Origin of the sequence: Hyunsoonleella aquatilis, assembly GCF_014270105.1 — a bacterium.
GTDB lineage: Bacteria > Bacteroidota > Bacteroidia > Flavobacteriales > Flavobacteriaceae > Jejuia > Jejuia aquatilis.
In genome coordinates, this window is record NZ_JACNMF010000001.1 from 747,864 (window position 1) to 805,534 (window position 57,671).

The window sequence follows — 57,671 nt, forward strand, 5'->3', positions numbered from 1 at the left end:
TTTTGAAAGCTGTCCGTTACTTTTTAGTAGTACTGTGTCTTCTAGGCTTTAGTTTAACTTCTATTTCCCAGGAAAGGCCACCAATCAATGTTTTTACTCCGGAATCGTATGGAGCAGGCTCACAAAATTGGGGTATAGCCCAATCGGAAGACCGTTCTATATATGTAGCGAATAATATGGGACTTTTGGAATATAATGGTTCAAAATGGACATTATACGAATCTCCAAACCAAACTATTCTGAGATCGGTAAAGGTTTTAGATAGTCTTATTTATACGGGTAGTTATCACGATTTTGGATACTGGAAAAGGGACGATTACGGAGTGCTCAATTATACATCCTTAGCGAACCAACTCGGAATAGAGTTTCAAGAGGACGAGGAATTTTGGAACATTGAATCTCTGGATGATTGGATATTATTTCAGTCTTTTGAGCACATTTACATCTATAACAAACAATCTAAATCCCACAGTGCGATAAGGTCCAAAACAGAGATTTCTAAACTTTTTAAAGTTGGAGATAACTTTTATTTTCAAAACCGCCTTAACGGCCTTTATAGAATAGAAAATGGTACCGATGTATTAGTTTCCAATGACACTATTGTTACAAAAAATATTCTTGTGGAAGTGTTCATCGTTAATGGAGGTTTGCTTCTGCTCACCCAGAATAATGGGTTCTATACGCTGGACGATGGGGGGCTTAGCCCTTGGCGTCCAAAGGTTAATGAAGTGCTTCAAGATGTTAGTATCTTTAGTTGTACCCGGCTTCGGGATGGGACTTTTGTATTAGGGACAATTTCACATGGCATTATTCATATTGATGAAAATGGAGAGGAAAAATATAGAATTGATCAATCCAATGGCTTAAGTAATAATACCGTGCTTTCACTTTTTGAAGATATGGACAATAACTTATGGCTGGGCCTTGATAATGGCGTTAACTGCATTAATATGAAATCCCCTTATCATATTTTTTTGGACAAAACAGGGGTAATCGGTAGTGTCTACACTTCACTGGTTTATGAAAACATGCTGTATCTAGGTACCAATCAGGGCTTGTTTTGTAGGCCCTTTAAGGATGGCTCTGATTTTGAATTTATCGAAGGTACACAGGGCCAAGTGTGGTTTCTAGGGGTAATAAATAATACCCTTTTTTGTGGCCACAATTCGGGAACATTCTCTATCGAGGGAAAAAAGGCCACAGAAGTAGCAAACGTGCAGGGAACTTGGCTCATAAATTCTGTTGAGAGTAGGCAAGACTTGTTGCTTCAGGGCAATTATAATGGGCTGTACGTCCTTCAGAACAATAATGGCCGGTGGCAGTTTCGAAATAAAATCGCAGGTTTTAATATTTCCAGTCGATATTTTGAATTTTTGAGTGACACTGAAGTTTTTGTGAGCCACGAATACAAAGGTGTTTACAAATTAAAGCTGGATAAAGACCTGACCAAAGTGCTTTCAGTTGATAAAAAAGAAATTGTTGAAAATAAGCTGTACTCGAGCTTAATCAAGTATGAGGATAATATACTTTACTCAAGTATGGATGGTGTTTTCAGGTTTAATAGCAACACGAAACAATTTGAACATGATAGCGTTTTGAGCGGGCTGATTAGTAGGGGAGGTTTTACCTCGGCAAAATTGGTATCGGATGAAAAGTCCAAAAAGCTTTGGGGGTTTTCGAAGGACGGCATAAACTATATTACATCCTCAAAGTTAAGCGGAGAAAAGAAAATAAATAAGGTGCCGTTTCCCGTTGATATAAGAAAAGATGTTAAAGGCTACGAAAATGTTACACTTGTCAATGATGAACAATATCTTTTAGGATCAAAGACGGGTTATACTATTTTGGATTTAAATGAGCTGGTGGAAAACCAGCATGAAATCAAAATCAATCAAGTTGCTTTAAATAGGGTCAAAGATATGGACTCTTCGAGTCTGGTTAGCCTCAAGGGGAAACCTTTATTTGATAGTGCCGAAAATAATTTACAGTTTTCATATAGCATTTCTGAGTTTTTGAAAAATGAACAGCCCATGTATAGGTATAAACTTGAGGGTATATATGATAGCTGGAGCAATTGGACCGATGAGGGGTTTGCCTCTTTTGAAAACCTCCCCTATGGCGACTATACATTTATTGTTGAAGGAAAGGTCGGAAATCATCCCACTTCAAATTCGGCATCCTATGCCTTTAGGATAGATCGACCTTGGTTTCTATCTTATACGGCCTTGGTTCTATACGGCATAGCAGTCCTGCTGTTTTCGTTATTTATGCATAATATTTATAAAAACTACTACAGAAAGCAAAGGGAGCGTTTGATGCAAAAAACTACAAGGGAGTTGGAACTGAAAGAACTTGAAAATAAGCAGCAATTGATGCGTTTTAGAAATGAAAGGCTAAGAGAGGATATCGAAAGTAAAAATAGGGAATTAGGTATTGCTACCATGAACCTTATCAAAAAGAATGAGTTTTTAAGTAGCATCAAACAGGAATTAGAAGCTGCAGACAGTAGCAGAGGCGTTAAACAAGTTGTAAAAATTATTGATAGAAACCTTAATAACAATGATGATTGGAACGTGTTTCAAGAGGCATTTAACAATGCGGACAAGGACTTCCTAAAGAAAGTAAAAAGCCTGCACCCTGTGCTCACTTCAAATGATCTTAGGTTGTGCGCTTATTTACGATTGAATTTATCTTCAAAAGAAATTGCACCATTATTGAATATATCCCCAAGAAGTGTAGAGGTAAAACGTTACCGATTGCGCAAAAAGATGGAGTTGCCCCACGAATCTAGCCTCACGGACTATATACTTGAAATTTAGAGACTACAACACGTCCTACTCTTACCTATACAACACCACAACATTTGGTAAAATTTAAGAAATCGAACTTTATCTGAAAACTTTAAATTCTCAATAAAAACAAGAGTTTATTGAGGTTTTGGTAAAAACTGGGCATTTTTTTTACGATGTATATTTTTTGTAGTGGGCGAAAATGCGAATTTCTTAATTCGATACTCTAATTTTATCATAACTAAAACTCAAAAACTGACTAAATATGAGACAAAAGTTGATTAACATGCTAATGTTACTTCTTGTATTGCACATTAGTGCACAAAATGTAGACGTTAGTGGAACCGTACTGGACAATACAGGTTTTCCGATTCCCGGTGTTAACGTTATTGTAAAAAACACCACAAAAGGAACAGTAACCGATTTTGACGGTAACTTCACCATCTCAGATGTTGAGACGGGTGCTATTTTAAACTTTAGTTATGTTGGTTACATAACTAAAGAAGTAACTGTAGCAGGAAGTCAAAAATTAGAGATACAACTCGAAGAGGATATTGCTACCCTCGACGAGGTTGTAGTTGTAGGTTATGGTACCCAGAAAAAGAAAGAGGTGACAGGTGCCGTTTCGGTGGTGGATTCCGAAGCCATTGAAAAACTGAATCCGCAGCGTGTGGAGCAAGCCTTGCAAGGTCAAATCGCTGGTGTGAATGTATCTTCCAATTCCGGTTCACCGGGTGCGGGAGCAAACATTCGAATTCGTGGTATTACTACCAACGGGGACAACAAACCTTTAATTCTTGTAGACGGCAACGTTATAGAAGATCTTTCGGTGCTGAACCCTAATGACATCAAAAGTATAAATGTACTGAAAGATGCCACTGCAGGTATTTATGGTGTTCGTGGTGCAAATGGTGTTATCTTGATTACGACCAAAACGGGTAGAAAGGAATCCGAGCTAAAGTTTACACTTGATGCTTTTACTGGTTTTCAGGCTACCAGCAAGAAAATAGATTTGCTAAGTCCCTACGACTTTGCAATCTTCGTAAATGATGCTTTTGATGAAACGAGATATTTTGTTTATCCGCAGGAAGGCACCGATTGGCAGGATGAAGTGTTTCAAACGGCTGCCATTAGCGACTTAAACTTCGGAGCTAGCGGTGGTGGAAAGAAATCGTCTTACAGTTTCGGTGTAGCCTATTTAAACCAAGATGGTATTGTTGGTGGCGGAAAATCTAATTTCGAAAGGGTTACTGCAAGATTATCATATAACTACGATATTCTTGATAATCTAAAGTTGACCACCACAGGGCTTTATACAAATTCTACTAAAAACAATTTGCCTGAAGGAGGTATAGGAACCCCCCTGTATAATGCTGTAAACATCAATCCTGATTTACCTATTTATGATGAAAACGGAAACTTTTCATTAGCGGAAAGTGTTTCCAGTATAGAGGTTGTCAATCCCTTGGCCCAAATAGCTAATAATCACAATATCTCCAGGACAGACAGATATAGTGGTACTATCGGGTTGGATTATACGTTTTTTGAAAAATTTACTGTAAGTTCTAAGCTTCAAATTAATTATTCAAATGTGTTAGATGATGTCTTTAGGCCGGTAGTTGACTTTGGTAATGGAGGCAGTAAATCTGGTTCTCGAACGGAGAATGAAGTTCAGGATTTTAGTGCCCTATATACCGATTACACTTGGGATAGTTTCATTACTTATAGCGATACCTTGGGCGACGACCATAATGTGACCTTATTACTAGGCACTTCTTCATTTAGAACACGAGGGCATTTTTATGGTGAAACTGGATTCAATTTGGCCAATGGGAGCAACTGGGAAGGAGATGCTTTAGTTGATGGCTGGGTTGGCGATAGGGTTGATGGCCGTGTCGTGCCTAGATTTGATGAAAATGCACTAAAAAATGGTGCTCAGTTCTTCGACACTCGCCTACAATCTATTTTTTCAAGACTACAGTATAATTACAAGGGAAAATACCTCCTGTCGGTCGTAGTGCGTAGGGATGGATCAAGTAATTTCGGACCCAATAATAAATTTGGATATTTCCCCTCCGGGTCTATCGGCTGGAATATTTCCGATGAAGACTTTTGGGGAGAGGGCAAAGTAGTAAATTCTCTGAAGTTAAGAGGTAGTTATGGTATAATAGGAAACGATAGAATAGATGCCTTTAGGTTTATTACTCGACTTGATGGCGAAGCTACTGTGGTGCCAGGTAATGAATCAGGTTTAGGCGATTTGATTTTTGGAACAGCGTCGGGAGTGCCTGGTAACCCAAATTTGAAGTGGGAAGAACAGGAATCTACAAATATCGGTTTTGACGCCAGATTATTTAATAACAAAGTAAGTTTATCTGCTGATGCTTTTAGAAAGCAGACCAAGGATTTATTATTTGCACCTCAGGCTTCAGGATTGATCAATCCTAGTTTGAGCCCAACGAGCTTTCCCCTTGTTAATGCGGGAACTGTAGAAAACAAAGGTCTTGAATTCAGTATTTCTTATAACGACAACTTTTCTGATGACTTTCAATTCAATATAGGATTTAACCTAACGCTATTAGATAATGAAGTAATTTCTGTTAATGGTGAAATACCACCTGTTGGAGGCGAATTTGGTGTGGGTATTAGCCAAACGGGAATTGCGCGTATGGTTCCTGGATTGCCTTTGGGACACTTCTTTGGATATAAGACCAGAGGGATATACCAAACCCAAGCCGAAATTGATGCTTTAAATGCTACAGCGCCAAGTGGAACCTATCACAGCGACAATGGTGGAGCACAAGTTGGAGATTTGATATTCGTGGATATTAATGGGGATGGAGAGATTACACCGGATGATAGAACCGTAATTGGAGACCCTATTGCAGAACTTGCCATGGGCTTTAATATTGGTTTCTCGTATAAGAATTTGGATTTCAGTGCCAATGCTTTTGCATCGGTCGGAAACGATATGATTCGCGATTACGAGCGTAAAGACCCCACCGCTAACATTGGGGATTATGTTTTAGAGCGTTGGCAAGGAACAGGTACCAGCAACTCAGTACCAAGAGTTACTGCGGGTGGTTCAATTAACCAAAACCTCTTATCCGATTTCTATGTAGAAGATGCTTCATTTCTACGCTTACAAAATGCACAAATAGGATATACTGTTAATCCTGAGGTAATGCAAAGTATAGGCATTGACAAATTAAGGATATACGTTGCTGGTAACAACTTATTTACCATCACAGATTATAAAGGTTTTGATCCTTCAGCGGGTTCAGATACACCTATCGGAAACGGAATTGATAAAGGATTTTATCCGGTTGCTAAATCTTATTTACTAGGAATAAACGTCAAATTTTAAAAAAGTTATGAAAAGAATGAAAAAATTAAAGTATGTGTTGTTGTTGCTGATTTTCGCAATTCCTTCATGTGATGACTTTGTGGAAGTGGAACCGGCAGGAGATACAGATGAAAGTTTTTTTAGCACAGAACAGCAATATGAAGACGCACTGGTTGGAGCGTACGACCTATTACAGGCCACGTTTTGGAACGTGCTTACAGGTGTAGTGGCTTCAGATGATTTTATTGCCGGGGGTGATTCGTTTACAATTGATCAGCCAACGTTGCAAAACGTAAACTATCTAACACAAACTCCCTCGGACAATAACCAATTAAGGGATATTTGGACCTTGATGTACGCTGGTTTAAACCGTACAAATTTCCTTCTAGAAAACAAGGATAAATTGGATTTTGCAGGTAAGGAAGAAATTATAGCGCAAGGCTACTTCTTAAGAGCCTATTACACTTTCGAACTTGCCAAATTTTTTGGTAACGTCCCAATGAAAGTTGAAGAGCGTGGAGGTGTCAGTAGAATTGTGGATGCCAGAGTAGTACCTGGAGATCAGTTCGCAATGGAAAGAACAACAAGCGTTTCGGCAATTTACGGCCTTATACAGGAAGACCTTAAAGAAGCAATAGCCGGATTACCAGCCACGCAGGATTTGCCATTCAGGGCAACCAGGAGTGCGGCCCAAGCATTATTGGGGAAAGTCTATTTATATGATGGCAAATTTACCGAGGCGGCTACCGTGTTAAATCAGGTAATTTCAAGTGGACAGTACAGCCTAACTACTGGTGATGATTTCCTTAACATGTTTACTACTGCCGGGGAAAATGGACCCGAGTCCGTTTTTGAAATTCAATATACCAACGTAGAAGGAGCCGGATGGGATTGCCTTGCGTGTAGTGAAGGATCTTATTTTGTTCAGTTTAATGGGCCAAGATCTCCTTTTGACGATCCTGTATATGCATCGGGTTGGGGCTTTAATTTGCCGACACAACAATTGTACGACTTATACGATGCAAATGATATGCGTAGAGATATCACCATTTTTGACCTTAGAGAATTGAGGGATTCTGGTGGCAATTATTCAGCGCCAAGGGAAGATACAGGTTTTTACAATCACAAGTATATGCCAAGAAAGTCTGATAAATCAGGGAATGCCAGTACAGCTGAATTGGTTCATAAAAATAATTACAGGGCTATCAGATATGCTGATGTATTGTTAATGGCAGCTGAGGCCGAAGCACAAAGCGGAGGTTCAAATGCCGAAAATTATCTGAATCAGGTTAGGGCGCGTGCATATGGCAATAATAGTATGGATTATACTTCTGGTGAAGGGCCACTTATAGACGCCATTTATGAGGAACGTCGTAAGGAATTGGCAGGAGAAGGGCATAGATTCTTTGATTTGGTAAGAACGGGAAGGGCCAAGGCGGCTTTTGATGAATATAATGCCACGAAACCGGAGGGCTTTGTTGAAATTAATTTTGAGACTGGAAAGCATGAGCTATTCCCAATACCGTTGATTGAATTAGAATTGGCACAGGCCGAAGAGCGATGGGGTCAAAACCCGGGTTATACAAACTAAAGACTAAACTGAATAATGAAAACAATAAAATTTAAAGAGATGAATGTTTTAAAAAAAGGATTTTACATCGCATCCGTACTTTTCCTTAGTATTGTGGCGATATCATGTGAAGAAGATGATGAATTGAATATCATCGCTGGACTGGATTTCAATATTGCTACATTGAACCCCGAGGGTAACAGAGTAGGTGTGATCGCAACAACGGTACCACCGGATGGGCGCATTGTATATACTGTAAATTTTGGCGACCCAAGTGGAGTGGATGTAGCGGATGGTAGTGCAGACCGTACTAAGGATTTAATCCAAAAGACCAGTGGTCCAATGGTTATATATGAGTATCCAGAACTTGAAGAATCAGTACTATACAATATAACCGTTACTGCTTCACTTCCGGGGCGTGAAGATGTTTCTATAACAAAAGAGCACGCGGTTATTTATAAACCTGTTGACACAGGAGGAGGTTCAGGTGGAGGAGGAGGTTCTCCAATTGCTGGTACATGGCGATTAGCGCCCGAGGCTGGAGCCTTAGGTGTAGGCCCTGCTTTGAACGATGTGTCATGGTGGTCAAATGCTGAGGAAGATATTACGACTAGAGATTGTTTGTTTGATGATACCTATGTGTTTAATCCAGATGGTACGTTTCAAAATGTGCTGGGTGCAGAAACTTGGATAGAGCCGTGGCAAGGTGCTGCGGCTGAAGAATGCGGGGCTCCAGTATTTCCACATGATGGAACAGCTTCGGCTACGTATGCCTATGACGCAGGGGCAGGCACAATCACGATTAGCGGTAGAGGTGCTTTCCTTGGGTTGTCAAAAGTTACAAATGAAGGAGAATTGGCTAGCCCAGGTGATGCGCCAGAATCTGTTACCTATATGGTTACACTTTCTGACGACGGAAACACTATGGAACTTGATATTAACTTTGGTCCTGGATTCTGGTCGTTTAAACTTATAAAAGATGTGCCTCCAGCTATTACTGGTACTTGGAGATTAGCACCGGAGGCTGCGGCTTTAGGTGTTGGTCCAGTAAAAGATGACGTGTCTTGGTGGTCAAATGCTTCTGAAGATGTTACTACAAGAGCTTGTTTATTTGACGATCAGTATGTGTTCAATTCTGATGGTACCTTCCAAAATATTTTAGGAGACCAAACCTGGTTGGAGCCATGGCAAGGCGCATCTGCTGAGGAGTGCGGAACGCCTGTATTCCCTCATGACGGCACGGCTTCTGCAACTTATGACTATGACGAAGGAGCGGGTACTTTAACTATAGATGGACGGGGTGCTTTCTTAGGATTGGCAAAAGTGACCAACGCTGGAGAACTTGCTTCTCCTGGAGATACTCCAGATTCCGTAACTTATGAAATTACGGTGTCCGATGATGGAAATACAATGGAGCTTGACATTAATTTTGGTCCAGGGTATTGGTCTTTCAAATTGGTTAAGGACGTGCCACCTGCAGATCCTTTGGTAGGAACTTGGAAGTTAGCGCCGGAAGCTGCTGCATTAGGTGTTGGTCCAGTAAAAGACGATGTGTCATGGTGGTCTAATGCATCAGAAGATGTTACTGGAAGAGCATGCTTGTTTGATGATGAGTATGTATTTAATAATGACGGCACTTTCCAGAATATTTTAGGAGACCAAACCTGGTTGGAGCCATGGCAAGGAGCGTCTGCTGAGGAATGTGGAACCCCAGTATTCCCTCATGACGGTACTGCTTCAGCAACTTATGACTATGATGAAGGAGCGGGTACTATAACTATCGATGGTAGAGGTGCTTTCTTAGGCTTGTCTAAAGTGACTAATGCAGGTGAGCTGGCAGCCCCTGGTGATGCACCAGATTCTGTTACTTATGAAATCACACTCTCTGATGGTGGGAATACCATGGAGCTTGATATTAATTTCGGTCCTGGGTATTGGTCCTTCAAACTGGTAAAGCAGTAAGCTGAACAGTGATAGAGAAATTTAGATACAGGGCGGTATCTGTAATGATATCGCTTTTGTTTCTGAATTAGAATAATCAATTCACATCAACATAACTAAATCAAATATGAAAAACAATTTATTAAGATTAGTGTTTCTTTTGCTTACTTCTGCACTATTTGCTCAGGCCAACAAAGTCGAGATAGTAAAGAATGACCAGGGAACCAAATTAGTCGTAGATGGCAAAGACTTCATGATGAATGGGATTAATTGGGACTACGTACCGATTGGTACTGATGTTACTAATGCCAATTTCTGGGAGTTATCTGACGATGTTATTAAAGCAGGATTGGATACTGAAATGGGGCTACTTAAAAACATGAACGTCAATGTTGTAAGACAATATGTAGGTGTTCCAGCAAAGTGGGTCACATATATTTACGAAAAGTATGGTATTTATACCCTCTTGAATCACTCATTTGGCCGCTATGGGCTCACATTGGATGGTGTTTGGACACCAGTTACAATTTATACTGATGAGAAAACCCAAGAACAGTTGGTGTCTGATATGATGAAATTGGTTGAAGACTACAAGGATGTTCCGGGGGTTTTGATGTATATGATGGGTAATGAGAATAACTATGGACTGTTTTGGGCAGGAAATGAAACTGAGGATTTTCCTGAAGGTGAGGAGCAAAAAAGGGCTGTTGGAGAAAAAAGGGGAAGACCCATGTACAGGCTCATGAACGACGTGGCCAAAAAAATGAAGGAAATGGACCCTCATCACCCTGTTGCTATATGTAATGGAGACGTTTTGTTCATTGATATTATTGCAGAAGAATGTAAAGACGTTGATGTGTACGGGGCTAACACCTATCGAGGAGAATCATTTGGGGACTTCTTCCAGGTGGTAAAAGACAAACTGGATAAACCGGTAATGTTTACCGAGTTTGGAGCGGATGCCTATAACGCCTTAGCGGATAAAGAAGACCAATACTGGCAAGCACATTATAATCTGCTAAATTGGAAAGAGATTTATGAAAATGCGGCTGGTATGGGCAAAGTTGGAAACTCAATCGGTGGATTTACATTTCAATTTAGTGATGGTTGGTGGAAATTAGGTTTTGATGATAGAGAAAATGCCGATATACATGATACAGGTGCGTCTTGGAGCAATGGAGGGTATTACCACGATACAAAGAATGGCTCCAATAACATGAACGAGGAGTGGTTTGGTATTTGTGCTAAGGGCCCCACAGATGCCCGTGGCTTATATGATTTGTATCCTAGAGCTTCATATTACACCTTAAAAGAGGCTCACGCCTTAAATCCTTATGAAGAGGGGATGAGTTTGGATTTTGTCCAAAACTATTTTAAAAATATCAATATCATGGATGCGGTTTTAAAGGCACGCGGAGATAGGGCGGCCCTTAATACTAGTGATATGGATAGGCTTAGTATCAGCAGATTATCTGCTAGATTTACGACATTCAATACGGGGGGATCATTAATTACTACTCCGGAAACTGCAGATCCTGATGATGCCTTAACCTTTCCCAATGAACTTGGCTTCGATCACATGCAATCCTACTTTGTTGGCATTCAAGGAAAACCCGCGTCAAATATGACCGCCAATGTTGATGTCAATATTTTGGGCAATGTCGCAAGTAATCCTATAAATGAAATATTTTATGAAAACGTTGGGCGGCCTGTGGCAGTAACCAATGTTCAGGGAGAACAAGTCACTTTAACGGATAATAACCGTGTTCGCGTGTATCAGGCGGAATTTGATTGGAAGGCAAAGGATTTCGATTTAAGAGGATTTTACAGAACAGGACATTACCATTGGGCCTATGAAGGCGATTTCTTCAACTTATATCCCGAAGCTAACTATGGCCCTAATTTGGATATTTACAACGGTGAAATCCTAGGATTTGAAGTGGACGCCAAAGGTGAATTGGAAGGGCTAAAGGCAGCTTTCGGTCCACAATTATGGTGGGGAGCCAACCCAACAATGCTTTTGAAATATTCGACACATATAGCTAAATGGGACGTTACGGGGATTTATCATAGAGATTTAAATACCGACCTTGAGTTTGACGACAATGGAAGACGTGTTTTAAATCAAAATCAAGTGAGATCGGGTATTATTCCTGCATGGCCAACAGAAAGAGCTACTGTAGCTATGGAAAGGGATTTTGGGAAACTTGGCCTTACCCTCGGAGCAATTTGGGGCGGAAGACCATTAAACGGCAGTTCCTATCAAGTTTATGAAGAGGGAGCTGATGTGGTTTTGGTTGATAAAATTAACAGCAACGATAATTGGGGAGCCAAGGCCAAAATCACCTATCAGAACGGACCGTTTAATTGGTACGCCCAAGGGTCTTACATGGGCTTAGTTGCTAATGGAGGTTTCGACCAAACCAGAACATTTACGGGATGGAGATTGAAAGATTCAGGTAGTGGTAACATGACCAACTTTCTTACCGGATTGACGTTTTCTGTTGGGGATCTGCAGATAGCTCCAAACTTTATGTGGCAAAAGCCATTGGTTGATCCTATGCCTAATGGAGGTCCTGCTCCAGGAAGATTAAGAAACGTGATTGATGATCCTTTTGCGGTAAGAAATGGTAACAGAGAAACATCGGCAGGTGAAATTTTGCTGACTTACGATCCCACCCCTGGTACATGGATGTATGCTTGGGATAACGATAGAGCGGAAGACGCCAAACTGGCTTTAAGCGCAGGTTTTGTTTACAAACACCTTCCCACCACTATGGACGGTCATGTTGGTTTCTTTGCTAACCGTACATTTTTTGCCTTTGGTGAAACAGCACCCGCTGTGGATTTGTGGGAGGCACATGCACGAGTGGTTTCAAAAATTGGACAAGACTTTGGGCTTATAGGTAATTTCTACTACGGAAATGGTCAGGCCAATGGTGATTCGGATAGGACTATCACACGTTTCGGAGCTGACCTAAGAGTAATTATGGATAAAATAAAAATCATGTCTCATTTTAAGGTAAATGATTGGGGACCATTTGACTACCATCGCGATTTTAACTTGACATATCCATTACAAATGATGTTGGACGTATCAACAACTTTAGGAAAGCCAGATTGGTTTATCCTGCCTAGTACCCAAATTGGTGTTAGAGGTACGTGGCGCTCTATGGATCAAAACTCTCCAAGGTATAGTCCAAATGCGGTAACCGAGACTTTTCCCCCCCAGCAAGTAATAAGTTCTGTTGGATTTCCTAATGGATCAGAATGGGAGATAAGAACGTACATACACATTAATATTGGTAAATAAAACGGCATTAATTATGAAAAAAATAATTTTTAAATATCACATTTTGTTCTCTGTTTTGGGGTTAATATGTGTAGTAGCGAGCTGTGAAAGAGGGTTTTCTGACGACATCGATTTTGCCACTTTTCCGAGCAATGGAGACATATTTACTGATGTACCCGTAAGCTTAAACGATTCGGTATTTATATCGTTTGATCCAGCGACAGGAGCCAATATAAACGGCTTTGATGTTGATAATAATGAAGCTTATGAAGGCACCACATCAATTAGAATTGATGTGCCAACACCAACAAATCCGGATGGAGGTTATATAGGGGGTATTTTTAAAGACCGAGGAGAAGGTAGGGATTTAACAGGTTATGATGCCTTAACATTTTGGGCAAAGGGTTCAACTACTGCAAGTGTTGCTACATTTGGATTCGGCACTGACTTTCTTGATAATAAATATGCGGTTAATTTGAATGATGTCGAATTATCTACAACATGGAGTAAAATTATTATTCCTATACCAGACCCATCAAAATTGGTTCAAGAAAAAGGAATGTTCCTTTTTTCGGCAAATACGAATAGTACCAACGGTGCTGGCTTTACATTTTGGATTGATGAGCTGAAGTTTGAGAAGCTTGGTACAGTAGCCCAGCCAAGGCCCGCAATTCTTGGAGGCCAAGATCAAACTGCACAGGCCAATGTAGATAGCTCTGTTCCAATTATTGGATTGTCACAAACATTTAATGTTCTTAATGTTGAAGGTAAAGGCCGTGATGTTACTGTAGTTGCCTCACCTTCTTATTTTGATTTTGAAACCTCAAACCCGTTTGTGGCTTCGGTAAATGACAGAGGTCTAGTTACAATTGTTGGTGAGGGTAACATCGATCCAAATACGGGACAACCTGATAATAAAGCTACAATTACAGCAAAGCTGGGTGATGTTCAAGCGGCGGGATCTTTAACGGTAGAAGCCGTAGACCTTAATGTACTTTCAATTTTTAGTGATGTATTTGCCAATGTTCCTGTCGATAATTACAACGGTTTTTACATCGACGGCTTTCAAACCACGCTTGGTGGTGCCGTTGAAGAAAATGGGACAAATATTATAGATTACACTATGTTGAATTTCGTAGCCATTGAGTTCTATGGTAGGGATGGAAGTGGCGTGGTGCCTTTGGATGCAACAGAGATGACACATATGCATATTGATGTAAGGGTAAATGAAACGGTTGAAGCTTCTGATTTCTTTAGGATCGAACTTTTCAACAATTTCACTTTAGGTAGTAGCGTATCAGGCGCATATACTATTCCTGGAACAGATTTATTAAGTAACGAGTGGGTGCAGTTTGATATTCCTTTATCCAATTTTGTGGGTCTGAGTGCCCAAGATGCCCTTGGAGCCATAATATTTGTGTCCGACGCTACCATTGCCAATGTGTCCTTAGATAACATTTATTTCTATGCTGAAAATTAATAAACAGAAAAACATGAATATTATAAACAAAGTAAAAACAAAACCGGTTCATTTATTATGTCTCTTATTAACGGCACTAACGCTAGGAGGAATTGCTTTTAGCTGCGATCCGGCTGGCGACCAAGTAGTAACTAATTTTGACACTCTAACGATGAGTGATGAGTTTGATGTTGATGGTGTGCCAAACCCAGCCGTATGGGGCTATGATATCGGAATTGGTGATAACGGTTGGGGGAATAACGAATTGCAGTATTATACTGATAGACCTGAAAATGTTAGAGTGGAAGATGGTATGCTCAAAATTACGGCAATTCAAGAAAGCTTTGAAGGCTCTGGCTACACATCTGCTAGGCTCATAACGAAGGGGTTATTTGAACAACAGTATGGAAGGTTTGAAGCTAGGATGAAACTGCCATTTGGTAAAGGCATGTGGCCAGCTTTTTGGTTATTGGGTGCTAATATTGATGAGATCGGTTGGCCGTTTTGCGGGGAGATTGACATTATGGAGAATGGAGGCTCTTCCCCCGCTACAGTGAATGCGGCCGTGCACGGTCCTGGATATAGTGGTGGAAACCCAATTAAGAAAAAGTATGATTTCCCAAATACACGGGTAGATACGGAGTTCCATGTCTATGGTATTGAATGGGCCCCTAGCTACATTAATTATTATGTAGATGACGTTCTGTACTTTCAGATCACTCCGGCTAGTTTAGATGAGAAAGATGTTGATAGGTCTCAGTGGGTCTTTGATAATGGACCATTTTTCATGATTATCAACTTAGCTGTGGGTGGTAATTTTGATGGAAATCCAAATGAAGATACTGTCTTTCCTCAGACCATGTACATCGACTATGTAAGAGTGTACGCGGCAGATTGAATAACTTTTTATTAAAGGGTTGGTTTTGATTTGTGAAAACCAACCCTTTAAAAGCTACAACCAAACTATGATTGTTACAGAATTAGATAATGTTTCAAAAGAAACTAAAGGCATAACAGGCGAATTGGTCACTTTTAATAACGAAACGTATTTCAAAATTTCGAACAGTGATAAGATGCGCCCGTTTTTTATGAGTATTGTGAGCGACTCCAACCACTGGATGTTTATCTCAAGTAATGGAGGTTTAACGGCTGGTCGCAAAAATGCCGACTATTCGTTGTTCCCTTATTATACTGACGATAAGATTACTGAAATGGCAGAAATAACAGGAAGCAAAGCCATTTTTAGAGTCCATAAAAACGGAAAAACCCATTTATGGGAACCCTTTTCCATTCGTCAGGCAGGGCTATATGAAACCCAAACCAACCTGTATAAAAACATATACGGGAATAAAATAATTTTCGAGGAAAACAATCTGGATTTAGGTTTGACCTTTAGATACGAATGGAATTCTAGCAACCAATTTGGTTTTGTAAAAAAGTCGTCGTTAATCAATAATACGGGTGATGCTGTTGAAATTTCGGTTTTGGATGGTCTTCAAAATATTTTACCTGCAAGTGTTACGGCAGATTTACAAAATATCAGAAGTAACCTCGTCGATGCCTATAAGAAAAGCGAACTACAGTCTGAAGTTGGTCTTGGCATTTATGCTTTAAGCTCTGTTATCGTGGATAAGGCAGAACCGAGTGAAGCTTTAAAGGCAAATATCGTGTGGTTCACTGGACTGGATAATCCAACGTATTTGATTTCGTCCTTGCAGCTGGATGCTTTTAGAAGAGGAAATCCTGTGTCTCAGGAAGTAGATATGAAGGCTGAAAAAGGCGCTTACTTTGTGGCTTCCCACATAGCTTTAGGGCCTGATTCGGAAGAAAGTTGGAGGTTTATAGCGAATGTTAATCAATCCATTTCGGATGTAGTCGAAATTTCAGAATTCATTAAAAATGAATCCGATTTGGAGACTGCTCTCCAAAAAAATATTGATTTAGGAACTGCAAATCTTATTGATTTAACAGCATCATCTGATGGCCTTCAATTAACGGAAGACCCGTTGACCAACATGAGGCATTTTTCAAACACGCTTTTCAATATCATGCGTGGTGGAATTTTTGACAATGGCTACACAATTGAAAAAACGGATTTCTTAAAATACATCGAGCATGCGAACAAGGATGTTTTCAAGGAAAAGAAAACTAGTTTAAATGCCTTGGGTGAAACCTTCACTTTGGGAACTATTCAGAATTTGGCAGATCAGGATGACAACAAGGATTTCCAACGTTTGTGTTTTGAATACCTGCCATTAAAATTCAGCAGAAGGCACGGTGACCCAAGTCGCCCATGGAACAAGTTTTCCATCAATACACGAAGTGAAGTTGACGGTTCAAAAATTTTGGATTATGAAGGCAACTGGCGTGATATTTTCCAAAACTGGGAAGCTTTGGCGCATTCATATCCCGAGTATATCGAAGGAATGATCCACAAGTTTTTGAATGCGACTACTTTTGAGGGCTACAACCCTTACAGAGTAACCAAAGGTGGATTTGATTGGGAGGTTATCGAGGAGCACGACCCATGGTCTTATATTGGCTATTGGGGAGATCATCAAATTATCTATTTGTTGAAATTCCTGGAATTCGTTGAAGACCATTATCCTGGGAGATTGGAAAAACGTTTCAATCAGGACATATTTGTTTATGCCAATGTGCCTTATATCATCAAAAGTTACGAGGACACTTTGAAGAATCCCAAGGATACGATTGATTTTGATTATAAGCTCGACCAAACGATTCACAAAAGAAGAGATGTGTTGGGCGCCGATGGGGCATTGTTGTTAGACAAGAATTCCAAAATATACAGGGTCAATTTTATTGAAAAACTATTGACTACGGTACTTTCTAAAATATCAAACTTCATCCCTGAGGGTGGTATTTGGTTAAACACACAACGCCCAGAATGGAACGATGCCAATAATGCCTTGGTGGGTAATGGTGTGTCAATGGTAACGCTTTACTATATCTATCGCTTCCTGAATTTCTTTGAAGGAATTATAAAAAAATCAAAGGTAGCGGAAGTTGAGGTTTCTGAAGAACTCATGGAATTTTTCAATGGTGTTTTAAATACACTTTTGGATAATGCCTCTATCTTATCTGGAGGTATTTCAGATAAAGACCGAAAAACAGTTTTGGACGGTTTGGGAACCGCAGGTAGCAAGTATAGGGAAACTATTTATGCCAAAGGGTTTTCAAATGAAAAATCGACGCTTAGCCTAGAAGCTATTTTAGGTTTTATTGAAGTTACCAAATCCTATTTGGAACATAGTATCGATGCCAATAAACGTGAGGACAATATGTATCACGCTTATAATTTGATGACGGTTGAAAACGACAACGAGGTGTCCATTTCTTACCTATCGGAAATGTTGGAGGGCCAAGTGGCCGCCCTAAGTGCAGGCTATCTTTCTCCGAATCAAGCCTTGAGTTTGTTAGATGGTTTAAAAAATAGTGCATTGTTCAGGGATGATCAATACAGTTATATTTTATATCCAAACAAAGAATTGCCTCGATTTGATACAAAGAACAACATTCCTGCTAGTAAGGTGGAACAGTCAGCTTTGCTCAGAAAATTAATTACTGACGGCAATAGGCAGATTGTAGAAAAAGATGTGAATGGTGGATTTCATTTTAACGGAAATTTCAACAACGCCAATAGTCTAAAAGACGCACTGAGCAATTTGGATGATGAATATGCGCTTTTGGTCAATAAAGACGAAGCCTATTTGCTTCAGGTTTTTGAGGATATTTTTGACCATAAATCCTTTACGGGGCGCTCAGGAACCTTCTTCGGATATGAAGGTTTGGGTTCTATTTATTGGCACATGGTTTCTAAATTGTTGCTGGCGGTGCAGGAAAACTGTGTGTCCGCTATTAATGGAAATGAAGAAGATGCCATTATTGGACGACTTTTGGATCATTATTACGAAATAAATGCAGGTATCGGTGTACACAAATCACCTGAACTATACGGTGCTTTTCCGACTGATCCTTATTCGCATACCCCAGCCACAAAAGGCGCGCAACAGCCCGGAATGACCGGTCAGGTTAAGGAGGATATTCTTAGCCGATTTGGAGAATTGGGCGTATTTGTGGAAGATGGTCAAATCGCTTTCAAACCAAGTTTATTGCAGAAAAAGGAATTTTTGGATACACCAAAAACTTTCCAATATACTGACGTTAACAAACAGGAGCAAAGCATTGAGATTAAAGAGGATACTTTATGTTTCACCTATTGCCAAGTGCCTATCATTTATCAATTATCCGAAAACGAAGGAATGCGAATCGTGTTTAATGACGGACGAGAAATTGACGCTGATAGCCTGAGCTTAAATGCAGATGTATCCCAATCGCTTTTTGAACGAAAGGGCGAAGTGAAGGAAATTATAGTTTCCGTAAACAAATAGAAATCAAAATATGATAAAATAACAAGAAGCCATTGACTTCTAATAGTATTACTAATGCAAAAACCCAATAATAAGACCAAGACGGAAAAGCAGCTTACTGCTGCCGATATTTTAGGTAATCCTAAATATTTAGCCATTTCGTATGGTGGCTATCGCAAAAATACACGTGATATACAACCCACAATTCCCGAGTTAAAGGAGGATATGAAAATCCTTGCGGTAATGGGCATTAAACTATTGCGCACTTATAATGTGCAGTTTGAAGAAGTCCCTAATTTGTTAAAGGCAATTAGCGAATTAAAGGATGAAGACTCGTCTTTTGAAATGTATTTGATGTTAGGGGCCTGGGTAGATTGTAAAAACGCTTGGACTGATCTAGTACCAAACCATGAGATAGAAAGCGAGCACAACGCAAGCGAAATTGACCGAGCCGTTGCTTTAGCCCAACAGTATCCAGATATCGTAAAGATTATTGCGGTGGGTAACGAAGCTATGGTGCACTGGGCAACGAGTTATTTCGTACGTCCGAATGTGATACTCAAATGGGTTAATCACTTACAAAACTTGAAGAAAATAGGCGAGTTGCCCAAGGAGTTGTGGATTACCAGTTCAGACGATTTTTCATCTTGGGGAGGAGGGGATCCGGCTTATCATACTGAGGATTTGAACGATCTTATCAGAGCGGTGGATTATATTTCGATGCATACATACCCTATGCATAATTCCCATTACAATCCTGAGTTTTGGATAGTTCCAGATAACGAAGCGGAACTATCGGACATAGATAAAATCGAATCGGCCATGCAACGTGCATTGTTGTTTTCACAAAAACAGTTTGATGGTGTGGCTAATTATATGAGGCACCTGGGGATTAATAAACCGGTTCATATTGGAGAAACAGGGTGGGCCACATTGTCCAATGAGCATTACGGAGCGGATGGGTCAAAAGCGGCCGATGAATATAAATCTGGAAGATATTTTCAACTCATGAGGGAATGGACAAATTATGAACGAATTTCTTGTTTTTATTTTGAAGCTTTCGATGAACCTTGGAAAGATGCCAATAATCCCTTGGGTTCCGAAAACCATTTCGGATTGATTAACCTTAAAGGCGAAGCAAAGTATGCCATTTGGGATTTGGTGGATAAGGGCGTTTTCAAAGGATTGACCAGAGATGGAAATACCATAACGAAAACCTACAATGGTAACGAAAAAGAGCTGTTAAAGGAGGTACACGTGCCTCCTAAGAGAGAAGAAATAACTATATAATTTGATGATGAAAAAACTATTGTTCATACTTTCAATTTGTTTAATGTACTCCTGTAATAATACAAAAACCAAGGATGTTAACATACAAATAGAAACAACAACACCGTTGGCGGAGGATATTTTTGGCAACCCTGAGTATTTAGCAATGTCATATGGAGGATACCGGTATGCAGATCATGGTAAAGAACCAACAATAGAACAACTTAAGGAAGATCTTAAACTATTAGCTTCCCTTAAGGTTAAGTTGCTTCGTACTTACAAAGTGCATAAACCGCAGGCCATTAATCTGTTACAGGCCATTAGTGAGTTAAAAGCAGAGGATTCAAGTTTTGAAATGTATGTTATGCTTGGTGCTTGGATCGATTGTAAAAATGCATGGACAGATGGAGAGCCAGTGCATAATGAGGAGAGTGCGGCCAATGAAGCACAGATCATCGTAACGGCACATTTAGCAAACAAGTATCCAGATATCGTGAAGGCCATAGCGGTAGGAAACGAAGCCATGGTAAAATGGGCGGCCACGTACTATGTTGAGCCGTGGGTCATCCTAAAGTGGGTAAACTATCTTCAGGGTTTAAAGAAAGAAGGCAAGTTGTCCAAAGATTTATGGATAACCAGCTCAGATAATTTCGCCTCTTGGGGCGGTGGTGGCGAGGAATACCATGTTGAGGATTTAAATAACCTAATTAAAGCAGTTGATTTTCTATCTGTGCACACCTATCCCATGCACGACACACATTATCAACCAGATTTTTGGTTGGAGCAAGAAGGTTTGGAGGGCAAAACGGATATGGAAAAAATTGAAATTTCAATGCTTAGGGCAAAACAGTATGCTATCAATCAATATGAAAACGTAAAAAAATATATGGAAAGCCTTGGGGTAAATAAGCCAATTCATATCGGGGAAACTGGATGGGCAAGTTTTTCTGATGGGCATTACGGCACTAACGGTTCTAAAGCATGCGATGAATATAAAGAAGCATTGTATTATCAGCATATGCGGGATTGGACGAACGAAGCCAAGATGTCCTGTTTCTATTTTGAAGGGTTTGACGAGCCTTGGAAGGGTGGCCCCAACAGCGGCAATTCTGAGAAGCATTTTGGATTGTTCAAAGTAGATGGAAAAGCAAAATACGTGCTATGGGATGAAGTAGATAAAGGCATTTTCAAAGGATTGACAAGAAACGGGAATCCCATTACAAAGACCTATAATGGAGATAAAGAAGCATTAATGAAGGATGTGGAAGTACCACCTACTTCAGAAGAATGGCATGCCAATAAAGAATAAAATCCATACTGATGAAAGCGTTAAGATGTACCATATTGTTTATAGCAACCTTAATAGTGATGAGTTGTAATAATGAGAATAAAGTTTTGGATATTGAAGTTTTCCAAACTTCGGCAAAAGGCAATACGCTTTCAAAAATCACCCAGTTTCAAAAAGCAGACAGTTTAGTGATGCTAAAGCTAAACCCCGAGCAAACGTTTCAAACGATTACGGGTTTTGGAGGTGCATTTACGGAGTCTTCGGCTTTCTTGCTTAATAAGTTGAGTAAGGAAAACCGCAAAAAAATCATTGATGCATATTTCAGCAAAGAGGGCGCCCATTATTCGCTCACAAGAACTCATATGAATTCCTGTGATTTTTCATTAAGCAACTATTCCTATGCGCCAGTTGAAGGGGATAAAAATCTGGAACATTTTACAGTAGAAGAAGACAAAGATGATTTAATCCCTTTCATAAAAGAAGCCATGGCCGCTTCTTCAGATGGGTTTAAAATTTTTGGTTCACCATGGACTGCCCCGCCTTGGATGAAGGATAATAACAATTGGGTTGGGGGAAAATTATTATCTGAATATTACGAGACTTGGGCTTTGTTTTTTTCAAAATATGTAGATGCCTATAAAGCCGAAGGCATCGATATTTGGGGCTTCACGGTTGAGAACGAACCGCTCGGAAATGGAAATAACTGGGAAAGTATGCATTACACTCCTGACGAAATGACCCATTTTGTTCAGAATTATTTAGGGCCAAAATTGGAGGCGGACGGCAAAGGGGATTTAAAGATTTTAGGGTACGATCAAAACAGGGAACATCTAAAAGAGTGGATAGATTCTCAGTATAAAAATGAAGAGACATCCAAGTATTTTGATGGCACGGCCATCCACTGGTATGCCAGTACCTTCCATTATTTTCCCGAAGAACTGCAATATGCCCACAACAAGGCTCCAGACAAACTTTTAATTCAGTCCGAAGCTTGTGCAGATGCCGAAATACCTGTTTGGAAAGATGATGCCTGGTATTGGAAAAAGGAGGCCACGGATTGGGGCTGGGATTGGGCACCGGAAGAAGATAAGCACATGCACCCAAAATATGCACCTGTTAATCGTTATGCTCGTGATATCATTGGTTGCCTTAACAATTGGGTTGATGGATGGGTAGACTGGAATATGGTTTTGGATACAAAGGGAGGGCCAAACTGGTTCAAAAACTGGTGTATCGCTCCGGTTATTGTTGATCCTGAAAAAGATGAGGTGTATTTTACCCCGTTGTACTATACTATGGCGCATTTCAGCAAATACATTCGACCGGGTGCCAAAGTTATTGGTGTGGATAAATCTGATGATGCACTTATGGCAACGGCATCGGAAAATCCTGATGGAACTATTGCTATTGTGCTTTTTAACGAATACCAAACCCCAAAAACCATAAACCTATCGTTACATGACAAACATGTGGAATTTTCGATTGATGCACAAGCCATTCAAACGATTATAATTCCGAAGCAAGAACTAATTACTAACTAAATACAAAATTATGTCTAATGTAAAAACTGCCGCAGGCGATAGAGTGCCATTGGGCCAAAAAGCAGCCTTCGGAGCCGGCCATTTGGTTTTGAACCTGTATCCGGGAGCCCTAGGTTTCTTTATGTTCTTCCTATTGACGGCCTTTGGAATGGATCCGTTTTTAGCAGGACTTTTGGGAGGATTGCCAAGATTTTTTGATGCGATTACCGATCCTATTATGGGGTTTATTTCGGATAACACCAGTTCAAAATGGGGAAGGCGCCGACCTTACATCTTCGTTGGGGGGATACTTAGTGCCATCACCTTTGTATTGCTTTGGCAACTAGACGAAAATAATTCCTCTAACTACAACTTTTGGTATTTCTTAATTATGTCGATGGTATTCCTTATAGGGAATACCATGTTTGCCACGCCATTGGTTGGTTTAGGGTATGAGATGACCTCAGACTATAATGAGCGTACACGATTAATGGCATTTTCCCAAACAGTGGGATTAATAGCCTGGGTAATTGTGCCCTGGTTTTGGGTCATCATTGCAGATCCTGATATTTTCAAGGATCAGGCAGAAGGTGTACGGACCATGGCCATTTATGTGGGAATTGCCTGTTTTATACTTGGAATGTTACCTGCTATCTTCTGCAGAGGTATGGATTCAGGTAATATGGGAGACAGAAAACCGCTGACCTTAAAAACCATTTTTTCCAACGTGAAAGATTTGTTCAAAAGTATTGGTGAGGCTGTTAAGAATAAACCCTTCATGAAATTATGCGGCGCAACGTTTTTAGTCTTCAATGGCTATCAAATTGTAGCATCTTTCAGTTTCTTCATATTTGTGTTTTATATTTTTAATGGAAGTTATGAAGCTACAGCCACATGGCCGGCGTGGTTCAGTTCGGTTGGAGCATTGGTGTCAGCGTTTTTGGTGATTCCTATTGTGTCAAAAATGGCTACCAAATGGGGTAAGAAGAAAGCGTTTATCATTTCGACGGCACTTTCAATTGTAGGTTATGCTTTAAAATGGTGGTCTTTTACCCCAGAGAATGTGTGGTTGTCCTTTATCCCAATTCCTTTGATGTCCTTCGGATTAGGTAGTTTGTTTACCTTGATGATGAGTATGACGGCTGATGTGTGTGATTTGGATGAACTCGTAAACGGAATGCCAAGAAAAGAAGGCACCTTCGGTGCATTATACTGGTGGGTTGTGAAACTTGGGCAGGGCTTGGCATTGGTTTTGGGAGGTCTTGTTTTGAGCATGATAGGATTTGATGGCAATGCGGCCACACAAACCGTTGACACGTTGACTAAACTGAGAATAGCCGATATTGTAATTCCCGTGGTAACCGCTGGTCTCGCTATGTGGGTGATGTGGAAGTATAGCCTAACGGAAGAAAGAGCTAAGGAAATTAAAGCTGAATTGGAAGAGCGGAGAGGCGTACTTAAATAGTAATATGGAAATTAGATAAACAAACTAAAATAAAATGTCAACAAAAGTATTAATCATAGTAGGAGTTGCTCTGCTGGTCATTGCGCTTCTTAGCGGCATAAAAACTAACTCCGGCAAAAGGCTGTTGAGTATAAAGCTTGGAGTGATTTTAGGCGCGATAGGAATTTTATTGATGATATATGCAAGTTATTCATCAAACTTGGTGAACTATAATAGGCAAATTGAGCAGGTTTCCATCGGAAATAAATTGAACATTGATGGCCCGGTAAAATCGACACAAGTGATTTCGCCTATAGATAAAGACTCTGTGGATTGCAGAATTTTAACAATGGGCGTGTATCCTGAGGCTAACAAAAATGATATTTGGGTATTGATCCGGCCAACGGACGATCGCTATTATCCGCAATCTGATCATACCAATACTTCCTATAAAAGAGATGGAGAATGGCAAGTAGTGACGCGTTTTGGAGGAGATTTAGGAGAGGCTTACGATCTAATTGTTTATGAAGCCGATGCACAAGCCTCGCAATTCTTTAGTGCCACCATCGAAGAATGGAAAAAGAACGAGGACTACCCGGGATTGCAATTGGCAGAATTGCCTGCTGGAGCAAAGGAAGTGGATCGAATCAAAATCTATACAAGGAAAAATTGTAGAGGTGTGTTTTAGAATAAAATAAAAAATTAGGAAAATGTCGTACAGAGAAGCATCATATTACAAATCGAATTATAGTCAAATCGCAACTCCAGGGATAAACCTAGCGGATTATTCTCTGGAAGAATTAAAGGCCCTATGGCGCAAAACCATTCAAGACGGATTTCATGGTATATGTTTTAGTATGTACCGAGACGGACAATCACCAGGAGATGACATTAGTATGGAACAAGTTGAAGAGCGTATTAATATTTTAAAACCTTATGTTGGTGCTATCCGGTCGTTTTCTTGTATTGAAGGCAATGAATTTGTACCGATGGTTGCCAAAAAGCATGGCCTCAAAACTCTTGTAGGTGCATGGCTGGGAGATGATAAGGAAGATAATGAAAGAGAAATAGAAGGTTTGATATCCCTTGCTAAATCAGGCAATGTGGATGTAGCAGCCGTGGGTAACGAAGTGTTGTATCGAAACGATTTGACTTTGGAAGAATTGGTAGGCTATATCAATCGTGTTAAGGAAGCCCTCGCCGGGTTGGATATTCCAGTAGGTTATGTGGATGCATATTACGAGTTTTCCAGGCATCCCATATTAGTGGAAAGCACCGATGTGGTTTTGGCCAATTTATATCCGTATTGGGAAGGTTGCCCTATTGAATATGCTTTAGGGCATATGCAGGCCATGTTTGGTTCTGTGGTTGATGCTGCTCAAGGTAAGCCAATCATTATTACCGAAACCGGATGGCCAAGTGAGGGTGGTGGACTAGATGGAGCTATAGCTGGAGGGGAAGCGGCCATGAAGTATTTCATCGATACCATAAGATGGACCAAGGAGAACGACATCCCCATATTTTATTTTTCATCTTTTGACGAGTCATGGAAAACTGGAAATGAAGGTGATGTTGGGGCCTATTGGGGGCTTTGGGATAAGCAAGAATACTTAAAATATTAGTAGCAGATATGAATCAATCCTAATGTTGTCAATTTTAAAATATAAGTGATCAGGTGGCACAAACCTCAAAGTTTCCGAAGCTTTTAAATGTGCGAGAACAAAATTATGTCAAAAGTTAAGAAAGCATCAAAAAATACAGTTCCATTTGGACAAAAGGTAGCCTTTGGCATTGGTATGTTGGCCAATCAGATGTTTCCTGCTATTCTTGGTATTTTTATGGTGGTCTTGATTCAAGATTTAGGCTTTACAGGTTGGATGTGGTCACTTATTTATTTTTTTCCGAGAATATTTGATGCGATTACAGATCCGATAATGGGCTATATTTCAGATAATACAAAATCCAAATGGGGCCGAAGACGCCAATATGTATTGATTGGTGGCTTAATGATGGGCATTGCATATATTTTTATGTGGCAGCTCTTTAGGGAGAATTCGCTGAGTTTTAATTTTTGGTATTTCTTCCTTTGGTCCATTGTTTTTTATTTGGGGCTTACATTCTTTAGCGTTCCTTATGTTGCTATGGGCTACGAGATGAGCGATGATTTTCACGAACGTACTAGCATTATGGCCGTGGCCCAATGGATTGGGCAGTGGGCTTGGGTAATTGCACCTTTGTTTTGGATAATTATGTACGACCCGGAGTGGTTTCCATCTGCTGATGTTGCAGTGAGACAACTGGCTATTTGGGTTGCCATCCCATGTGCTATTTGCGCTATAGTTCCGGCAATATTTATTAAGAGCAAATCAACATTAAATGAAGATTATAAGCCTTTGAACTTTGCAAACGTCGGCAATAGCTTGATTAATATATTTCATAGTTTTATTGAGGTCTTCAAAATTAGGGCCTTTAGAAAATTATGTGCTGCCACATTTTTAATTTTTAATGCATTTAATACTGTTGCAGCCCTCACTTTTTTTGTGATTGTCTATAAGCTATTTAATGGGGATGCCGCCGCCAGTGGTATTTGGGTATCCTTGTTTGGTTGCATAGGGGCTTTGGGTACTACATTTATTGTTATTCCTGCTGTAACTTGGATGTCCAAAATCATGGGCAAAAAAAGAGCATTTATGCTGTCTCAGGGTATTTCAGTGATAGGCTATATTTTGCTTTGGTTTCTATTTGTGCCAGGCAAACCGTGGATGTATATTATTGCCTTGCCGTTTTTTTCCTTTGGAATAGGAAGTTTGTTCACCATAATGATGTCGATGACGGCCGATGTCATCGATATTGATGAGTTAAACTCCGGATTGAGGAGAGAAGGGATATTTGGCGCCATTTATTGGTGGATGGTAAAAGTAGGCTTTGCTATTGCGGGTGCGCTCAGTGGGGTGATTATTACCTATGTTGGCTTCAATCCTGAGCTAGCAACAATAGATCAGCAATCTGCGGTGGACGGACTCCACGCCTTCTTTTGCTTTTTCCCTATGGCAGGTACTTTAATAGCCATGTTCATTATGAGGAATTATGATGTAACGGAAGAACGAGCCAATACTATAAGGGCAGCACTTGACAAAAGAAGTGATAAATTAGAATTACAAATTAATAGTTAGTCGCTATGTCTTTTAGAAAAAATAAAATCATGTCTCTCTCTGGACTGGACTTGGATAACAAAACACCAAAGGGACTTCAAAATTTATTCAGGCGTGTTTTGAAAAATGGCATGCATGGGCTTTGTTTTAGTGCATATAAAGAAGGTCAGGCACCGGGCGTTCAGCTTTCGGAAAAGCAAATCAGGAAACGTATGAAAGTTATCCAACCATATACTAAATGGATACGCTCATTTTCCTGTACTGATGGAAACGAGATGATACCCAGAATAGCAAAGGAATATGGTATCAAAACTTTAGTAGGGGCATGGTTGGGCGATGACGCCGAAATTAATCAAAAAGAAGTCACTAATCTTAAAAAACTGGCCAATGCAGGCTATGTGGATATTGCTGCTGTTGGTAATGAAGTGATGTATAGAGGAGATTTGACCGAAGAGGAATTGCTGGCTTTTATATATGATGTAAAAGAGGAAGTTACTGAGGTGCCCGTGGGGTATGTAGATGCATATTACGAATTCAGCCACAGACCAAAAATAACGGAAGCTTGCGATGTTATCTTGGCCAATTGCTATCCATATTGGGAAGGTTGTAGCATTGAATATTCCCTTATATACATGAAAGATATGTACCATCAAGCGATGAAGGCTGGAAATGGGAAAAAAGTGATTATCACTGAAACAGGTTGGCCGAGCGAGGGAGAAGGGCTCAATGGTGCATTTCCATCTGTTCCCAATGCTACAAAATATTTTATAAATGCCCAGCACTGGTCGGCTGAAGATGATATTGAAATGTTCTATTTCTCTTCCTTTGATGAGTCTTGGAAAGTGGGAGCTGAAGGAGATGTTGGTGCCTATTGGGGCATTTGGGACAAGAATGAAAAGCAGAAGTTTTTTAACCAATCTTCTATAATGAAGAACCGCAAGCGGCCATTCTTTTAGGCCATTATAGAGTTCCTCTGGAGAATGTGCATATACAAGTTTGTGGAAATCTGAAATCCACCACAACATTACCACAACAATTGGGTATTTAACTAGTAATCAAACGGTTAAATTTCATGTTTATCTTTCGTAGAAACAACGGTATTTACTGGATGTATTTGAGAAATTGGCTGTAAAAACAACTTTTTTTTTTACAGTGTATATATTTTGTAGGGGCTTCAAATAGTGTTTGTTCATTGTTCATACATAACTTTGAGAAACAACGAACTAAGAATTCAATTAATTATTTTAAAAACTTTTTACGATGAAAAAAATTACTTTTTTACTTATGCTGATAACCATAACATTTGGTTACTCTCAGGATTTAATTTTAGGCTTTGAGGCCGGCGAAAGCGGCGGCGTTAACGGAGGTCCTTTTGGAGACATGCCGGCTCCAACTGTTTTGGCTGGTACAGGTTCCAATACATCACAAGTGTTGGAAATTATTGGTAATACTTCTGGCCAGCCTTGGCAAGGGATAAATTTAAATCTTTCAGAAAATGTGGATTTGACAAGTACTCAAACCATGACCATTGACGTAAAATCTGCTACTCCTATTACTTTTTTGGTAAAAGTGAACGGTGGATTAGCTGGTGCTCCAGAGGCGGCCGCAGAAGTTACCCACAATGGCAATGATACATGGCAAACGCTTTCGTTTACCTTCAATACTTCCTTAGATGGACAGGCTGCAATGGCCAATGGTGTATATGCTTCTTTTGTTATTCACGCTTATTGGGAAGCAGGCGAAACAACCTTTTTCCCTGGAGGTGCTCCAATTGCAACACCCGCAAGAACATTCTACGTAGATAATATTATGGGGCCCGCAAATGTCGATACCTGCTCAAACGGCATGATGGATGGGGATGAAACAGGAGTGGACTGTGGGGGCTCTTGCCCAAATGCTTGTATTACGCCACCAGCTATTTCGGCGCCAGTTCCTCCCGCTAGGGCACCAGGCGATGTATTTTCAATATACAGTGATGTATATACCGATTTTACCGTGGATAATTTTGACCAAGGCTGGTGTGGGGGAGCACATGCCTCCGAAGTTATGATTGCTGGCAATCCTACGTTGAAAAAGAATATGGGTATTGTGTGCCAGGGTATTGATTTTTCTTCGAATAAGCAAGATCTATCTGGTTTTACGCACATACACTTTGATTTTTGGGTAGCTGATACTGACCTGACAGGTGATGTATTCAATGTAAAATTGGTTGACTTTGGTGGAGGTGGATCCGAAGCATCCGCTTTAGAGGTGAATATTAACGGCGGCACTACTCCGGCGCTTGTGGCAGGGTCATGGGTATCCGTTGATGTAGATATAACGTCTTTAATGCCTCCAGTAGCTGGAAGCCTCACAAGAAGCGATATTGCCCAAATAGGAATTACAACAGCCAATGTGGACAATCTATGGTTTGACAACATTTATTTACACAAAAATACCACTTTAAGTAACGACGAATTCACTCAAGCATCATTTAAGGTATTCCCGAATCCTTCTGAAGATAGCTGGACGGTCACTGCCCAGAATGAGCAAATTGAGTCCATTAATGTTTACGATGTATTAGGTAAACAAGTGCTAAGAACTTTGCCCAGTGTTAGTGAAACTAGAATAGATGGTTCTGCTTTGAAGTCGGGTCTTTATTTTGCACAAATAAGAACCGCAAGTGGATTAAGTAGTATCCGATTGGTGAAAAAATAGAGTGACCCAAGTTTAATAGTTGTTTAGTTTAGAAATGAAAACCTGCAAATAGTTTAGTTTGCAGGTTTTCTTATTTTTAGAGCCCTTAAGTAAACGGATATCCATAATTATTTAATCCAAAATTATTGGCACGCCCGATTGGTACAGTTTAGATTCAAGCTCGGGAACGTCTATTTTGGCAAATTTGGTAAGTCGATTTTCAATTCTCATGAAAAGGGCTTTAGCCATTTCTAAACTTTCCATTTGCATTTTCGTTGGCCCGTACGATGTGTTTAGGCCGCGTTCGGCAGTGGTCAATCTTGCTGAAATGAGTTGAACTTGTTTTTCCCTAATTTCAGCTTTTGAACTATTGCCATAAAGGATTTGTTCTAAATCGTGCATCTCTTTTTTAAGATCGCTGATTTGTGCTTCAACTTCACCTGGAGTTTTTTGCAGATATAAGGTGGCTTTCTCCAAGGCTTTTAATTTCTTTGAGGCCTTTTGAAAGTCGGAAATTGCAGATGTATATTTGGCTTTGAACGCTTTCAATGCTCGAGAATAGGATTCAATTTCACTGGAAACAGGATTGTTTAGGACTCCCTTTCGGATACTTTCGACTTCAAAAGATTGAGGTTCTGACAAAGCTTTAATTTCTCCATTGATATTTGAAAACATGGAAATGCTGTATGTTCCGTCTTTAGCCAATGTGTTGTAATAGTAATCTAAAGGATTTTTATTTAATTTGTCAATATTTAAGGTTGGTTTTGAAGGAATTTTTAAATCCCAAGAAATACGATTAAAACCTTTCTTGTAGGGTGCTTTTAAGCGGGTAACAAAGTTCTCTTGATCATCCTTCACTACTAAAATAATGGAAGCGCCCGCCTCGTTTTTTTCGTCTTCTAATTGTTGCCAGCCAAGGAAGGGAATATCTTTATTATCTTTTTTTAATGCTTTTTCGGTTTTTGTTCTTTTCGACTTTAAGCTTTCAAAATCATTGGGAAGGTAATAGGTGAATACTGCACCAAATTCTGGGTTTTTAGCTGTAAAAAATGATGCACCCTGACTGGACGTGCCTAAATTAATAGGTTTGTACTGTAACGCTTTTCGAGGTTTGAATAGCATTGGGCTTTTTAAGGCGTTTGGATCAATGTTCCTCAAAGGGCTATAGTCATCCAAAATATAAAACCCTCGACCAAAGGATGCCACTACAAGGTCATTTTCCCGTTTTTGAATGGCCAAATCCCTAATGGCTATCGTAGGCAGGCCTTCAGAAAATTTAATCCATTTTTCGCCTTGATTAAAACTGACATAAATACCGTATTCCGTTCCTAAAAACATCAAGTTCGCGTCAACATGATCCTGGACGATACGCCAAACCAAGGTGTTATCTGGAAGACCATTGACAATTGGTTTCCAAGATTTTCCCCCATTGGTGCTTTTCAGCAAATAAGGTTTGTAATCCCCAAATTTATGATTATCCAATGCCACGTATACAGTATTAATATTGTGAAGATCCGCCTTAATATCATTTACAAAAGCTGAAGCAGGTACGTTTGGTAAATCATCCATTAAAACTTTTGTCCAAGTTTCACCGCCATTTTGGGTATACTGAATAATGCCATCATCAGTGCCTGCATAAAGCACATTCTCATCCAGTGGAGACTCTGAAAGCGAAGTAATCGTATTGTAAGTGGACATGGCGTAAACATCCCATGCGGCATCCCAACTCTGTTGTTTGCCCATAATGGGAAGTTCAAACCGCTCTTGGTTTTTCGTCAAATCCCTCGAAATTGGTGTCCAGCTATCACCTCGATTATCCGACCTCCAAACACGTTGAGAACCAAAATATATGCGTTTTGGGTCGTGTTGACTCACTAAAATGGGGGAGTCCCAATTGTTACGTTCATAAGGTTCGTCAATACCTTCTTGGGGTTTGATATAAACGGATTCGCGATTGCTGATATCCACGCGTCTTAAATTCCCCTGTTGGGATTGGGCATAAACAATATTGGGATTGCCAGGCTCGGTAGCCGGTTGATGGCCATCACCACCTAAAAGCACATACCAATCAGAATTTGCAATGCCATTTGCTTTAAAAGTTCTTGACGGGCCACCTTGGGAATTATTATCCTGTGTACCGCCGTAAATATTATAAAAAGGCACAGCATCGTCAACAGCCAATTTGTAAAATTGAGTTATCGGTAGATTATTGACAAATTTCCAGGTTTTTGAGCCATCAAATGATTTATAAAGGCCACCATCACTTCCTATGAGCATATAATTAGGATCGTCTGGTTTAAAGACTAAAGCATGGTCGTCCCCGTGTTTGTTTTCTTTTTTCATAACCTTAAAGGTTTTTCCACCATCTTCTGAGACCAGGGTGCTATTGTTCATTAAATATATCTTATCAAAAACATGTGGAGAAGGTATAAGCTCTTGATAGTAATGCGGGCCTGTTCCTAAAGGTACCGTATCGGACATTTTGGTCCAACTCATACCACCGTTTTTGGATCGAAAAATGCCGCCGGTTCTCCGATGTAATTCAATAGTAGCATAAACCACATCAGGGTTTATCGGAGAAATGGCCAGTCCAATTTTACCCATATCTATTTTTGGGAGCCCTGTTTTGAGTTTGTCCCAAGTCTCGCCTCCATCCGTACTTTTGTAAATGCCCGAGCCTGGGCCACCGCCCATGTACGATGCCACATTTCTATGCCGTTGCCAAGTGGCCGCATAAAGCGTTTTTTCGTCCCTTGGATCTATAACTATGTCGGTAGCTCCTGTCCATTCATTGTCGCTTAAAACCAGCTTCCAAGTGTCGCCCCCATCATTGGTTTTGTACAGCCCACGTTCTCCGCCCGAACTCCACAATGGTCCCTGCGCGGCTACCCAAATTTCATTTGAATTTTTTGGATTCACAATTATTTTAGAAATATGTTCCGACTTTTTTAAGCCTTTGTTTTGCCATGTCTGGCCGCCATCATAGCTTGCATAAATACCATGCCCGATACCTACATGCCTGCCCCCAACATTCTCTCCCGTACCTACCCAAATAGTATTAGGATTATTAGGGTCTAGTGTAATACAACCTGTGGAATAAAAAGCTTCTTTGTCAGTTAGTGGTGTCCAAGTAGTACCTGCATTTTCAGTTTTCCAAACGCCCCCGGAACCTACAGCTATATACCAAATATTCTGATTTTCGGGATGAATGGCAATGTCCGCAATGCGTCCTGACATAAAAGCAGGACCGATATTTCTAAATTTTAGACCTGAAAAGGTAGAGTCTTTTTTAGTCTCCGTTTTTATTTGGGAATTGACACTAAAATTACAGCTTAAAAAAACAATTATGGGAAGAATGAATTTTGGGTGCATCATTACAGTTTTTCAACAAATTTAGCACTTGAACGACTAAAAAGTCAAATATTTTAAGAAAAGATAACATTTTTAAAGTTTATGGTGCATATATATTTATGAATGCAATACTTAAATGGGTTTTATGATACCGAAAACTAATCTACCAATATCCGTGTTTTAAACTGTAATAAGTTGCTTTGATAGCGCTTATGCTCCCATAAATATATAATCTCAAGTTCAAGAAAACAATTAGATAGTGCGGTAGTAAAATCTGCACCTTGATAAGCCATCCTTTGTTCACAAGAAAAAATTACTTGATTTTTTTAGCCCGCACTAAAAACAGGAAAGCTTTCCGCACCCTATCACTGCAAAATCAAAAATAGGGGAATTGAAATCCAATATAGGGGATAACTCTTAAAGCAAGCTTGTGTCTGGGCAATAAGTTTGTACCATCAAATTATATTAATCAATAAAACATTTAGAAATGAAAAACAAATTGAACAATTTTTACAACTTAACCAAGCCATTGAAAAGCCTTGGTTTGCTGATTACAGCAGTACTATCTCTTACTGCATGTGAAACCGACGACGTTAGTTCTGATGCTAATCTGAATCTGCCAAATATGACAAACAATGAAGTTATTACCGTTCCATTTTTTGTTGAAAATGGCAATGGGGACATGCCTTCGTCATCCGAGGATTTACTTTACGAATTTAGATTGTTGAATCCTATTTTGAACAGGGAAGGAAACCATTTGACCTGGGAAGACTTCAGCACCGTATCTGGAATAGCATCAGTGGCCTGTATGGAAGGTGGATTTGAAGTAGAAATGCAACTTTCAGGATTAATTCCAAATGGTGTTTATACGTTTTGGAATGTAACGTTTCATGACGGAGGCATGGACCCGAGCAAGGAAATGTTAAATATCAGAGGCATAGGATGTATCGGAGCCTCTGATGGCTCTGAAAACTATTTCATAGCATCCAATGACGGGACAGGCTATATAAAAGCCTTTACGCAAACACCCAATTCCTTATCGATGATTGGTGATATTAAAGCTTGTCCTTTAAGTGATGAGGTTGAGTTTCATATAGTAGGAGCCTATCATTTAGATAGTAAAACTTGGGGAGCTGATTTGGGTCCTGATGGAACAGCTGTGGAACAATTTGGCTTCATCTTCAAAAATTAAAAGTAATTAGTAATCAATAAATATTTTAAAAATGAAAAAAGCAATTAACGGATTCGAATTAGAATCAATTTCAAACACAGTAGAGGCGATACAAGCAAACAAGGATATCGCAAAGTTTCAATTTAGAGCTAGAAACCGATGGATTTCTGGAGGTCACAATAGAAGTACTATGCAAGACTTTTATGGAGGCTGTCAAGAGGACGAGTCTAGAGAGACAGCATTTGTTTTTGACAACGGAGAGCCACCAATTTTGTTAGGAAGCAACGAAGGCGCCAATCCAGTAGAGTTTGTATTGCATGCGTTGGCCGGTTGTATGACCACTACGATGATGTTGCATGCTGCGGCAAATGGTATTTCTGTAGATAAAGTATCATCAAAGTTGGTTGGCGATTTAGATGTGCAAGGGTTCCTTGGTTTGGATAAAACCATTAGAAATGGATATCAGAACATTAAAGTAGAGTTTGATATTCAAGGCGATTTAACCGAAGAAGAAAGACAGACTTTAATTGGTTTTGCGCATCAATCACCAGTATTTGACATTGTAACGAATGGTGTGCCAGTGCAACTTTCTGCAAAAGAAGTTAATGAGGGCGAACTAGCTTAACAGTTCCATCTTTAGTTTCAACTTTAATAGTGGGTTCTCCATCGGTTTAGTCTAAATGGTGCAGGATCCACTTTTCACAATCAAACGAATTCTTATGAAAGCAAATAGGATATTGGATGTCGTTGTAATTGGTGCAGGACATGCGGGCATTAGCGTAAGCTATTATTTAAAAAAGGAAAACATACCACATATGGTTTTTGAAAAAGGAAGGATTGGAGAATCTTGGCGCTCCTTAAGATGGGATTCTTTCGCCTTGAATACACCAAACTGGATGAATTGCTTACCTGAAGATACGCCACCGGCAAAACAGAAAAACAACTTTTATACAAAGAAGGAGTATATAGATTATCTTCAGGATTTTGTCAATAGAAATGGTCTTCCAATTTTGGAGAATTCAAAAGTAATACGGCTGACAAAGAACGATAGGTTTAAATTGTTTGAGATTGCTTTTGATTTGGGTAGAAGCACACGTTACATATTTGCCAAAAGCATAATTGTGGCATCCGGTATTTTAAATGTTCCAAAAATTCCGGAGTTAAGTAAAAGAATTGGGAAGCAAATTAATCAAATCCATGTCTCCAAATACAGAAACGCAAGCCAACTGCCCAAGGGTACCGTGCTTGTTATTGGAGGAGGACAATCTGGCTGTCAAGTAACGGAAGATTTACTTAATGCTGAAAGAAAAGTTTATCTCAGTTCCAGTAAGGTGGGAAGAGTGCCAAGACGATATAGAGGCAGGGATTTTACAGAATGGTTTGACCTCATAAAGCATTGGGATGAACCTATAGACAAGCTTGCAGATAGGTCAATAATAACTGCCACAAACCCTTTAATGTCTGGCGTTGGCACGCTGGGGCATTCCATAAGTTTGCAAGGTCTGAATAAGAAAGGAGCAACAATTGTCGGCAGGTTAAATAATGCAACTTTGGATGTGTTGCATTTTGAAGATAATGTTAAGGAACATATACAATATGCCGATGAGTATTGCAAAGACATTAAAAAGCGCATTGATGCTATTATCCAAGAGAAGAACATATCTGCTGCATGCCCAAAAGAAGATATGGATGTTTCAGGAGATATTTCAGATGTTGATATCACCAAATTGGAACTAAAAGTACATAATATCACAACCATTATTTGGGCCACTGGTTTTACAGGAAATTTTAAATGGATTCAATTGCCTGTTTTGGATCAAAATTATTTGCCTATTCACCATAAAGGTGAATCAGCAGTGCCAGGGTTGGTGTTTTTCGGATTTCCGTGGTTGGCAAGTAGAAAATCTGGGATTGTGTATGGTTTAAATGACGAAGCCCAGACAGCTGTAAAGAAAATAAAAGACTTTTTAGCTGAAAGTATTAAGACCGGCACTACTCCAGAATCCCAAGTTCCTTAGCTTTTATTACTGCTTTGTTTCTTGAATTCACATCTAATTTTACAAAGATTGAAGAGATATGATGCTCCACAGTTTTACTGGAAATAAATAATTTATTGGCTATTTCCGTATTTTGAAGTCCGTTACCGAGTTCTTTTAATACATCAATTTGCCTATTGGTCAATAGTGCTGGATTGGATTTTGTGCTTTTTCTGATACCAACAGGAATACTTTTATAGCCCTTTGATTTCATGATGTTTCTTACTTTGTCAATAGTAGCAGAAGCATCTAGTGTATCCAATAATTGAATAGATTTTCTTAAATCACCTTCATTTCCTAAGGCTAACATGATGGCGGCATCGTAATTACAATTTCTATCCAACATAAATTGAACAGCTTCATGGTTATTGTTGTTAATGAGCAATTTTATATACTCAGGGTTTAAGTGCCATTCTTTAGAAAATGGGAGGCCGTTTAATGTTAGCCATAACGCATATTCGCTTACCAATTCAGTAACATAATACCCTTTCGCACTCATTTCAGAATAAAACTCAATAACACTTTGGTTTTCAAAAATCTCATCATAAATCCATTGATATTCCAACATGGCGCATGCCACTGGTAATAACCGTTGCGCTTCATTGGTTTCCAAAGCAAGTTGGGCAACTTCAGTTAAAAGCAATTTTGCCTCATCCTTTTGTCCTTTTCTCATTTTAATCCTGGCCTTTGGCACCAGTGCCACAATTCTATTGATGCTCGCTTGATTTTTAACTTTTAAAACCGTATTGGATAATTGTAAGGCTCTGTCCCAATTGCCGAGCATTTCATTCTGTCTGGCATCCCAACCTTTCAAGTAAAATAAGTAAGAATTAATTTCGTGATTTTCGCAAAACTCAATGGCTGTAGGTAAGATGTTGTTGAGTTCAGTAAAATTTCTTTTTAAAGTATAGTGGCAAATTAAGGAAGTTTTAATTCTAATGATATGATCCTGATTGTTACTGTCTATCGCCAGATCAAGCGCGTTTTGGAGCACTTTAATACCTTCTGATTCGGTTTCAATTCTATTTAATTTTATACTTCCCATATTGGTCATGGCATGGGCCACAATATCTTTTCTATTGTGTTTTTTAGCTATTTCGATGGATTTTTTACACCATAGAATCGTATTTTCAAAATCGTTTTTCAGCATGTGCAATTGTCCTAAATTCGTGTATGCCAAAGCCAACTCTTTCGTTTGGTTGCTCAAGGCTTCAAGCTGTTCAATGGCAAGCATTGCAAAATTAAAGGCCTCTTGGTTGTTGCCATTGTACCAATGCATTCTGGACAACCATCTATAGTTGTCGCCTCTGGATAGGGCATCTTCAGAGTTTTTAAGAACTTTGGTTATTTTATTTCTGATGGAAATAGCTTCGCACAATTGGTTGGTTAAATAGCACTCAATGGAATACTTTTCTAAAAGCTGTACCCATTGTTTGTCTTCCATTTCAGAAGTACAATCGATAGCCATTTTGTACAATTTGGCGGCTTCTAAATGTGCGCCCCAATTTGATGCGTTATCACCAGCTTTTGGTGCTAATTCCGCAACAATATTGGGTTTGTTGGCATTTTTGGCGTGATGTACCATTAGTGCAAGATCGGCACTGTTGTTATTTTGAAGTTGTTGTAATATCGTATTGTGCAAGTAGGTTTTCTTGAATGTAGAAATGGACTCAGCAACAACCAATCTTGAAATTTCATGCTTAAATCTCAAGTAGTGTCCATCTTCAACCAAAATACCACTTTTCAGAATGTTTTCTAAATGGTTTAAAGACTCTGGTTTTAATTTTAAGATTAATTCGGCCTCAACTCTATTGGGAAAAATGGAAATCAACTCTGTTAATTCCTTTTCGTCGTCTTCTAAATGATGCAGCTTTGTTAAAATCACATCGGCTATACTTTCAGGAATTTCACGATTCTTGCTATTTATTATTTCGGTAACAAAAAATGGATGACCTTTGGTGATTTTAAATAAATCCCTTCCTGAAATTTCCATATCCGAAACCATATCAAGCACTGCTTGTTTGCTCAAATTGATCAGATTTAATTTTTGAAGGTGAGTTGGAGAAATTTCAGAAATACTAAGTTTTATGGCTTTATTCAATCCGATTTCGTTTTCGCGGGCAGTTAAAATTAGGAGGCAGTTGCTATTTGAAATTCTTCGGGATAAAAACTTTATTAAATCAGCGGTGGATTCGTCTGCCCAATGGATATCTTCAATAACAAAAACACAAGGTTTGTCAAAAGTTTTAAGTCTGTCCAATAGACTTGAAAAGATCAAATTTCTTTCGCTGCCAGCGTAAAGCAAATTTTTAAAAGAGCCACCAATATCAGTAGCAATATCAAATAACGGGCCTAGAGGTCTTGGTGTAAATAAGGAATCGCAAGACCCTAGTAAAAAATAACAATGCTTTTTAATCTTATTGTAGAAGGCTTCGATTAGAACAGTTTTACCCAAACCAGCTTCACCATTAATAATTACGGTTTGACCAATACCATTTTGAAGTTCGTCAAAGTAAGTATTCAATAAAGTTAAATAAGAATCTCTTTCGTATAAAATCATTAACAATGGGTTACTAAAATCAACCAAGCAATAAGTCCTCAAGTTTAACTTTGATGCTATCCCAAATTAAATAAAAAATAACACTTTTAAGCATTTTTGCCATTGAAACTTGAATAAAATAGGTGGTGATAACGAGCAAAATAGGGGTTAGCACTTGTGTCTTTCTTTGGTTTGAAGCATAGCTTTGTGGTATAAATAACATATTATGGAAGCAGTAGTAATAGAAAGCAAAAAGCTAATCAGGTTTCAAGATTGCGACCCTTTTAATCACTTAAACAACGGCAAGTATTTTGATTATTTTATGAATGCGAGAGAAGACCATTTGCGGAAGCATTACAACTTTGATATTTATAAACATGCATTAAAAACTGGGGAAAGTTGGCTGGTAACGAATAGCCAAATAGCATATCTGTCTCCGGCATTTTTAATGGAAGAAGTGGTGATACAATCCAAATTTTTAGAATGGAACCCAAAAGATATTTTGGTTGAAATGCAAATGTGGAATAATGAGAAGACCAAATTAAAATCCCTTTTATGGACTAGATTCGCTCATTTTAACCTCAGAACCCAGCAAAGCATTGCACACAGTTCTTATATCAATGAGGTTTTTGGCATAACAGGGTTGCCTTTTGAAAAGCATTCTAGCTTCAATCAACGGATAAAAGACGTTAAAAAAACAGGAGCGGTGATGAATTGAACTCTGACATTTGTTAATGTGCAGGTATTAAAAAAGATATTTAGGTAATCCACTTATTTTATCAACTAAAAAGGAAAAGCCTTGTAAACTATAGTATTACAAGGCTTTTTTGTGGAGTCGGAGGGATTCGAACCCTCGTCCAAACAAGTAACCAAAGAGCTTTCTACACGCTTAGTCTTCACTTGGTTTTTCGATCATGAGCTGGTCAAAGACAACCTACTCATAACTTAGCTTCTAAATCTCGAAAGGGCATCAAAGCGCTACCCGATCTTGGTCAATTTTTACGATGCCTCAAAAAGGAACGCCACTAACCAAGGCTTTCCGGAGACATTTAGCCTTTCTACCTAGTAGAAATGAGCATGAATCTTACTATAATTCAGATTATGCAGCTAAAGCGTAGTTATTCTCGCCGTTTAAAGTTTGGTCTAGCCTTTTACGTGTCTCAAAACCATTACACGACGTGCTTACCGTTTAATTAATCTCGCTGTCAAAACCAGTCGACCCCTTAATGAGATAGTAAATTTTCCAATTTGCGTTATCGAATTAATCCCGAACTTGCTTCGGGATCTCATCTTTCAAACAGTAATTTTCATTTGGGCGATACCCCACTTCGCTAAAGCTACGAGGGGTCGGGCTTTCGGCAGTCGCTCTCTGCGAGGAGCTCCAACAAATGCCTCTATCCCTAACGCGGACGGCAAATTTACCAAATTCTTTGCTAATCATGCCAAATCCGTTTAATTTAGAGCAAAAATTATTCCAATTGTTCAGTTGGCAGTCAGCAGTAGCAGTAAGCAGTGCCAGTCGACAGTTAAACGAATCAACGATTAAACAAAGAAAAGAATCCACATGAAATTCGCCATTATAAAAGAACGTAAAAATCCACCTGACCGGCGCGTGGTATTTTCACCATCAAAATTAGAAGAAGCCAAATCAAAGTTTCCGCAAGCTGAGTTTAAAGTAGAGTCTTCAGATATTAGGGTGTTTCCCGATGAGGTATATGCATCAAAAGGTTTTGAAGTTACTGAAGACGTTTCAGATTGCGATGTCATGATAGGTGTAAAAGAAGTGCCGATTGAAGCACTAATTCCCAAAAAAAAATACTTCTTCTTTTCGCATACCATTAAAAAACAACCCTATAATAGGAAGTTATTACAGTCTATTTTAGAGAAAAATATAGAACTGTACGACCACGAAACCATCGTAAACGAAAAAGGCTTTCGTCTTATAGGTTTTGGGCGTTATGCAGGAATTGTTGGAGCCTACAACGGTTTTAGGGCTTGGGGCTTGAGATATGATTCTTGGGAATTGCCAAAGGCCGGACCGTTGCCTAATCAGGCTGCTTTAATTGAAGAACTGAACAAAATAGATTTGCCCAACATCAAAATTTTATTGACAGGTAGCGGTAAAGTATCCAATGGAGCTCAAGAAATGTTGGACGCCATGAATATTAAAGCGGTTTCTGTTAAGGACTACTTAAATAAAACTTTCGATGAGCCAGTGTATTGTAAAATAGATGTGCTGGACTATAACAAACGTTTGGACGGTACCCATGCTACCGATGTTTTCGATTTTTTTAACCATCCCGAAAAGTATGAATCCAATTTTATGCGTTTTGCCAAAGTCACGGATTTTTACATTGCCGGTCATTTTTATGGCGACGGTGCACCATTTCTTTATACAAGAGAAGATGTAAAATCCCCCGATTTCAATATCAAAGTAGTGGCAGATATCAGCTGTGATGTAGACGGTCCGGTTGCCACCACACTGCGTGCTTCAACAATTGCCGACCCCCTTTACGGTTACGACCCCCAAACCGAAACAGAAGTGGATTACAAAAATGAAAATGCTATCACCGTAATGGCCGTGGACAATTTGCCATGCGAACTGCCACAAGATGCCAGCGAGGGCTTTGGCGAAATGTTTTTGGAACATGTGATTCCTGCATTTTTCAATAGTGATAAAAATGGGGTTCTGGAGCGGGCAAAAATAACCGAAAACGGAAAATTAACGGAGCATTTTTCATATCTGCACGATTTTGTGAAAGGAATTGAATGATTTGAGGTTATAATTTCTTCAATTTCAAATTATTATACTATATTACAAGAGTATTAGCTAACCAAAATTACAGTAATTATGAAAAATCTTTTTCTATTATTCTGCCTTGCTCTTATTGCTTTAGGATGTAAGGAAGAACCGGATAATTCTGCTCAAGAGTTGTTTGTCAAAAATTCAAAAATTGTCTTAAAGGCCCACAGTGATTGGGAAAATGAAACATTGGATTATTCAATTTATGCAGAAGACGCTATAGCGCTAAGCACAGTCTTTGGAGTTGGAGTCGATTCTATGTTAATTCATAGTGATGAATCTAAGGCAAGGGATAAGGCGTTCTTGGACAGGTACGATTTTAAATTATTAGACAAGCCTCCAGTGCTTCTACCGGGTGTTAACCCCGATACCAAATTGCCGGACGGTTCAGTGCGTTATTATAGCACTTGGGAAGTAACGCTTCCTGCTACAGATTCAACCGAAGCTAAATCAGGAAAGATTAAACTATACCATTCTTTTGATTTTAATGAAGAAGGAAAAATAGTCTTGGAGCAAGGTTACGGCGATTATTCTGGGTTAATGTCTTACCTAAATGAATAGTTGACTCTTGGACTTGTTAACAATAAAGACACTTTCTCAGGTGTCTTTTTATTTTTCATATTCTTTTAAAGAATATTATGGATATGCCAAAAATAAAATTTCAGGAAAGATAGGCTATAGTATTGTTATGTATAGGAAAAATAATACTTTTGTAGCCATTGCTAAACCAAACCATTGATGAAAACAGCATTAGTAACGGGAGCGGCGTCTGGGCTGGGGTATGAGTTGACGCTCCTTTTGGCGAAAGACGGTTATAAATTGATATTGGTGGATATAGACGCCAATAGCTTGCAGAGTGCCAAAAACTCTATTGCTAAGTTGTACGACATTGAAATATCCACCTTAGCGAAGGACCTTAGTCTTCCAAATATTGCCCAAAGCATAATGGACGATATTAATAATGCGCCGATAGATGTGCTTATAAATAATGCGGGTTTTGGGTTGTTCGGCTCTTTTGCAGAGACGGATTGGGAACGGGAATCTGCTATGTTGCATCTACATATTTTAACCACAACACACCTAACAAAACTGGTTTTAGGCGGAATGTTGGAAAGAGGTTCTGGAAAAATCCTGAATATGTCTTCTTTGGCCGCCTTTCAGCCTGGGCCATTGATGTCCATTTATTATGCCTCTAAAGGGTATATGCTATCTTTTTCGGAAGCTATTGCCAATGAACTCAAAGGAACGGGAGTTACAGTAACGGCACTTTGTCCGGGGCCTACGAAAACATCGTTCCAAAAAACGGTTTCCGAAAACACCTCAGAGAATAAGATAAAGTTCAACATGGCTTGTGCCAGGAAAGTGGCGCATTATGGGTATAAAGCTATGCTTAAAGGAAAAACCTATGCCATTCCTGGTAGTTTTAATAAATTTTTAGCTACCCTGCCACGTTTTGTACCTCGAAAAACCGCAACCCATATTGTAAGTACTATACAGAAAAAGAACAGAGCCGATTAAGATAGGACTTGATTTTGGGATTCATTAAGTGATTGGAACACCCAAAACCCCAAATTCAAAAAAGTACCGAAAATCAAAGTGAAAAACCAAGGTTCAACGTGTTGGGATGGGTTGAGGATAATTTGAAAGATATCGTTAAAAAGTGAAGTTGGATGTTGTATAATTTCCCACGAATTGTATCGCAAAAACCGCCCAAGGTAAATCCCAAAGGCGGATAGGAACAACAGCGTTGGGGCAAGAAAGGTGACTACATGTTTTCTCAAATGGGTTCTTAAAATGGCAAGCATATCCGAAAAAGACAGATAAAAAAGAAGCAAACCGCTAAAAGCAAAAGACATCACCGTAAGAATATCTAACCAGAGCAACCCTGTTTGGCTCAATCGTAAATGTATTAAGTCCGTAACAATGTAAGGCGCATTTGGCAAAAAAAGCAGCCAAACCCCAAACCAAAACACGAACCACAATTTGTTGAGTTTGGGGATGCTCGATAAATATGAGGTAATGGCAAAGGGTATGACTGCCAAAAACAAATTCCAAACCAAAAACAAGTAAAAGAAGGAATGTGTCAGTTTCATGCGTATCATCAACAAAATGATGCTGAAGGTCATACAGGCTGTAAGTATGGCGAATATTTTAAAGCGGGTTGTTATAAGGTGTTTGATGTTATTCATTCGAAATAAGATTTATATCAATGATTAAAAAAGTGATGACACCAAGAAAATAGGCCGCCACGTCCGAGACATGAAAGGTGCTTCCCAAAAGCAGAATGGCGGTTTGATTGTGTTCCATACCTAGTAGGCTAAGTATATTAAGTAGTTGGAGCAACTCAATACAAAGGGCAAAAAGGAATACGGCTATTGCCAGTTTAATGGAATCCACTTTTAGGAAACTTTTAAAACAACAATAGATTAAAATAACTACTAGGAAATCGCCGATCGTATATCGGATAAATCCGGTTTTGAGGTATATGGCAATTAGGGCTTCAATTATGAAGAGTAGGGTTGTTATGAGTAGGTATGTTTTGTTGAATTGAACCTTCACCTTATTTTGAAATGATTTAACCATTCTTTTTCGGTATTAAATTTTCCCTCTTTATCCCTGTTTATAAAGATGGCATTCTGCTTTTTATCAAGGAGCAGGGTGTCGGGTATAAAATTGTTGTCATATGGTTTTTGAGTGAAGATGATGGTGTCTCCATCTATTTTGTAAGTGCCAGAAAACTGTTCTTTGAAACCTAGAAAACCGTTTACATTATTTTCACATGTGCCATCTTCTCTAAGAATAAGAGTGTAATGAAATAAGTCGTCTTTTAAGATGGCTGTCATAACCCGCTCTGACTTGAAGGTATCAGATTCAATTAAACTTATAACGATTAAAAATATCAGAAATATTGAGTGCGATATAATTAAAAACTTTGTTGTTTTTAGTCCGCGGCAGACAACTAAAATTAAGGTTCGAATAAGTGAAATGATATATAAAATCAAAATTGGAAGAACTATATACCAATACTGCAGAAAATGAATAATCATTCCGCCATAGTAGTCTGAGATATTCCAGCAAATCATTCCTATTATTGAGATAAGAGAAAAGATTTCAAATGTATTTAATTTCTTCATTTCCTTCTGCGTTAGGGATTGAATGCTTCGACTGCACTCAGCACAGGCTTAGTGTTTGAGCTCCTCGCAAAGAGTCCTTCGACTCCGCTCAGGATAAACTTTTAGTGAAAGTACGGCCCCCGCTTTTGGGCGGGGGAAACCACGCCTGAGGCGTGACAGGCGCACTTCCAAACAAACACTAACCAATAAAATTATCCATTGTTCCAATCTATTTTTCGGGAAACTAACATCACGATGGCCAAGATGAGGAACAGACCGATACTGCCCACCAATAGCGCGTAGTTTTCAAGTTGTATGATAACGTAGATAAAGGCGTAAAGCGCACTTAGAGATGCCCCTATAAACAATGGAAACTTCAATGTTTTTAATATAGATTTGGAGTATAAAGTGATGAGTATGATGACCGAAATACCTGCAATTAAATAGGCTTTTAGGAAATTGCTGTGCTCTGAAATGGATACCAAAAGGGTGTAAAACATGGTGAGCGCCAGACCAATCATTAAATATTGAAACGGGTGAATGTTGATTTTACTGAGCGTTTGGATGAGGAAAAACACTAAAAATGTAAGCGCAATAACGAGAAAACCGTATTTGGCCGAACGTTCGCTTTTTTGGTACTCGTCCACCATCACCATAAATTTTGTGCCGAACGCAAATTGACTAAGGTTTGGAATGCTTTTTAAGTGTTGTTGGGAAAAAGCACGGTTGATGTGCAGTACTTTCCAATCGGCTTTAAATCCGTCTTTTGTGATTTCCTTGGTTTCGTCATTGGGAAGGTAGTTGCCCATAAAACTTGGGTCTGCCCAATTGGATGTCATCTGCTTCGTGGTTATTTTTCCAATGGGAATGAGCTCTATTTTTGTGCTACCATTAAAGGTCATTGAAAACCTAAAATCGGTGTTTTGGGATTTAAATAAAGCTTCCCCGTCCACAAAACTGGACTCCAAAATATCCAAATTGCTATTGTCGTTTTGATTAAAATTGGTTTCAAAATTATAGGCCTTGTCTTTTAGGGTGATTTGAACCTCGCTTTTTATGCCTTTCAAATTTGAGGTTTTGATAATGATGGAGGCTTTATCCCAAACAATATCCTCAGTTTTTATGCCTTTCGCCGATAAATCGACGGGAATATAATGGCCGTCAAAATCCATTTGGGTGGTAAAAACGGCCGATTCAAAATTGCCCCGTTTTAAGGTTTTCGAGTTGACATCTACTTTGGAGTTGAGATGCTCGGGAAATATATACGCATAATTCAAATGTGTTTGGGTTTCCTTGAAGTAGGTTTTTGTCTTTTCGTTGAAGGTTTTGGTTTCGGTATAGGTTTTATAGGGCAACTTAAGAATAGGGCCATATACCAAAACATTGTTTCCCCATTTCTGATTGATTTCCCTAACCACGTCCTGTTGCCTAAAGGCACGCTCGTTGATAAGGCTATTAATGTAGGATAGCGGTATGAGCAAAATAATGACCAAAAAACCAACCATAAGCATGCGGGCAGTGATCGATGTTTTTAGCCAATGGCCAAATTTGTTGGGCTGCGGGGTGTTTTGGGGATGTGATTGTTGTGTTTCCATGTTTTTGATTTTAAAGTACTTTGTATTTCAAAGTAAAAGGATAAAAAAATTATTTCTGTTTATTTATAATTGCTTCAAGGGCATCTATATGTTTTTTGAATTCTGCTCTTCCCAGTTTCGTTGTGGAGTAACGGGTGTTGGGTTTTCTTCCTATAAATTGTTTTTCTACTTTGATGTATTCAGCTTTTTCTAGGGCTTTGCTATGGCTGGCCAAATTACCGTCCGTAGCGCCTAAAAGTTCTTTCAACATATTAAAATCAGCATATTCGTTTACCATCAAAATGGACATGATGCCCAATCTAATCCGGTGGTCAAATAGCTTGTTTATATTATTAATTATACTCATATTCCTATTCCTGTCCAGACAGGAATCTTATTTGGTCAAAACGTACTTCTTAATTAGTCTAAACGTAAAGTATAAGACTAAGCTAATATTCAAAAATATCCAGAGGTAATATGAAAAAAATGCAATTTTTTCAATTGTTGTCATACTAGACAAACTAAAATATTCCCCTTTTGATTCATCATAAAAATCCTCATAATTTAAAAGAACCAGCCCGATTGCTATCCAAACAGCTATATCAACTATCAATAATAGGATAAGCAATAAAATCCTGTGGGCAATTTTCATTTCTTATACTTGTTCTTTAAGGTTTCAAGTTCAAAGTTACTGATCCCGATAGCTATCGGGACTGTAACTACGACTGTAAACTATTTTCTGTCGTATTTAAAGTGCATCCATGCGCCATAAATAATATGCATCAACCCAAAACCAATCACCCATAGCCAAAATCCACACCCAGGCATCCAAGCGCCTATTAATCCTAAAATAATTTGGACATAGCCCAAATATTGAATATCCCCAATGCTATATTTTGATGCATTCACCAGTGCTAATCCATAAAAAATCAACATCAATCCTCCCGACTGGCCGTACTTCCCCTGGCTTAAAATAATCAATATATAAATCCCTCCTACTACTAATGGTACCAAAAAGTTAAGTACCAATCGACGGGATGTGGCGTCCCAAATTTTGGCGCCGTGTCTTTTTGCTTTTCGAGTTGTCAAAAGAATTCCGGTTCCGATACTCAAAACGGCAACCAGCACTAAAGTTAAAAGGCAGGTTTCATAAACCCAACCGTCCAAAATTAATACCCCACCACTGTAGTTTGTTACCAACCAATAGGCAATACCTGCCCCGATCAAGGCATAGATTCCGGCTAGCACACCTGATAGCCCACTGAGCGAAATAAATCTAGAGGACCGATTCATCATATCTTTTATTTCGCTGATGTCTTTTAAATAATCTTTTGATTCCATTTGAAAGTACTTTGAAACACAAAGTAAATAAATTATTTTGAAACTATCCTCATAATTTTTTGTTAAGTTTGAAATGAGCATAAAACTTTTTTCCAATGAACCCCGCCGAAGCTTATATTTTAAAACAGCAAGAACCTTATAAAACTATATTGCTACAATTACAGGCCATCATCGAAGCTGTATTGCCAGAGCCAGAGATGCTGTACAAGTGGCGTATTCCATTTTTTTATAATGAAGGCATTCCCATTTGCTTTTTGAATCAGTCGAAAGACTATGTGGATTTGGCCTTTTGGCATTTTAAGGATATGGATGAGTATACGGAGCATTTCGTTGCTGGAACACGAAAATCTATTCGATCTTTGCGTTACAAAGCCGTTGATGATATCGATGATGAGGTTATTGTGTATGTGCTTGAAAAACAATTGGAAATAAATACCAATCCGTTTAAGTTGATTTTGAAGCCCAAGCGGAAATAAAAGTGTGCGATGTGTTTTATTCCCAAACACCCTGATTTTGCTATTTACTTCAAGATCAAAACACAGACTGAAAAGTGTGCAACATATCTTTTATAATGCTTTTGGTGTCACCTTCTTTTAGGCTTTCAAAAGATACGTAACCTCTGAAGTTTTGCTCCTTAATTATGGTAGCAATCTTTTTAATGTCCGCTGGCATTTTAGTACTGTCCTTAGCTTTAACATGTTCTTTTACAAAATAATAATTAGCATAAGGGGCTAGTTTTTTAATTTCCGCATACGGGTCGTCCGATGGAAGACTCCCACAATCCAGAACCAAACCAAACCAATCGGAATTGACCCGTTCTAAAATATCGATAACTTCTTCACTAGAAAATAAAAACTCATCATGATTTTGCAGACCTGCGATCACGCCATATTCAGCACCAAATTCGGCGCAGGCTTTAAATTCCTCAACCAGCCATTCTTTAATTTGGTCTTTCGTAAAATCTGAACTTTTGTTTCTGCCCGTAAAAATCCTCATTATAGGAGCACCAAGTTTTGAAGACACTTCCAGCCATTCCTTTATAAGTATTTTATCTGAATTTCGACTTACTTTGTCCGGGGTTACAAAGTTATTGCGCACTCCTGTCCATGCAATGTCTAATCCTAATTCCAATGCCTTTCTCTTTAAAGCGAAAAGTTCCTGGTTAGAAGGACTTTTTGGATAAGACGAAAAATAATAACCGGTTAAATCTACAGCGTCCAGCCCGATATCGGCGGCGAATTCCATCATATCAAAAAATGTCATTTCACCACTTCGAAGTTTAGCGTTAAAGGAATAGGCATTAATACTGTATTGCACCCTGTTTTTTATTTGGGGTTGGTACTCCGTTTGAAACCCCAGGAGCTTACCTGTACCTAAAACAATAGGCGCTAGGGCCATATTTTGCAAAAACTTTCTTCTTGATTTTTCCATAAGAAATTCGATTTACAGCTAAAGATAACTATAATCCAACAATGGTTTTCCTAATAGTCGCTAAACGAGTTAATAAACCTTCCAAATTGTCTAAATGCAACATATTGGCGCCATCGCTTTTGGCATTTGCAGGATCGAAATGGGTTTCGATAAATAGACCGTCAACATTATTTACAATTCCAGCTCGAGCAATGGTTTCAATCATATCTGGTCGTCCTCCGGTAACTCCGGCAGACTGATTGGGCTGTTGCAGGGAATGCGTAACGTCCAAAACGGTTGGTGCATACTGGCGCATCGTCGGAATACCCCGAAAATCCACAATCATATCTTGGTAACCAAACATAGTGCCCCTGTCCGTAATCCAAGCTTTATCGCTGCCCGAATCCTTTACTTTTTGTACGGCATGTTTCATCGACTCGGGACTCATAAATTGCCCTTTTTTGAGATTTACCACTTTGCCGGTTTCTGCGGCGGCCACCACCAAATCCGTTTGGCGGACCAAAAAGGCAGGGATTTGTAGTACATCCACATATTCGGCCGCCTTTTCAGCATCGGAAACTTCATGGATATCGGTAACCGTGGGCACATCAAAAGTTTCAGAAACTTTCTGTAGAATTTTTAAAGCCTTTTCATCTCCAATTCCCGTAAAACTATCTATCCTGCTACGGTTGGCCTTTTTAAAACTACCTTTAAAAACATATGGAATGCTTAATTTGTCAGTAATGGAAATGACTTTTTCGGCAATTCGCATGGCCATGTCTTCGCCTTCAATGGCACAAGGGCCACATAGTAAAAAGAAATTGTTTGAGGAGGTGTGTTTTAACTTCGGAAGGTGGTTGAGTTGCATCGGCTTAAGGTTTAAGCCATAAAAATACAAGAATTATTTCGTTTGGAAATTTACATGAGCCAAATGAAACAATTTTTGTATTCGTAAATTGATAGTTGAGGTAAAACTAAATTTTGCAATTTTTTGTATTCAAAATTTGGTTTTTCACTGAAGAAAAATACAATTATAAATGTTTATTTCTTTGGTTTCGGATAAACGAAATGATAACGGCAAAATTAATTGCAATTAATAATCCCACAAATACAATATGCTGCTTACTTTGCTGGGAAAGGGAAAGGAAATTGGTGAAAACTTCCAAAACTATAAAAGACAATATCGCAATTAGAACTAACGAAACATGAGGGAAAACATTGGTGAATTTCATCTTAATGGGTAAAATAATTAATCTGGTTCTATCTTAGTTAAACGTTAGAAACCCGAAAAAAGTTTTTTTAGGTTGCGATTATAACATTTCATTAACTAAATATGAAGCGAATATGATTGAAATGTTAAAATATGCCCTACCTTTGCAGGCTTAAACTAAGGATACGCCATGAACAACATAAAAAACATCGCCATAATTGCCCACGTTGACCACGGGAAAACCACTTTGGTAGATAAGATTATGTACCACTGCCAACTGTTTCGTGAAAATGAAAACACAGGTGATTTAATTTTGGACAACAACGATTTGGAGCGCGAACGTGGCATTACGATTACCTCTAAAAATGTTTCCGTTCAGTACAAAAACACAAAGATTAATATTATCGATACCCCTGGGCACGCGGATTTTGGGGGAGAGGTTGAGCGTGTTTTAAATATGGCCGATGGGGTATTGTTGTTGGTGGATGCCTTTGAGGGACCGATGCCCCAAACCCGTTTTGTGTTGCAGAAGGCCATCGATTTGGGATTAAAACCTTGCGTGGTCATCAATAAAGTGGATAAGGAAAATTGTACACCCGATGAGGTTCACGAAAAAGTGTTCGACTTAATGTTTGAATTGGGAGCTGAAGAGTGGCAGTTGGATTTCCCAACGGTCTATGGTTCTGCAAAACACAATTGGATGAGCGAGGATTGGCAAAACCAAACTGACAATATTGAACCGTTATTGGATATGGTCATTGAGCATATTCCTTCGCCAAAAATTGAAGAAGGTACTACTCAAATGTTAATTACTTCCTTAGATTTTTCATCCTTTACGGGACGAATAGCCATCGGACGATTAACACGAGGTGAATTAAAATCGGGCCAAAACATTTCATTGGTAAAAAGGGATGGTTCGATTGTAAAATCAAGAATTAAGGAATTGCACGTTTTTGAAGGTTTGGGCAGGAAGAAAGTAGATGGCGTGCAAGCAGGGGATATTTGCGCCATTGTTGGTTTGGAAGGTTTTGAAATTGGGGATACGGTTGCAGATTGGGAAAATCCAGAAGGTCTGAAAACCATTGCCATTGATGAACCTACGATGAGTATGCTCTTCACTATTAATGACTCACCTTTCTTTGGAAAAGATGGAAAATATGTAACCTCACGCCACATCAAAGAACGTTTGACCAAAGAGTTGGAAAAGAATTTGGCACTTAGGGTTGAAGGTACAGATAGCGCCGATAAATTTATGGTATTTGGTCGTGGTGTATTGCATTTATCCGTTTTAATTGAAACCATGAGGCGTGAAGGATATGAGCTTCAAATTGGTCAACCACAGGTGATTATAAAAGAAATTGATGGTGTAAAATGCGAACCTGTTGAAGAAATGACCATAGATTTGCCAGAACATGTTTCAGGAAAAGCCATAGAAATGGTTACCTTACGGAAAGGGGAAATGCTGAGCATGGAGGCCAAAGGGGACAGAATGGTTTGTGAATTCATTATTCCATCAAGAGGTATTATCGGCTTAAGAAATCAATTGTTAACTGCTACTGCGGGGGAAGCCATTATGGCACATCGCTTTAAAGAATACCAACCCATAAAAGGGGGTATCCCGGAGCGCCAAAACGGAAGCTTGGTGTCCATGGAAAATGGTACGGCTATTCCGTACTCCATTGATAAATTACAGGAGCGCGGTAAGTTTTTTATTGACCCGGGTGAGGATATTTACGAGGGTCAAGTAATCGGCGAAAACTCGCGAGGGGACGATATGACGGTCAATGTTACCAAAACAAAAAAATTGAGCAACGTGCGTTCGGCTGGGGCTGACGATAAAGCAAGGATTGTGCCGGCCATTAAATTTTCGCTCGAGGAAGCTTTGGAATATATCCAAAAGGATGAATATGTGGAGGTAACACCAAACCATTTGAGACTTCGAAAAATTTTCCTAACGGAAGTGGAGCGCAAGCGCAATAAAAGCATTTAGAGGGTTTCGGCCCGTCCTGCCAAAATATTCAGTGTGGGACCACCTATAGATTTCTTTGATTTTATCGTGTAGAAAAAGTCCTATTGTTTTATGCAAAATAATGACCGACTCTTCACTGTTTTTGTATCTTTGGCTGTTTAAAAAATTATACTAAAACAGTTGTTTTTAAGTTTATAATTGAAATTATTTTTCTTTGAAAAATCTAATCGACTACATCAACAATAATGTTCTGGTAAAAATTACTTCGCTTAAAACGTCTTCTTTGGTTGCCCACATGATAGCTGGTATTTTGACGTCAAAGGCCATCGCAGTTTTTATTGGGGCAGAAGGGTTGGCCTTAATCGGGAATCTGAGAAACTTTGTGAGTTCGGCACAAACCGTTGCCACGCTGGGGATGTATAAGGGCATGGTTAAGTACGTAGGTCAGTTCAAAGAAGATTTAATTGAGCTTAGCAAGACCCTTTCTACTGTATATTATTTGGGTTTTATGACTACTATTTGTGTCTCTTTGTCCTGTTATTTTGGTGCGGAGTTTATTAACGATCTCATATTTCCAACTTATAATGATTATGCCTATGTCATCAGGATTTTTGCAATAGTACTGCCTTTTTATGCCTTAAATATGTTCAGTTTTTCAATCATGAACGGGTTCTCAAAGTATAAAATCCTTATAATAATTAATATCATTGGACAGGTTTTAGGCCTAGCTATTACCCTATTGCTCATTTATCAGGACAAATTAGATGGTGCTTTGATTTCGGTGGTTATTGCTGAGTCTATCATTTTTTTAATAACACTTGTTGGTATCATAAACAGAAGGAGTTTAGTACCGTTAATCCATGTCAATCATGTAAGTTTCCGCTACTTCAAAAAGCTTGGGTATTACTCGTTGATGGCACTTTTTTCTGCTGTGATTTTGCCGTTGGTTATCTTGGTCATCCGCTCCTACATCATTGAAACCATAGGTTATAAAGATGCTGGTTTTTGGGAAGCCATGATGCGGATTTCAAAGTATTATTTAATGCTGGTAAGTTCAATGTTGGCGCTTTACGTTATTCCGCGGTTTTCAGAAATAAATGATGTCCAGGAGTTTAAAAAGGAAGTGTTTTCGATTTATAAAAAAGTGATTCCTATTTTTGCTGCAGGGCTTTTGCTGATCTATTTATTGAGATCTCTGATTATATCTACGGTTTTTACAAGTGAATTTGAACCCGTTGAGGATCTATTTTTATGGCAAATCCTAGGTGATTTTTTAAAGGTGCTTTCTATGGTAATTGCTTATCAATTTCTAGCGAAAAAAATGTTTTGGCATTATATTGTTACCGAAGCCTTTTTGGTCGTAATTTTATACACTACAAGTATATATTTCATTAAGTTGTACGGTGTTGAAGGGGCGGTTATAGGTCATTTTGTGAGTTATTTGATGTATTATGGTATCATCTTGTTGATATTTGGCAGTTCGCTTTTTGGTGTTGAAAAGGACGATGCTAATGTCTAGTTCTGAGCCATTATTGCTATGTTTGTAAGATACAAAAGGTAATAACTGAATTTTATTATGGTTTTATTATATTTTGATCCCGGTTTAGGAGCTTTAATTGTGCAAGCCATTGTAGCAGCGGTTGCTGGGGTAGTGTTGTTCTCTAAAAATTTAATGTATAAAGTCAAGCTATTCCTCGGGATTGTAAAACCCGATCAGGACGATTTATTCAATGATATCGAAGTTGAAGACTCCGAAATAGAAGAAGAAAAGCACTTTGAAAATAAATAATCAACATGCTTCTTCCTTCCGCGACCCTTCAGGCTATATTTTTGAAGAAGAAGGTGTCATCCGACGCTGTATATTTCCCATTTATTTCAAGCAATACCATTCCTTAAAAGATTCTGGGTTTTACTCAAAGCTATTTAAAGCGGGACTGCTCATTCCCCACAAACAACTTCTTTCAAATGACGATATAATTGTCATAGAACCTGAACAGGTTCCTTTCATTACGTTTCCCTATGAATGGAGTTTCAATCAATACAAGGAAGCGGCTTTGCTAACTCTTAAACTCCAAAAGTTTTGTTTGGATCATGGCTATTCACTTAAAGACGCATCGGCATTCAATGTGGTTTTCCATAAGGGAAAGGCCGTTTTTATAGATACGCTCTCCATCGATTTTTATGAAGAAAACAAGCCTTGGCGAGCTTATAAGCAGTTTGTGACCCATTTTCTAGGGCCACTGGTTTTGGCCAGTTACCACGGTACTTCTGTTATAACCCTGATGAGCAATTATATGGATGGTATCCCTGCTGAAATTATAGCTTCCATGTTGCCATTTAAAACCAGATTCAATCCAACATTATATACCAACATACACTTGTTGGCAAAATTTGAAAGTGGGCATAGCGAAGATTATGAAGGGAATTCCAAGACAAAAAGCTTGTCCAAACAAGGCCAGTTGAAGATCATAAAAAGCTTATATAATTACATCAAAGGGTTGTCCCTCAAGCAAGATACGGAATGGGGAGATTACTACAATAAAACAAATTACAGTGATATTGCATTTCAAAAGAAAACAGGCATAATCAATACCTTCTTGGAAGGCACAAAAGCAAAAACTATTTTTGATGTGGGGGGGAATAATGGGCTTTTCGTGCGAAAGATGGAGTTGGACTTTGAGTTAGCCTTAGTCTGCGATATCGACAATAATGCCGTGGACGACAATTACAAGCAAATGAAAAGCAATTCTGAAAATAACATGTTGCCCTTTGTTTTGGATTTGTCCAATCCTTCGCCATCCATTGGTTTCAATAATAAAGAGCGCCAATCGTTCCTCGGTCGTATTAAGGCGTTTCGGCCCGATGTTACTATGGCTTTAGCTTTGATACATCATTTGTCGTTATCAAATAATGCGACCTTCGATATGTCCGCCAGATTTTTTGCGACTTTTTCAAAATATTTGATTATTGAGTTTCCCAAGCGAGAGGACTCATGGGTGCAGCGTTTGTTAAACACCAAAGGCGAATTTAAGTCACACTTTGATTTTTATACTTTGGAAAATTTTGAAAAGGCTTATAACAATTATTTCGATATAATTAAAAAAGAGCCCATTTCTGATTCTGAAAGGATAATGTATTTCTTAAAAGCAAAATCATGATTGGTCATTTAAGAAAACGAGTTATCGCCTTTATTTCAGGTGAAAAAAATGTAAAGGGCTTCTGGATCTTGGCAGGTATTGCTTCCGGATTGTACCCCTTGTTGTATTATTATAATGCAAACTTTACATTAATAAATTCATGGCCTCAGTTTCTGTTTTTCGTGACTATATTTTTGATAGTTCCGTGCCTATCTATTTTATTTGCGCGCCTCATATTCCATAAAATAAAAGGGCTTAGTCAGTATAAAAAATATACTGCCCCCGTTTTGAATTTTAGTTTTTTTACGTCCTTGGTTGTTTTATGTACTTATGGCTTCAATGGTAAAGCATTGCCTGTTGCTCTGAGCGTTGCATTTGTGTTAGGTATTTTATTGCATAACCATTTCAGGAAAGTTTTAGTGTTTCAGTTTTTATTGGTGCTTTTGATTTCTCCCAAATTAATACCTGAAATGTACGGTTCCGTAGCTTATTCGGATGCATGGATGGAACAACCAGATGCTATTGAGGATGTCGTATTCAAAACACGGCCCAATATTTATGTGATCCAACCGGATGGGTATGCTAATTTTAATGCTCTGAAGGACGATCCTTATAGTCTTGATAATAGCCAATTTGAAGGATTTTTGGCAGAAAAGGGCTTTAAAACATATAGTGGTTTTAGAAGCAATTATTATACGACATTGAGCTCCAACAGTTCCCTTTTCGCGATGAAGCACCATTATTATCACAACACAAAATATTTCCGAAAGGAATTGATGAACGCTAGGGATATCATAGCAGGGGACAATCCAGTAGTTTCAATTTTTAAACGTAACGATTATAAAACATTTTTGATGTTGGAAGCCCCATACCTGTTGGCCAACAGACCTCAAATACACTATGATTATTGTAATATCAATTATAGAAAAATACCCTATTCTACAAGAGGTTTTGAATTTAAGAAGGACCTAAAACTTGATGTAGAACAGACTATTGTCGAAAATAAAAACACCAATAATTTTTATTTTATTGAAAAACTGACCCCGGGGCACATCTCGACGGATGTTTCAAGGTCTGTGGGGATAGATCAAGAACGTACCGATTATTTAGACCAAGTTAAAAAGGCCAACATTTGGTTGCAAGATATGGTCGATATCATATTAAAAAATGATAAGAATGCTATGATAATAATTATGGCAGATCATGGTGGAGGTGTTGGGCTTAAAGCTATGGGGGAGTGCAGAATAAAACAAACGGATGCCAATTTGGTTTCCTCTGTTTTTACATCTGTTCTGGCCATTAAATGGTCAAACGGAGCTCCTGAGTTTGAGGATAAGCTAGTTTCCAGCGTCAATTTCTTTCGGATTTTATTTTCCCATCTGGGCGAAAACAAGTCTTATTTGAATTATTTGCAGGAAGATAAAAGTTATGTGCCAATTGATGAAGGTGGGCCAAAAGGCATATATGAAGTCCTTAATAATGATGGAGAAATGGTTTTCATAAAGCATGAACGTTAATTCTATTAGATTGCAAATGTCTTTTATTATGTCTAATATTGATTGCTTATAGCCTATGCTTACAAAACAAACGCAACCGTGTTAAAAAAAGTTTCTGATAACCCATTTTTAAAAGTTTTTTCCTTTAACAGCGTGGTGGTGGTTGGAAAGCTAGTGGCATCATTTATAGTGTCAAAAGTAAGTGCGATCTATTTAGGGCCTTCGGGATACGCCATTGTCGGTAATTTGAAAAATGTTCTTCAAGGAGCTTTGGGGGTGACGTCAACGGGTCTTGAAAGTGGTGTTATTAAATATATTGCGGAGAACAAGGCCGATAAAAAGCAATTGCCAACTGTAGTGGCTTCGGCGTTGGCTTTAAGTTTA

General features: G+C 38.9%; 41 protein-coding genes and 1 other RNA gene (1 of these 42 only partly in view). 31 read left to right on the plus strand and 11 right to left on the minus strand.

What is annotated here, in order from left to right:
* Positions 1-2 precede the first annotated feature (2 nt).
* From H7U19_RS03255 to H7U19_RS03335, 17 genes are all read left to right on the plus strand, one after another.
* A complete protein-coding gene (locus H7U19_RS03255) occupies positions 3-2,819 on the plus strand; it encodes a triple tyrosine motif-containing protein (protein ID WP_246454581.1) in 2,817 nt (938 codons plus the stop codon).
* A gap of 235 nt (positions 2,820-3,054) precedes the next feature.
* The gene (locus H7U19_RS03260; protein WP_186558727.1) at positions 3,055-6,156 is read left to right on the plus strand and encodes a SusC/RagA family TonB-linked outer membrane protein; all 3,102 of its coding nucleotides are present in this window, start codon (positions 3,055-3,057) and stop codon (positions 6,154-6,156) included.
* A gap of 16 nt (positions 6,157-6,172) precedes the next feature.
* Complete coding sequence (locus tag H7U19_RS03265; RefSeq protein WP_246454582.1) at positions 6,173-7,726, plus strand: RagB/SusD family nutrient uptake outer membrane protein; 1,554 nt, start codon at positions 6,173-6,175, stop codon at positions 7,724-7,726.
* Between the two features lie 15 nt (positions 7,727-7,741).
* Positions 7,742-9,667 (plus strand): hypothetical protein, encoded by a 1,926-nt coding sequence (locus tag H7U19_RS03270; RefSeq protein ID WP_186558733.1) that lies wholly within the window; start codon positions 7,742-7,744, stop codon positions 9,665-9,667.
* Positions 9,668-9,773: 106 nt separating this feature from the next.
* Positions 9,774-12,959: a glycoside hydrolase family 2 TIM barrel-domain containing protein gene (locus H7U19_RS03275; RefSeq protein ID WP_186558736.1), complete on the plus strand. Its 3,186-nt coding sequence runs from the start codon at positions 9,774-9,776 to the stop codon at positions 12,957-12,959.
* A gap of 13 nt (positions 12,960-12,972) precedes the next feature.
* Positions 12,973-14,418, plus strand: coding sequence for a carbohydrate-binding protein (locus H7U19_RS03280; RefSeq protein WP_186558739.1), 1,446 nt, complete (start codon positions 12,973-12,975; stop codon positions 14,416-14,418).
* A 13-nt stretch (positions 14,419-14,431) separates the two neighbouring features.
* The gene (locus tag H7U19_RS03285; protein WP_246454583.1) at positions 14,432-15,295 is read left to right on the plus strand and encodes a glycoside hydrolase family 16 protein; all 864 of its coding nucleotides are present in this window, start codon (positions 14,432-14,434) and stop codon (positions 15,293-15,295) included.
* A gap of 67 nt (positions 15,296-15,362) precedes the next feature.
* Positions 15,363-18,809: a hypothetical protein gene (locus tag H7U19_RS03290; protein ID WP_186558745.1), complete on the plus strand. Its 3,447-nt coding sequence runs from the start codon at positions 15,363-15,365 to the stop codon at positions 18,807-18,809.
* A gap of 54 nt (positions 18,810-18,863) precedes the next feature.
* Positions 18,864-20,078, plus strand: a complete 1,215-nt coding sequence (locus H7U19_RS03295) for a glycoside hydrolase family 17 protein (RefSeq protein WP_186558748.1) — start codon at positions 18,864-18,866, stop codon at positions 20,076-20,078.
* 7 nt (positions 20,079-20,085) lie between these two features.
* Positions 20,086-21,366 (plus strand): glycosyl hydrolase family 17 protein, encoded by a 1,281-nt coding sequence (locus tag H7U19_RS03300; RefSeq protein ID WP_425489550.1) that lies wholly within the window; start codon positions 20,086-20,088, stop codon positions 21,364-21,366.
* An 11-nt stretch (positions 21,367-21,377) separates the two neighbouring features.
* A complete protein-coding gene (locus H7U19_RS03305; RefSeq protein WP_186558754.1) occupies positions 21,378-22,886 on the plus strand; it encodes a glycoside hydrolase family 30 protein in 1,509 nt (502 codons plus the stop codon).
* A gap of 10 nt (positions 22,887-22,896) precedes the next feature.
* Complete coding sequence (locus tag H7U19_RS03310; RefSeq protein ID WP_186558757.1) at positions 22,897-24,330, plus strand: MFS transporter; 1,434 nt, start codon at positions 22,897-22,899, stop codon at positions 24,328-24,330.
* A 34-nt stretch (positions 24,331-24,364) separates the two neighbouring features.
* On the plus strand, positions 24,365-24,997 hold the full coding sequence (locus H7U19_RS03315) for a hypothetical protein (RefSeq protein WP_186558760.1): 633 nt from the start codon (positions 24,365-24,367) through the stop codon (positions 24,995-24,997).
* A 22-nt stretch (positions 24,998-25,019) separates the two neighbouring features.
* Positions 25,020-25,931, plus strand: coding sequence for a glycoside hydrolase family 17 protein (locus H7U19_RS03320; RefSeq protein WP_186558763.1), 912 nt, complete (start codon positions 25,020-25,022; stop codon positions 25,929-25,931).
* A gap of 105 nt (positions 25,932-26,036) precedes the next feature.
* Complete coding sequence (locus H7U19_RS03325; protein ID WP_186558766.1) at positions 26,037-27,482, plus strand: MFS transporter; 1,446 nt, start codon at positions 26,037-26,039, stop codon at positions 27,480-27,482.
* 5 nt (positions 27,483-27,487) lie between these two features.
* The gene (locus H7U19_RS03330) at positions 27,488-28,417 is read left to right on the plus strand and encodes a glycoside hydrolase family 17 protein (RefSeq protein ID WP_186558769.1); all 930 of its coding nucleotides are present in this window, start codon (positions 27,488-27,490) and stop codon (positions 28,415-28,417) included.
* Positions 28,418-28,721: 304 nt separating this feature from the next.
* Positions 28,722-30,158 carry a T9SS type A sorting domain-containing protein gene (locus tag H7U19_RS03335; RefSeq protein ID WP_186558770.1) on the plus strand — a complete coding sequence of 479 codons (1,437 nt, stop codon included), beginning with the start codon at positions 28,722-28,724 and terminating at the stop codon, positions 30,156-30,158.
* Positions 30,159-30,269: 111 nt separating this feature from the next.
* Here the strand turns inward: H7U19_RS03335 and H7U19_RS03340 are convergent, their stop codons facing one another.
* Positions 30,270-33,512, minus strand: coding sequence for a WD40/YVTN/BNR-like repeat-containing protein (locus tag H7U19_RS03340; RefSeq protein WP_186558773.1), 3,243 nt, complete (start codon positions 33,510-33,512; stop codon positions 30,270-30,272).
* Positions 33,513-33,975: 463 nt separating this feature from the next.
* Here H7U19_RS03340 and H7U19_RS03345 point away from each other — a divergent pair, with 463 nt between their 5' ends.
* The 3 genes from H7U19_RS03345 to H7U19_RS03355 all read left to right on the plus strand — a co-directional run bounded on the left by H7U19_RS03345 (position 33,976) and on the right by H7U19_RS03355 (position 36,677).
* Positions 33,976-34,680 carry a hypothetical protein gene (locus H7U19_RS03345; protein WP_186558775.1) on the plus strand — a complete coding sequence of 235 codons (705 nt, stop codon included), beginning with the start codon at positions 33,976-33,978 and terminating at the stop codon, positions 34,678-34,680.
* A gap of 31 nt (positions 34,681-34,711) precedes the next feature.
* The gene (locus H7U19_RS03350) at positions 34,712-35,284 is read left to right on the plus strand and encodes an OsmC family protein (protein WP_186558777.1); all 573 of its coding nucleotides are present in this window, start codon (positions 34,712-34,714) and stop codon (positions 35,282-35,284) included.
* Between the two features lie 94 nt (positions 35,285-35,378).
* Positions 35,379-36,677 (plus strand): NAD(P)-binding domain-containing protein, encoded by a 1,299-nt coding sequence (locus H7U19_RS03355; protein WP_186558780.1) that lies wholly within the window; start codon positions 35,379-35,381, stop codon positions 36,675-36,677.
* On the opposite strand, the gene H7U19_RS03360 is transcribed toward H7U19_RS03355, so the two are convergent.
* The gene (locus H7U19_RS03360) at positions 36,652-39,255 is read right to left on the minus strand and encodes a helix-turn-helix transcriptional regulator (RefSeq protein WP_186558783.1); all 2,604 of its coding nucleotides are present in this window, start codon (positions 39,253-39,255) and stop codon (positions 36,652-36,654) included. The genes H7U19_RS03355 and H7U19_RS03360 overlap by 26 nt on opposite strands.
* Before the next feature lie 205 nt (positions 39,256-39,460).
* Between H7U19_RS03360 and H7U19_RS03365 the strand changes: the two genes are divergently transcribed.
* Complete coding sequence (locus tag H7U19_RS03365; RefSeq protein WP_186558785.1) at positions 39,461-39,952, plus strand: acyl-CoA thioesterase; 492 nt, start codon at positions 39,461-39,463, stop codon at positions 39,950-39,952.
* 109 nt (positions 39,953-40,061) lie between these two features.
* Here the strand turns inward: H7U19_RS03365 and ssrA are convergent.
* Positions 40,062-40,457, minus strand: a transfer-messenger RNA (tmRNA) gene (ssrA, locus tag H7U19_RS03370).
* A gap of 341 nt (positions 40,458-40,798) precedes the next feature.
* On the opposite strand from ssrA, the gene H7U19_RS03375 reads away from it, so the two are divergent.
* The 3 genes from H7U19_RS03375 to H7U19_RS03385 all read left to right on the plus strand — a co-directional run bounded on the left by H7U19_RS03375 (position 40,799) and on the right by H7U19_RS03385 (position 43,555).
* The gene (locus tag H7U19_RS03375; protein WP_186558788.1) at positions 40,799-42,007 is read left to right on the plus strand and encodes an NAD(P)-dependent oxidoreductase; all 1,209 of its coding nucleotides are present in this window, start codon (positions 40,799-40,801) and stop codon (positions 42,005-42,007) included.
* A 78-nt stretch (positions 42,008-42,085) separates the two neighbouring features.
* On the plus strand, positions 42,086-42,598 hold the full coding sequence (locus H7U19_RS03380; protein WP_186558791.1) for a hypothetical protein: 513 nt from the start codon (positions 42,086-42,088) through the stop codon (positions 42,596-42,598).
* Between the two features lie 177 nt (positions 42,599-42,775).
* Positions 42,776-43,555: an SDR family NAD(P)-dependent oxidoreductase gene (locus tag H7U19_RS03385; protein ID WP_246454584.1), complete on the plus strand. Its 780-nt coding sequence runs from the start codon at positions 42,776-42,778 to the stop codon at positions 43,553-43,555.
* Here H7U19_RS03385 and H7U19_RS03390 read toward each other — a convergent pair.
* The 6 genes from H7U19_RS03390 to H7U19_RS03415 all read right to left on the minus strand — a co-directional run bounded on the left by H7U19_RS03390 (position 43,552) and on the right by H7U19_RS03415 (position 48,065).
* Positions 43,552-44,226, minus strand: a complete 675-nt coding sequence (locus tag H7U19_RS03390) for a DUF1361 domain-containing protein (protein WP_186558795.1) — start codon at positions 44,224-44,226, stop codon at positions 43,552-43,554. The genes H7U19_RS03385 and H7U19_RS03390 overlap by 4 nt on opposite strands.
* Complete coding sequence (locus H7U19_RS03395; RefSeq protein ID WP_186558798.1) at positions 44,219-44,620, minus strand: ribosomal maturation YjgA family protein; 402 nt, start codon at positions 44,618-44,620, stop codon at positions 44,219-44,221. The genes H7U19_RS03390 and H7U19_RS03395 overlap by 8 nt, the downstream gene beginning before the upstream one ends.
* Entirely contained in the window at positions 44,593-44,880 is a 288-nt protein-coding gene (locus H7U19_RS16790) for a hypothetical protein (RefSeq protein ID WP_222597367.1), read from the minus strand. Before H7U19_RS16790 ends, H7U19_RS03395 begins: the two co-directional genes overlap by 28 nt.
* Positions 44,881-45,362: 482 nt before the next feature.
* Positions 45,363-46,745: a cell envelope integrity protein CreD gene (creD, locus tag H7U19_RS03405; protein WP_186558801.1), complete on the minus strand. Its 1,383-nt coding sequence runs from the start codon at positions 46,743-46,745 to the stop codon at positions 45,363-45,365.
* Between the two features lie 49 nt (positions 46,746-46,794).
* Positions 46,795-47,091: a winged helix-turn-helix domain-containing protein gene (locus H7U19_RS03410; protein ID WP_186558802.1), complete on the minus strand. Its 297-nt coding sequence runs from the start codon at positions 47,089-47,091 to the stop codon at positions 46,795-46,797.
* 365 nt (positions 47,092-47,456) lie between these two features.
* Complete coding sequence (locus H7U19_RS03415) at positions 47,457-48,065, minus strand: hypothetical protein (protein WP_186558804.1); 609 nt, start codon at positions 48,063-48,065, stop codon at positions 47,457-47,459.
* Between the two features lie 95 nt (positions 48,066-48,160).
* Here H7U19_RS03415 and H7U19_RS03420 point away from each other — a divergent pair, with 95 nt between their 5' ends.
* Positions 48,161-48,541 (plus strand): DUF1801 domain-containing protein, encoded by a 381-nt coding sequence (locus H7U19_RS03420; protein WP_186558805.1) that lies wholly within the window; start codon positions 48,161-48,163, stop codon positions 48,539-48,541.
* A gap of 55 nt (positions 48,542-48,596) precedes the next feature.
* Here H7U19_RS03420 and H7U19_RS03425 read toward each other — a convergent pair whose 3' ends face one another.
* Together H7U19_RS03425 and kdsA are read right to left on the minus strand one after the other, a co-directional pair.
* The gene (locus H7U19_RS03425; protein WP_186558807.1) at positions 48,597-49,496 is read right to left on the minus strand and encodes a sugar phosphate isomerase/epimerase family protein; all 900 of its coding nucleotides are present in this window, start codon (positions 49,494-49,496) and stop codon (positions 48,597-48,599) included.
* A 28-nt stretch (positions 49,497-49,524) separates the two neighbouring features.
* On the minus strand, positions 49,525-50,343 hold the full coding sequence (gene kdsA / locus H7U19_RS03430; RefSeq protein ID WP_186558809.1) for a 3-deoxy-8-phosphooctulonate synthase: 819 nt from the start codon (positions 50,341-50,343) through the stop codon (positions 49,525-49,527).
* A 532-nt stretch (positions 50,344-50,875) separates the two neighbouring features.
* Here kdsA and typA point away from each other — a divergent pair.
* The 6 genes from typA to H7U19_RS03460 all read left to right on the plus strand — a co-directional run.
* On the plus strand, positions 50,876-52,675 hold the full coding sequence (gene typA, locus H7U19_RS03435; protein ID WP_186558819.1) for a translational GTPase TypA: 1,800 nt from the start codon (positions 50,876-50,878) through the stop codon (positions 52,673-52,675).
* Positions 52,676-52,868: 193 nt separating this feature from the next.
* Positions 52,869-54,173: an O-antigen translocase gene (locus H7U19_RS03440; protein WP_186558835.1), complete on the plus strand. Its 1,305-nt coding sequence runs from the start codon at positions 52,869-52,871 to the stop codon at positions 54,171-54,173.
* Between the two features lie 57 nt (positions 54,174-54,230).
* Positions 54,231-54,443: a hypothetical protein gene (locus H7U19_RS03445; RefSeq protein ID WP_186558838.1), complete on the plus strand. Its 213-nt coding sequence runs from the start codon at positions 54,231-54,233 to the stop codon at positions 54,441-54,443.
* Positions 54,430-55,812 (plus strand): class I SAM-dependent methyltransferase, encoded by a 1,383-nt coding sequence (locus tag H7U19_RS03450; protein ID WP_186558841.1) that lies wholly within the window; start codon positions 54,430-54,432, stop codon positions 55,810-55,812. Before H7U19_RS03445 ends, H7U19_RS03450 begins: the two co-directional genes overlap by 14 nt.
* Positions 55,809-57,308, plus strand: coding sequence for a hypothetical protein (locus H7U19_RS03455; RefSeq protein WP_186558845.1), 1,500 nt, complete (start codon positions 55,809-55,811; stop codon positions 57,306-57,308). The genes H7U19_RS03450 and H7U19_RS03455 overlap by 4 nt, the downstream gene beginning before the upstream one ends.
* Before the next feature lie 78 nt (positions 57,309-57,386).
* On the plus strand, positions 57,387-57,671 hold the beginning of the coding sequence (locus H7U19_RS03460; protein WP_186558847.1) for an O-antigen translocase. The gene runs 1,005 nt beyond the window's last position; only the first 285 of its 1,290 coding nucleotides appear in the window; it begins with the start codon at positions 57,387-57,389; its stop codon lies off the right edge, out of view.

Excerpts from the sequence above, each read along its gene's own strand:
- H7U19_RS03335 (WP_186558770.1), top strand. The coding sequence starts at position 28,722 with ATGAAAAAAATTACTTTTTTACTTATGCTGATAACCATAACATTTGGT.
- H7U19_RS16790 (WP_222597367.1), bottom strand. The coding sequence starts at position 44,880 with ATGACAGCCATCTTAAAAGACGACTTATTTCATTACACTCTTATTCTT.
- H7U19_RS03395 (WP_186558798.1), bottom strand. The coding sequence starts at position 44,620 with ATGGTTAAATCATTTCAAAATAAGGTGAAGGTTCAATTCAACAAAACA.
- H7U19_RS03385 (WP_246454584.1), top strand. The coding sequence starts at position 42,776 with ATGAAAACAGCATTAGTAACGGGAGCGGCGTCTGGGCTGGGGTATGAG.
- H7U19_RS03315 (WP_186558760.1), top strand. The coding sequence starts at position 24,365 with ATGTCAACAAAAGTATTAATCATAGTAGGAGTTGCTCTGCTGGTCATT.
- H7U19_RS03270 (WP_186558733.1), top strand. The coding sequence starts at position 7,742 with ATGAAAACAATAAAATTTAAAGAGATGAATGTTTTAAAAAAAGGATTT.
- H7U19_RS03420 (WP_186558805.1), top strand. The coding sequence starts at position 48,161 with ATGAACCCCGCCGAAGCTTATATTTTAAAACAGCAAGAACCTTATAAA.
- H7U19_RS03305 (WP_186558754.1), top strand. The coding sequence starts at position 21,378 with ATGAAAGCGTTAAGATGTACCATATTGTTTATAGCAACCTTAATAGTG.
- H7U19_RS03275 (WP_186558736.1), top strand. The coding sequence starts at position 9,774 with ATGAAAAACAATTTATTAAGATTAGTGTTTCTTTTGCTTACTTCTGCA.
- H7U19_RS03410 (WP_186558802.1), bottom strand. The coding sequence starts at position 47,091 with ATGAGTATAATTAATAATATAAACAAGCTATTTGACCACCGGATTAGA.
- H7U19_RS03260 (WP_186558727.1), top strand. The coding sequence starts at position 3,055 with ATGAGACAAAAGTTGATTAACATGCTAATGTTACTTCTTGTATTGCAC.
- H7U19_RS03280 (WP_186558739.1), top strand. The coding sequence starts at position 12,973 with ATGAAAAAAATAATTTTTAAATATCACATTTTGTTCTCTGTTTTGGGG.
- H7U19_RS03390 (WP_186558795.1), bottom strand. The coding sequence starts at position 44,226 with ATGAATAACATCAAACACCTTATAACAACCCGCTTTAAAATATTCGCC.
- H7U19_RS03380 (WP_186558791.1), top strand. The coding sequence starts at position 42,086 with ATGAAAAATCTTTTTCTATTATTCTGCCTTGCTCTTATTGCTTTAGGA.
- kdsA (WP_186558809.1), bottom strand. The coding sequence starts at position 50,343 with ATGCAACTCAACCACCTTCCGAAGTTAAAACACACCTCCTCAAACAAT.
- H7U19_RS03355 (WP_186558780.1), top strand. The coding sequence starts at position 35,379 with ATGAAAGCAAATAGGATATTGGATGTCGTTGTAATTGGTGCAGGACAT.
- H7U19_RS03310 (WP_186558757.1), top strand. The coding sequence starts at position 22,897 with ATGTCTAATGTAAAAACTGCCGCAGGCGATAGAGTGCCATTGGGCCAA.
- H7U19_RS03360 (WP_186558783.1), bottom strand. The coding sequence starts at position 39,255 with ATGATTTTATACGAAAGAGATTCTTATTTAACTTTATTGAATACTTAC.
- H7U19_RS03375 (WP_186558788.1), top strand. The coding sequence starts at position 40,799 with ATGAAATTCGCCATTATAAAAGAACGTAAAAATCCACCTGACCGGCGC.
- H7U19_RS03365 (WP_186558785.1), top strand. The coding sequence starts at position 39,461 with ATGGAAGCAGTAGTAATAGAAAGCAAAAAGCTAATCAGGTTTCAAGAT.
- H7U19_RS03455 (WP_186558845.1), top strand. The coding sequence starts at position 55,809 with ATGATTGGTCATTTAAGAAAACGAGTTATCGCCTTTATTTCAGGTGAA.
- H7U19_RS03320 (WP_186558763.1), top strand. The coding sequence starts at position 25,020 with ATGTCGTACAGAGAAGCATCATATTACAAATCGAATTATAGTCAAATC.
- typA (WP_186558819.1), top strand. The coding sequence starts at position 50,876 with ATGAACAACATAAAAAACATCGCCATAATTGCCCACGTTGACCACGGG.
- H7U19_RS03445 (WP_186558838.1), top strand. The coding sequence starts at position 54,231 with ATGGTTTTATTATATTTTGATCCCGGTTTAGGAGCTTTAATTGTGCAA.
- H7U19_RS03285 (WP_246454583.1), top strand. The coding sequence starts at position 14,432 with ATGAATATTATAAACAAAGTAAAAACAAAACCGGTTCATTTATTATGT.
- H7U19_RS03290 (WP_186558745.1), top strand. The coding sequence starts at position 15,363 with ATGATTGTTACAGAATTAGATAATGTTTCAAAAGAAACTAAAGGCATA.
- H7U19_RS03300 (WP_425489550.1), top strand. The coding sequence starts at position 20,086 with ATGAAAAAACTATTGTTCATACTTTCAATTTGTTTAATGTACTCCTGT.
- H7U19_RS03330 (WP_186558769.1), top strand. The coding sequence starts at position 27,488 with ATGTCTTTTAGAAAAAATAAAATCATGTCTCTCTCTGGACTGGACTTG.
- H7U19_RS03350 (WP_186558777.1), top strand. The coding sequence starts at position 34,712 with ATGAAAAAAGCAATTAACGGATTCGAATTAGAATCAATTTCAAACACA.
- H7U19_RS03325 (WP_186558766.1), top strand. The coding sequence starts at position 26,037 with ATGTCAAAAGTTAAGAAAGCATCAAAAAATACAGTTCCATTTGGACAA.
- H7U19_RS03340 (WP_186558773.1), bottom strand. The coding sequence starts at position 33,512 with ATGATGCACCCAAAATTCATTCTTCCCATAATTGTTTTTTTAAGCTGT.
- H7U19_RS03295 (WP_186558748.1), top strand. The coding sequence starts at position 18,864 with ATGCAAAAACCCAATAATAAGACCAAGACGGAAAAGCAGCTTACTGCT.
- H7U19_RS03425 (WP_186558807.1), bottom strand. The coding sequence starts at position 49,496 with ATGGAAAAATCAAGAAGAAAGTTTTTGCAAAATATGGCCCTAGCGCCT.
- H7U19_RS03415 (WP_186558804.1), bottom strand. The coding sequence starts at position 48,065 with ATGGAATCAAAAGATTATTTAAAAGACATCAGCGAAATAAAAGATATG.
- creD (WP_186558801.1), bottom strand. The coding sequence starts at position 46,745 with ATGGAAACACAACAATCACATCCCCAAAACACCCCGCAGCCCAACAAA.
- H7U19_RS03265 (WP_246454582.1), top strand. The coding sequence starts at position 6,173 with ATGAAAAAATTAAAGTATGTGTTGTTGTTGCTGATTTTCGCAATTCCT.
- H7U19_RS03345 (WP_186558775.1), top strand. The coding sequence starts at position 33,976 with ATGAAAAACAAATTGAACAATTTTTACAACTTAACCAAGCCATTGAAA.